Origin of the sequence: Desulfovibrio sp. (assembly GCF_034006445.1) — a bacterium.
Taxonomy (GTDB): domain Bacteria; phylum Desulfobacterota; class Desulfovibrionia; order Desulfovibrionales; family Desulfovibrionaceae; genus Desulfovibrio.
Genome location: NZ_JAVESS010000003.1, coordinates 230,685 through 288,355, shown reverse-complemented (window position 1 = coordinate 288,355; position 57,671 = coordinate 230,685). Strand labels below are relative to the sequence as shown.

Below are 57,671 nucleotides of genomic sequence, written 5' to 3'. Positions count from 1 at the left end.
TCCCCGGTATTTTTTCGCTCAAACAGCGGTTCCGCCACACAGGACTTACGCAGATACCCTTGCGTGTAGCCGCGACGCACGCCCTCATGAATGGCCGATTCAAAATCACCGCCCACAATGCGCACGTCCTGGCCCACGCTGGCAAAAACCACGGCCAGGCCCGTGTCCTGGCAGATGGGCATGTTCTCGGCCCTGGCCAGGGCGGCATTTTCCTGCAACTGTTCCAGGATGGCCTGTCCTATGGGCGAAGATTCCTCTTGCCTGGCGCGGGCCAGCCCCGCCACCATGTCGTCGGGCAGCAGGCAGCAGGCGTCAACGGCCATGCGGGCCACTGCCCGCGATATTTCCTCGGTGGTGATTTCTTTCATGGCACACATAGAGTTTCCGGTTTGAGTTCGCCTATGGATGGCAACCACAAGGCGTACCAGCAAAAAAGCAGGAACAACCGCTGAGGGTGATCTTCATCCACCCGGAAATATACATTTTTTTTGAGGATCAGCATAGCCATAATGCACGCTCTGTCAAACAACATTATGGTACTAGTTTGATGCGAAATTGTATCAAGTTCCTCTGTAAAAAAGCAATGCCTATACGCGCTTACCCGGCGCGGTTTCGGACATTTTTTCCATGCATTTTTCACCATCATTGTGGAAAGATTCAAGTTTATTTTATACAATTTTGTACTGACTCCGGTGGGACGCAACCCGGCGCAACGGCCGCAAACATCCGCCAGCGGTGCCGGGATTATCTGCTCTGCAACCGTATAAATCCTGCCTGCGGCAAAAAAACAGCGCACAGCCGGAGTCGCGTTGGCCGTGCGCTGTCGCGCTGCTAGAGCGCACCTTTCTGCCCTAGAGCATTTTAACTTTGAGCTGTCGCTATCCGTAAGCGGCAAAGAACCGCTAACGGCTACCGCAAATCGCATTTTTCGGCTGAATGAAAACTTTTAACTGCGAAACATTTCAAAGTTAATCTGCTCCAGGAAAGGCTCGTCAGTGAGACTTTCCCATGCAAATATTCTGCCTCTGCTCCTGTCCCTGATCTGGCCCCTGATCTGGCCCCTGCTCCTGTCCCTGCTCTGGCCCCTGCTCCTGCAAATGTCGCAGGCAGCGGCCAGGGCTGTCAAAACCGCGCCGCAGATCGGCATAGTTGGGCACCATCCGGGCGCGACCGTGATCATAAAGAATCAGGCTGCCCGCGAACACGTCCACATCGCCGGGATCATGCGTAATAATCACCGCCGGTATGGTGAGATCCGCCATCAGTTCCAGCAGTTCTTCGCGCAGACGCTCACGCAGCAACGGATCAAGCGCCGAGAACGGCTCGTCCAGCAGCAGAAGCTCCGGTTCGGCATTGAGCGCGCGGGCCAAAGCCGCGCGCTGCCGCTGGCCGCCGGAAAGCTGTGAAGGCAGGCTGCGGGCCAGATGCCCGATGCCGAACCGCTCGAGCATGTCCTGTGCGCGCTGATGCTGGGCCGCGCACACGCGCCATGGCCAGAGGCCGGTGCCGCTGTAGGCCACATTCTGCAACAGGGTCAGATGCGGAAACAGGGCGTAATCCTGGAACATGTAGCCGATTTTGCGGCGCTGGGCGGGCACAAAGACATTGCTGGCCCCATCATACAGCGTGCGTCCGCCAAGAAGGATATGGCCGGAATCCGGGCGCACCAGCCCGGCAAGACACTGCATGGTCAGGCTCTTGCCCGAACCGGAAGGCCCGAAGAGCACCACGTTCTTGTGATCCCCGCCTATCTCATAGTCTACGTCCAGGCTGAAAGGCACTGCCGCGTTTTTGAAGCTCTTGTACAAACGCAGGGAAATCATCGCCGCCGCCTTTTCAGTTTCAACAGCAATTCCGCAGCCATGAGCAGACCCACGCAGGCAAGGGAAGTGACCACCACAAGCCAGGTGGCCTGCGCGTCGTTGCCAGCCTGAAAGGCGTCATAAATGGCCAGGGCCAGCGTCTGGGTCTTGCCGGGGATGTTGCCCGCAATCATGAGCGTTGCGCCGAATTCGCCCATCCCGCGCGCAAACGCCAGCATAAGTCCGGCAAAAATGCCCTTCCAGGCCAGCGGCAGGGACACGCTGACGAACACGCGCCACTCCGAAGCGCCGAGGGTACGGGCGGCGTCTTCCAGGTGCCCGTCCACCTGCTCCAGAGCCGCTCTGGCGGATTTGTAAATAAGCGGAAACACCACCACCGTGGCCGCCACTACCGCGCCCTTCCACGAAAAGATGAGATTGATGCCGAGTTCTGCCAGCCAGTGGCCGAACACCCCTCGCCGCCCCACCAGCAAGATGAGGTAGTAGCCCAGCACCGTGGGCGGCAAAACCAGCGGCAGGGTACACAGGGCGTCCAGCAGCGCGGGCATGGGGCCTTTTTTGCGGGCCAGCGCCCAGGCCATGAGCGTGGCCGCCACAAAGGACACCAGCGTGGCCGTGCCAGCCACCCGGAGCGAAAGCTCCAGCGGGCTCCAGATGGAAATGCCGTCAAAGTCCATTAAAACGCGCCCCCTCCACACATTGCTGGCACATGCGGCCCTTCGCCGCACGCTCTCTTGTCCCTGCCCATCCCCCGCCCGCACTGGCGCGTCGATCCGCCCTGCGCGGGCAAGACTGCGCTGTCGGCCTGTTCCGCCCGGACTGCGCTGGCAGTACGAACTGCGCGAATGGCGCACAGCGCACGGCCAGTGCGGACAGTGCGAACTGCACGAACGGTATGAACTGAACGACCTGCGCGGGTCAGTGCTGCCCGCGCAAACGGGTCTGGGCTGGCAGCAGTTGGGGCCTTTTGGCCGTATGCCCCACAAGCGGGCACTGCAAATTTCAGGCCCAGGAAATTTTCAACCCCGCCCGCTGCCCCGAACAACAGCGGGCAAGCCAGCGTAAAACCGGCAGGAACAAAACCGCGCCGAGCGCTGCTGACGCCCGGCGCGACGCGGTTGTTCCTTGTGAGCCTTTTATCTACAACGCACTGCAACTGTTGGCCAGAGCCAGAGTACCTTTACAATACTTCACAGTACCCGTGCCGCTGCACATCCGCAAAAACTCCTGCCTACGGCTTGGAAAAGCCGTACCTGGCCAGAACCGCCTGCCCTTCGGGCGAGAGCACGAAATCGATGAATGCCTGGCCCATCTTGGGGTTGGAGCCAGTAAGGGCAACGGCAATGGGGTAGGTCACGGGTTCGTGTCCGCCCACAACCATCACCACGTCCACCTTGTCAGCCATCTGCTTGGCGTCGGTGGCGTACACAAAACCTGCGTCCACTTCGCCTCGGGCCACGTAGTCCAGCACCTGACGCACGCTGTTGCCCTGAATAAGGGCTGCCTGCACGGCTTCCCACAGTTTGGCGTTGCCAAGGGCGTCCTTGGTGTAGCGGCCCACGGGTACAGAGTCGGGATTGCCGATGGCGATCTTCTTGAACTTCTTGAGTTCGTCAAGCTTGGCAGGCTTCTTGCTGCCAGCGGGGACAATAAGAACCAGATCGTTTTCGGCAAAGTTCACGCGCGTGGCGGGGTTCACAACCTTGGCGGCCACGGCTTTGTCCATGGTGGCCTGGTCGGCGGAAGCAAAGACGTCCACGGGTGCGCCTTCCTGAATCTGCTTGAGCAGGGGGTTGGACGCGGCAAAGTTCACATTGACCTTGAGATCGGCGTGGCGCTTTTCAAACATGCCTTTCAGTTCGGTGAAGGCATTGGTCAGGCTGGCCGCGCCTGAAACGGTCATTTCAGCTGCCTGCGCGGGAAGAACCAGCAGTCCTGTACAAGCCAGAGCAAGAAAAATGCGTGAAAAGAACGGTTTTTTCATGTGCTTCTCCTGAGCGCCGCAGCGCGGCAATTTTGTTTATCTCATACAGGAGTAGGCCAAACGGGCAATACAATCACGTTTTTTGCAAAAACCGTGATGACTGTACAACGTGACAGTTTTACATGTACAAGATCCAAAAAATGGCAGGATCCGGCATGGAAAAAAATAAAAACCGTGAGGAAATGGCCGCGCTGCTGCGCACCCTTTCTTCAGCCGACCGGGCATGGCTGCGCCAGCGCCTCATGCGCCGCGACTCCGCTGCGCTGTTGCAGGACACCGGCCGCATAAGCCCCCGCGAACTGCTGGCCGTGGAAACGTGGCTGTGGGAAAAGGCCAGTGTGGCCCGTGGCCCGCGCGAAAAGCGCCCTCGCCTGCGCATGTGGCTCATTTTTATGCTTTTACGCTATGCCGCACTGCGCCTTGTGGAAATTTTCAACCTCAAGCCTTCCCATCTGGATCTGCAGGAAGGCATCATCCGTGTGCCGGATGGCGACGGAACCCCAGGACGCGAGGTTCCCCTGCCGCTGACCGTAAGCCGCCGCCTGCGCCGCGTGCTTGAAGACCCCGCGCTCTTTCCTGAAAGTCAGGATCTCATGCGCTGCGACGCCAGCTACGTGCGTCGCTGCCTGCAACAGTGCGGGGCCGCCTGTGGCCTGCCCAAGGGGCTTTTAAGCGCCCGCGCCCTGCGCCACAGCCGCGCGCTCGAACTGGGACGCCAGGGCCTGCCCCTGCCTGTGGTGGACATTTTTTTGGGACGCCGCGCTGCTCCGGGACAAAACAGCATCGTGCGCTGCGACCCGCAGGAGGCCCGCCGTCTTCTGCGCGAACAACTGCAAAGGGAGCGCCCCATGAAAACCAGTGCCAGAAACGTCTTTCAGGGGCGCATTACCTCACTGCGACAGACCGGCATCATGGTGGAAGTGGTGCTGCGCACTGCCGGCGGCCTGCGCATCGTCTCGCTTATCACGGACGAAAGCTGCCGCACCCTGGCCCTGACCGAGGGCAAACTGGTCAACGCCAGCGTCAAGGCCCCATGGGTTCTTGTGTCGCCGGGTGAATTTGCCAAAAATTCCCCGCCTCCGGCGGAAAACTGCTTTCTCGGCGTGATTGAAAAGGTACGCGAGGATCAAATGGTGGCAGAAGTTGTGGTGGCCCTGCCCGAAGGCAGCCTTGTGTGCGCCATACAAAGCTGCTGCCTTGAATCTTCCGGCGCGTTCAAAGTGGGACAAAAAGCCACCGTGCTGTTCAAATCTTTTTCTGTCATTCTGAATCTGGATTAAGGCTGTTTACGGATGAGATATTTTGTGGGGGAGGGACCCTTTTGCAAAAGGGTCTCCTCCCCCACACCCCCTCCCCCTAAAACTTTTACTGCCTTTCATGTAGAGCAATTTAAAAATGGAGCAAGGCCGCCAAACGGAATACATCAGCGTTTCCTTACCCGCCGTACCATTCCGGCCGCGCCTCCGGCACATCCGCCGCCTTGCCCTGCCAAAGATCGCGTGCTGTCATGGCACGCCGAAGGTCAGTGATGACGCCGCGCTTTTCCGCCGCCCAGGCCGGGGCCAGCAGTTCGCCGGGGGCCGGGTCGCTCTGCACCCGGTGCATGATCATGGTCGAGGGAATGCGCGGCAGGGCCGCGCAAAGCAGATCCACATATTCGTCGCGGGCCAGGGGCTTGTAGCCGCCCTCCTCATACTGGCGGGCCAGGGCCGTGCCCAGCGGCACGTAGACATTGTGTATTTTCAGCCCGCGTAGCGGCAGCGAGAGCGCCCAGTCAAGGCTTTGTAAAAAAGCTTTTTCATCCTCGCCCGGCAGTCCGGCCATGAGATGCCCGCACACCGCAAGGCCCCGCGCGGCCGCCGCGCGCACGGCCCACTCGGAACACGCGGCGTTGTGCCCACGGTTTATGCGCCTGAGCGTGGCGTCATGCATGCTTTGCAGACCAAGCTCCAGCCACACCTCGGCAAGGCCGCTTTTCTGCCCATTGTCTCCGTCAGCATTTCGCGTATAGTGCTTTGCATCACGTACGGTGACGCTGACAGGTGCGCCGCAGGCAGCCAACATGTCCAGTTTGCGCTGGTCAAGACAGTCCGGCCGCGTGCCCACGGCCACACCAAGGCAGCCGGGCAGGGCCGCTACCTGTTGGAGCAAAAGTTGCAAGCGTTCTGGCGAACCGTAGGTATTGGAGTAGGACTGAAGATAGGCCATAAAGGCCCTGTCTGCATCGGTTGTACGGTACTTTTCAAGCCAGGCCAGCCATTGGTTGTCCAGGGAAAAGCCGCGCCCGCCAAGGCCGGAACCGGAACCGGAAGCATTGCAGAACGTGCAGCCGCAACGCGAGAGCGCTCCGTCGCGATTGGGACAGGAAGCTCCCGCGTCAAGTGGAATTTTTTGCACCCGTGTGCCGTATTTACGGCGAAAATACACGGCCAGAGTATGCCAGCGCAGCATGTTTACAAGCCTTGACGGCGGAATAATCCGGGTAGCGGCGGGGACAAAGATTTTGAACCTCGCGCCAGCCATCTTGACTTCGCGCCCGATTTAGCAGAACAGTTTTCAGCCTGACGTTACCGATTTTTACCGCCCCCCGCCTTATCCGCACACCGGGCGCGGGGCGTTGTCATTAAACTTGACGGACAATTTCCCTTGGGGCGAAGATACGCATACCAGCACAGCGAGGCAAGTTAGAGTAATGTCCAAAATTCTGGATTTCGCATTAGGCATGTTTTCCAATGACCTGGCCATCGACCTTGGCACGGCCAATACCTGCGTCTACGTCAAGGGACACGGTATTGTGCTGCGTGAACCGTCGGTGGTGGCCGTCAAAAAAGATGCGCGCGGCAACAATGTGGTTCTGGCCGTTGGCCAGGACGCCAAGCGCATGCTCGGCAGAACGCCCGGCAACATCTGGGCCATCCGCCCCATGAAGGACGGCGTCATTGCCGACTTTGAAGTGACCGAAGCCATGCTGCGCCACTTCATCGCCAAGGTACACAACTCGCGCCGCCTGGTGCGCCCGCGTATCATGATATGCGTGCCCACAGGCATCACCCAGGTTGAAAAACGCGCGGTGAAAGAATCGGCCCAGTCAGCCGGCGCACGTGAAGTATACCTCATCGAGGAGCCCATGGCAGCGGCCATTGGCGCGGATCTGCCCATTCAGGAACCTACCTCCAACATGGTGGTGGATATCGGCGGCGGCACCACGGAAGTGGCGGTCATCTCCCTTTCGGGCATCGTGTATTCGCGCTCGGTTCGCGTTGGCGGCGACAAGATGGACGAAGCCATCATGACGCACGTCAAGCGCAAGTATAACATGCTCATCGGTGAATCCTCGGCTGAAGAAATCAAGATCAAGATCGCCTCGGCCTATCCGCTCGATCCGGAACAGCAGATTGAGGTCAAGGGCCGCGACCTTGTGACGGGCATTCCCCAGAATATCATCATCACCTCGGAGGAAGTGCGCAAGGCCATTTCCGAACAGGTGGACAGCATAGTGCAGGCCGTGCGCATTGCCCTGGAACAGACGCCGCCCGAACTGGCGGCCGACATTGTGGACAGGGGCATAGTGCTCACGGGCGGCGGCGCGCTGCTCAAGGGCCTGGATCAGCTTTTGCGCGAAGAAACCTCCCTGCCCATCACGGTTGTGGACGACCCCCTGTCCACCGTTGTTGTGGGCACGGGCCGGGCTATGGACAACCTGCATATTCTTAAAGAAGTGTGCATCGACTGATTCGTGCGGCATACGCGCGCACCCAGCTTCAATGCCGGTTTGCTGACGGCGCCGTGCTGGAAAAACACATTCCAGCGTGGCGCCGCTCGCGTTTGAACGGTCTGCTCAACGGGAGCCCCTGCCTGTGACCCTGCGGCGTATTCTCATTCTTGCGGGCATCATGCTCATCCTTTTTCTTGCCATGTACTCCTGGAATCAACGCACGCGCGCGCTGGACGACCTTGCGGCGGAAATCGGCCTCGAACTGGCCGGAGCCGTGCTCAAGCCCCTGCGCAGCCTCCAGGATTCCGGTCAGGACATGTGGGACCGCTATTTTGACCTTGTGGCCGTTCGTGAAGAAAACGAAGACCTCAAGCAGCGCGTCAACGAGCTTGAGGCCAAACTGCTGGCCAACGGCGAAGACATGGCGGAACTCAAGCGCTTGCGCGCCCTCATCCAGTTGCCGGTAGACCAGAGCTGGCGCCCTCTCGGCGCGCGGGTGCTGGCCGGGCGCATGGGCCCCAACGCCGTGCTTGACAGCATCACCATCAGCCGTGGCTACAGCACGGGCGGCCGACCCGGCACGCCCATCGTCACCCATCAGGGTCTTGTGGGCCGCGTGCTCAAGGCCAGCGCTCACAGCGCCATTGCCCTGCTGCTCACTGATCCTGGCAGCCGCATCGCCGTCTTTGCGCAAGAAACCCGCGCCCCCGGCATCCTTACCGGGCACGGCACCGGCCAGCCGATGGAAGTGAATTTCGTGCAGCGCGCGGCAAGGGTGCACGAAGGGGAAATACTCATCACCTCCGGGCTGGACGGCAAATACCCCAAGGGCATACCCGTGGCCAAGGTGCTCAGCGTCGCCCCCTCTGACTACACCCAGTTCATGGCCATCAAGGCCGAACCGCTGGTGGACCTGCACCATCTGGAAGAAGTGCTGCTGCTGGAGCCCACAGGCATAGCGCCGCCTCCGGATCTGGGCGCGCCGCCCAAAGAAATTCACGGGCCTCCCGCGCCCGCTCGCCCCGGCTCATGAGCGCCCTGCGCGACATCCTCTGGTGGCTCTGCTTTCTGGCCGTGGCTGTGGGCATACAGGCGGCGGTTCCGGGGCTGGACGTCATGGCGGTGGGTCTTATTATTCTGCTGCAGGAAAGGGACTACAAAAACATGCTCTGGTTGCTGCCAGCCTTCATCCTCTTGCAGGAAGGCATGGGAACCAGGGTCTTTGGCGGCGTCATCGTCTGGTACGCGGCCGTTATAATGCTGTTTCGCATGGGACGCTGGCTGTTTGAGGCCGAGAATTTTTTATTCATTTTTCTTCTTTCGGCCTGCATGGGCGGGGCGTATTACGCAGTGGCATGGCTTATGGCCCCACTGCAGGACCTGCCCTTCAATACGCATGACATACTGGATAAAAGCCTGATCCAGGCAATCTTCATACCCTTTGCCTGGAAATTACTGGTGGCAACCCGCCGTGGGAAGGGCCATGTTTCGGAAAGCTAAGAAGAGCCTGCTCGGCGCAAAAGACAAGCACGCCAGCAAGGGCATACGCTCCTGGCTGAAAATCCAGGTTGAAAGCGAAGGCTACCAGCCCCCGCGCGGCGGGGTCATCCTGCTTCAGGTGCTGGTTGGTCTGCTGTTTTTTGTTTTTGTGGTGCGCTTCTGGTATCTGCAGATGCACCGTGGGGCAGAGTTTGCGCAGCAGGCACAGAACAACCGCCTGCGCATCGAGCGCATCTTCGCCCCGCGAGGCCGCATCATGGACGATCAGGGCAAGGTGCTGGCCGACAACCGCACGGCCTACGGCCTTTCGCTGGTGCGCGAAGACTGCCCCGACATCCCCGCGACCCTGGCCCAGATCAGCGCGTGGTCGGGCATTCCCCTGCCGCAGATTTGGGACAAGTTCCGTCAGGACAGGTTCAAGGTCAAATCATTTGAACCGCTCCTGATGATTACAGATATCGATTTCGACCTCGTGGCCCGCATCGAATCGGAAATCTATGCGTGGCCCGGCCTTGAAATCGTGGTACGCACCAAGCGCAGCTACCCTGAAAAAGACCTCTTTGCGCACGTGCTCGGCTATGTGGCTGAAGCCAACGAGCAGGAAATGGCCGCAGACAGCGCCCTTGCCATGGGCGACCTTGTGGGCAAGCAGGGCCTGGAACTGGAGCTGGAAAAGCAGTTGCGCGGCCGCAAGGGCCTCTACGACGTCGAGGTGGACGCCCACTCCCGCGTACTGGGCAAATTTTTGCGTGAAGAACCCCGTGGCGGCAAGGAAATACGCCTCTCGCTGGACAGAGACCTTCAGGAGGCTGCCTGGAACGCCCTTGGCGGCGAGGCTGGCTGCGTTGTCGTTATGGAACCGAACACGGGCAAGCTGCGCGCGCTCGTCACCTCGCCCGCCTATGACAACAACCTTTTTGCGGCGGGCATTTCCCAGCGCGACTGGGACGCCCTGCGCACCAACAGCCGTTTTCCCCTGCAAAACCGGGTCATCCAGAGCGTGTATCCGCCAGGCTCGGTGTGGAAGCTGGTCGTGGCCGCCATGCTGCTGGAGCGTGGCGTCAGCCCGCGTGAAAGCGTGAACTGCTCCGGGCAGGTCACGCTTGGCAACCAGATCTTCCGCTGCTGGAAGCGCGGCGGACATGGCGCACAGGACATGCAGAACGCCCTGATCAACTCCTGCGACGTTTATTTTTATCAGATGGGCGAGCGCATGGGCATCGACAAGCTGGAGGAATTTGCCAAGGCCAGCGGCTTCGGCCGCCCCACCGGCATTGACCTGCCGCACGAAAAATCCGGACTTGTGCCCTCCAAGGACTGGAAGCGCCGCCGCTTCGGCCGCCCCTGGGTGCGCGGCGAGACCTACAACGTTTCCATCGGCCAGGGCTATACCCTGGTTACCCCCGTGCAGATGGCCGTATTTGTCGCGGGCCTGCTCAACGGCGGCGACCTGCTCAAGCCCCAGTTGCTGGATGACGCGCCGCGCGAAATCAAGGGCCACATACCTGCCAAGCCCTCTACCCTCAATTTTGTGGTTGAGGCCATGCGCAAAACGGCCGCGGGCGGCACGGCCAGGGTGGTGGGCCGCAAGGACGCCGACATGGGCGGCAAAACGGGCACGGCCCAGGTGGTCAAACTCAAGATGGCCGCCAACGACCGCCGCCTGCGCACCCACGAAATGGAATACGCCCAGCGCGATCACGCCTGGGTTACCACATGGGGCATCAAGGACGGCAAATCCTATGTGGTGGTGGTCATGGTCGAGCACGGCGGCGGCGGCTCCAGCGTGGCTGGTCCCGTGGCAAAAAAAGTCTACGATCACCTTTTTGGCCCCGACCCCAACGCTCCGGCGGCTCCTGTAATTCAGGCCCCGGTCAGCCCGGGGGAACGGGCCGACTAGAACAGAGCAACTTTGAAATGAGAAGCATTTCAAAGTTTTCATTCAGCCGAAAAATGCGATTCTCGGCTGAATCCACGCCACGTTGTGGCGCGCTGCACTGTCGTGCAGCGTTAGAGCATTTACACTTTTTCAAAGGTAAAATGCTCTAAGAACGCCAGCATGGGCGGCACCCCTTTTTACGGCCTTGGAACATGTTCTGACCAGGTAGACGCGCATGGATAAAAGTCTTCTCAGCTATATCAACTGGGGCCTCCTGGCCTGCATGCTGCTGCTCTATCTTGTGGGCGTGGGCAATCTGTATTCGGCCAGCGGTACGCGGGTCGAATCCGGGCTGGCCTTCAACAGCTTTTACCAGCGCCAGATTATCTGGGGCCTGTGCGGTCTGGCCTGCATGCTGCTGGCCATGATGTTTGACTACCGGCAGTTGCGCAACCTGGCCTGGCCCTTCTTTTTTCTGACCATATTTCTGCTGCTGCTGGTGCCCATTGCGGGCAAGACCGTGTACGGAGCCAAGCGCTGGATATCGCTTGGCTTCATGAGCCTTCAGCCCTCCGAACTGGCCAAGCTTTCAGTGCTGGTGCTGGCTGCCCGGCTGCTGGCACGCGACAGCCGCCCCCTTGGCTGGAAGGACTTTTTCTCCGTATTCTTCATCTGCCTGCTGCCCTGCGCCCTCATCATCACCCAGCCAGACCTTGGCACCACCATGCTCCTTCTGCTTATCCTGGCGGGCATGATACTTTTTCACGGGCTCAAGGGCTATGTGCTGAAAACATGCCTTCTGGCCGTGCCCGGCGTAGGGGCTCTCATGTGGTTTGTGGGCATGCACGACTATCAGCGCCAGCGCATTCTGACCTTCCTTGACCCGACTACCGACCCGCGCGGCACCGGCTACCACATCATCCAGTCGCGCATCGCCATCGGCTCCGGCGAACTGTGGGGCAAGGGCTTCAGAGAGGGCACGCAAAGCCAGCTACGCTTTCTTCCAGAACGCCATTCGGACTTTGCCGTGGCCGTTTTTGGCGAGGAATGGGGCTTTGTGGGCTGCGTTGCCCTGGTCACCCTGTTCTGCCTCTTTCTGCTTTCCATCTTTTCCACAGCCGTGCAGGCCAAGGATCGTTTTGGCAGCATGCTGGTGGTCGGAGTATTCTTTTACTTTTTCTGGCAGATACTTATCAACATGGGTATGGTCATCGGCATCATGCCCGTGGTGGGCATTCCGCTGCCCTTCATCAGCTACGGGGGCAGCGCCACTCTGGTCAATTTCACGCTGCTGGGCATAGTGCTCAACGTGTCCATGCGGCGATTCATGTTCAAGGGTTAATGCAAATATAACGGGGAGACTGCTGTGGCCAAGGACGAAATAGCCTACCTGGGTTCCGATACCGTTTATGAAGGCAAGCTGCATTTCAAGGGCACCGTACGCATTGAAGGCAAGTACAATGGCGAGATCGTGAGCGAAGGCACACTGAATGTGGGCAAGGACGCTCAGGTCACCGGCACGCTTGATGTGGGCGAACTTCTGCTCTCTGGCCGGTTCTCCGGCGAAATCACGGCCCGTCGCCGCGTGGTGGTGTACGGATCGGGCATACTTGAAGGCCGCGTGCAAACCCCCGTGCTGCTGACCGAAGAGGGCGGCATCATTGAAGGGCAGGTGAGCATGCAGAGCTCCGGCAAGGTCAAAGCCTAGACAGTGCGGTCACGCGCGCCTTTTCAGTTATTTCTGCGTCAAACTTCGCCTTTTATTCCGGTCGAGTACCATCAGAGTACACTCCCTGCATAAAAGGCTCGTTCTCCTTGATATAACTGAAAATTCATCTCGTGACCACACTGTCTGGGGGCTATGTTGTTTTGAGGTTTTTGTGGGGGAGGGACCCTTTTGCAAAAGGGTCTCCTCCCCCACGCCCCCACCCCCTAAAACTCTTGGTATGATTTTGCAGAGTTTAAAGGGTTTTCTGTTATAGAGTAGGGACGTTAGAACATTTTACCTTTGAAAAAGTGTAAACGCTCTAACGCTGCTCTCGCTACTGCAACGTGTGTTCTGACGTGAACGCGCGCCAAAACGCCTCCCACCAAAATACCGCCAGCAAGAAATACAGCCTGCTCAGGCGCACCCGCCCGCGCAGAATTTTTACTTCGCCCCGGCTGCGCCCCAAGGGGCCGCCTCCCCCGCCATTTGCCCCATATGGCAAAATAGCGCATACTCACACACTGGCACGTTGCACAACCGACACAGTCAGTTGGCAGTATGGCTTTGCATATGCGTATGCGCAGAGCCGCCAGAAACGCCCCCGGCGTTTACCCGCTTAGCGACATTGCGACCCCCATGGCGGACGCCTGTTCTCGCGCTCCGCCAGAGCAACTTCAAAGTGCACTTGCTTGAGTGGCCCCAGGCCGCAGTACAGCCAGACTACTTTGCAACGCTTTCTTCAAGGAGGCACACATGGCACAAGACTATTTTCGCGCTCTCAGAGATGTTGCGCTGGTCATCAACTCCAGCCTTGAGCCCAAGGATGTCCTGCACAAAATAACCGAACAGACAGCCGTCACCATGGGCTGCAAGGCCAGCACCATCCGCCTGCTGGACAGCACGGGCCGCTTTTTGCTGCCCAGCGCGGCCTACGGGCTTTCCGGCACCTACCTGCGCAAGGGGCCGGTGGAAGTGAAACGCAGCGGCATGGACGGCGAAGTCCTTGCCGGCAAAACCATCCACCTCAAGGACGCCGCCGCTGACGGACGCTTTCAGTACCCCGATTCGGCCAGGGCAGAAGGCCTTGTTTCCGTTCTGTCCGCCCCGCTGATGGTGGACGGCAAGGCCATTGGCCTTATCCGCGTATATTCCGCAAAAGAACGTGAGTTCACGGCCGACGAACAGACCTTTATGGAAGCCGTGGCCGCCATTTCGGCCCTGGCCATTGAAAACGCGCGCCTGCATGAGGCGCTGCGCAACAATTACGAACTGATGACCAAGCACGCGTACTCGGTTTACGAAGACTAGCCGCTTACCTTTGAAATGCCTGGCATTTCAATGAGTCATTTTGCCGAAAATGCGCTTTTCGGCAAAACCCGCGTCACGCTGTGGCGCGCGGCGCCTTGGTGCAGCAGTGGAGCATGTACCTTTTTTTCAGAAGACACTTCCCTCTAGTTTGTGAGGATTTCTCATATGAGCAAAATCAGAATAGGCATCAATGGCTTTGGCCGCATCGGCAGGCAGGTTTTTCGCGCCCTGCACAAGAGCTACCGCGACCGCGTGGAAGTGGTGGCCATCAACGACCTTTTTGACGCTGAAACCAACTTTCACCTGCTGGAATACGATTCCGTATACGGACGCGCCTATCTGGACGCCAAGATCGACGGCACAGAAGTGACCGTGGGCGACTGGAAGGTGCACTGCTTCGCCGAGCGCGACCCCAAGCAGCTTGCCTGGGGTGAATACGGCGTGGACATTGTGGTGGAAAGCACGGGCATATTCCGCAAGGCTTCCCAGTGCTCCGTCCACATTGAAAACGGGGCCAAAAAGGTCATCATCACCGCTCCGGCCAAGGAAGAAGACATCACCATCGTCATGGGCGTCAACCATCAGGAATACGATCCGGCCAAACACCACATCGTGTCCAACGCCTCGTGCACGACCAACTGCCTTGCCCCCGTGGCCCTGGTGCTGCAAAACGAATTCGGCATCCAGATCGGCAACATGACCACCATCCACTCCTACACCAACGACCAGCGCATTCTGGACATGGCCCACAAGGACCCCCGCCGTGCCCGCGCCGCCGCGTGCAATATCATTCCCACGTCCACTGGCGCGGCGCAGGCCGTGGCCAAGGTCATCCCCGCGCTCAAGGGCAAGTTCAGCGGCTACTCGCTGCGCGTGCCCACGCCCACCGTGTCTGTGGTGGACTTCAGCGGCATCCTTGAAAAGGAAACCGACACCGAAACCCTGCTGGGCAAGCTCAAGGACGCCTCGGAGACCTACCTCAAAGGCATTCTTGAATACAACGACAAGGCCCTGGTTTCCATGGACTTCAAGGGCAACCCGGCCTCCTCCATCCTTGAGGCTTCCTACACCACGGTGCAGGACGGCAAGATGGTCAAGGTGGTGGCCTGGTACGACAACGAGTGGGGCTACTCCTGCCGCGTTTGCGACCTGGCCTGCCTCATGGCTGAAAAGGGCATCTAGCACAGAGTAGCGCTGAAATGTTTCACGTTTCAACTTCTCGCTCTGCCGAAAAATACGATAACATCGCTGGCTGACCCTGCCGCACGCAACAAAAAATCCCCGTGGGAATCCACGGGGATTTTATTGTGTATCAGTCGGTTACGGCCTGTTACGTGCCTATTGGACGCCCTTTATGCGCCCTTTATAGGCCTGCTGTGCCCATGGATCGCGCCTGGCACAGCCGCGAGCGCGAAAGGGCATGCCCGCCCAGGCTCGAGGCTCAGACGGCGGCCGGATCAGGCAAAGGCGTAGCCAGCTTCCAGAGCCTTCATGTTGGCCGGAATAAGCTTGGCATAGTGGGCGCTTGTCACTCTTTTGATGGTTTCCTGCACTTCCACGAGCGGCAGCGCTCCCGTGGCCTTGAGCCACGCGCCGAGAGCCACCATGTTGGCCATCTTCACATTGCCCAGTTCATGGGCCATGTCGTTGACCGGGACATAGACAGTGCGCAGGGAGGCGTCCAGAAGCTCCTTGCCCACCAGGGAGGCGTTGACCACCTGCACCCCGTCCTTGTGCAGACGCGGCTGGAACTTGGTCAGCGAGGGTTCGTTGAGAATGATGGTGGACAAAGGTTCACGTACCAGCGGCGAGCCAATGGCGTGTTCGTCCATAACCACGGTGCAGTTGGCCGTGCCGCCGCGCATTTCCGCGCCGTACACGGGGATGAAGCTCACCTCAAGGCCGTGCTCCATGCCTGCCTGTGCCAGAAGGTTGCCTATGAGCATGACCCCCTGGCCGCCGAACCCGGCGATAATGACGTCCTGATAGCTACTCACGGCCTGCCTCCCCGGCTGTATGCCCCTTTGCGGCTTCTGCGGCGGGCACGGTTACATCCTTGTACACGCCCAGAGGAAACACGGGAATCATGGCCTCGGCAATGCGCTTGTTGGCGGCTATGGGGTCCATATGCCAGTTGGTGGGGCAGCCGGAAAGCAGCTCGATAAAGCCAAAGCCGAGCCCCTGCAACTGCACGTCAAAAGCCTTGCGCACGGCCTTTTTGGCGGCGCGCACGTTTTTGACGGAATCCAGCGAGCAGCGCGCGGCATAGGCCACGCCGTCCAGCTGGGCCATGATTTCGGCCATGCGGATGGGGCCGCCCTCATTGCCAAGGCTGCGGCCCTGGCGCGTGGTGGTGGTTTTTTGCCCCAGCAGCGTGGTGGGGGCCATCTGCCCGCCCGTCATGCCGTACACCGTATTGTTGATGAAGATGGTGGTGATCTTTTCGCCACGGTTGGCCGCGTGCAGGGATTCGGCCATGCCGATGGCGGCCATGTCGCCGTCGCCCTGATAGGTGAAGACCACGGATTCCGGCCTGGCGCGGCGCACGCCCGTTGCCACGGCGCAGGCGCGCCCGTGCGGGGCTTCAAGGCCGTCCACGTTGAAGTAGTCATAGGTAAAGGTGGCGCAGCCCACTGCGGCCACAAGTATGGTGCGATCCGCCACGCCCAGTTCGTGCAGCACCTCGCTGACAAGCCTGTGGGCTATGCCGTGGTGGCAGCCGGGGCAGTAGTGGGTCTGGCGCTCGTTGAGCACGGGATTTGTATCAAAAACCAGGGTTTCGCCCTCTTGCGGCAGCCATTGGGCGTCCATTTGCTGAGATGACATGGCTATTTCTCCTTGAGGGCCTGTAGCATGGGTTCACGCAGGGCGTCAGCCCCGATGAAGAGGCCGGGCATGATGCCGTGCCAGAGCACGGTTGACGCGCTTACGCCGGGCTGGGCAAAAAGGGCCAGCCGTACGTCTTCCACCATCTGCCCCGTATTCTGTTCCATTACCAGGAAGCGGCGGCCAGGCACGAGCGCGCGCAGTGCTGCATCCGGATAAGGAAAGAGCGTGATGGGGCGGAACAGGCCAATCTTGTGCCCCTCGGCCCGCAACTGGCGTATGGCGCTGCGGGCTATGCGGGCAATGGAGCCAAAGGCCACCACCACAAGCTCGGCGTCGTCAACGTCCACGCATTCCCACGCGCACTCGGCCTTCATGGCCTCGTGCTTTGCCATGAGCATGCGGTTGCGCTCGGCCAGCGCGCCTTCGGCAAGATACACGGACTTGAGCAGGCGCGGCGCGGCCTTGGCCCCCCGCTTGCCGTAACCTTCAAGCCTCCAGTCCTTGCTCATGGCCGCCAGCGCTTCGGGCGACACCGCGTCAGCAGGCGTCACGCGCCGCACGGGTTCCTTTATCTGGCCCACAATGGCGTCGCCCAGCACCATGACCGGGTTGGCGTACTTGAAGGCCAGGGCAAAGGCACGGAACATGAAATCATAGCATTCCTGGGCCGTGGCCGGGGCCAGCGTCAGGTTGCGGTGGTCGCCGTGACCGCCGCCCTTGACGGCCTGAAAATAGTCGCCCTGCGAGGGGCCGATGTCGCCAAGGCCCGGCCCGCCGCGCTGCATGTTGACCATGACGCCCGGAATATGGCTGCCCGCCATGTAGGAAATGCCTTCCTGCATGAGGGATACGCCGCAACTGGATGAGGACGTGAGCGCCGGAATGCCGCAGGCCGCAGCGCCGAGCAGCATGTTGACAGCCGCCACTTCGCTTTCGGCCTGCACAAACTGGCCGCCGTTCTCCGGCAGCAGCGAGGAAAGCACTTCGGGGATTTCATTCTGCGGCGTGATGGGGTAGCCGAAATAGCAGCGGCAGCCTGCGTCCACAGCGCCAAAGGCCACGGCTTCATTGCCTTTTATGAGAATGCGTTCAGAGGAGTTTTGGCCCTGACTCATGCCGCGCCCCCTTTCTTTTTTTCACTTTTGAACACGCGAATGGCCACATCGGGGCACATGAGAGCGCAGGAGGCGCAGCCGGTGCACTGCCCGTCCATCTCCATAACCTCGTAGCCATGACGGTTAAAACGGCCTGATGGCCGTAAAATATGCACAGGACAGGCTTCCACACACAGGCGGCAGCCCTTGCAGCGTTCTTCCAGAAAAACGACTCGTGACATGTATGCTCCTTGAGGCGCCTTGCCCGCCGGGGGGATGGGAACGGACAGTCTTGCGACAGGCCGTTCCGGGAGGCTTTGCCGTCAAAGCCTCGTCTGTGCCCAGGTCATGCCGCATCGGGACCATCCCGCGAGGCAGACCATGCCGTTGCCAGCCGCCATTCCGGCGTGCCGGAAAAGCTGACAGCCAGCGGCAAAGGGCGTCAGCGGATCAGCATGGCATCCCCATATGAAAAAAATCTGTACCCATTGGCAATGGCCTCGGCGTAGGCGTCCAGCATGCGCTTGCGCCCCGCGAAGGCTGCCACCAGCATAAGCAGTGAGGATTCCGGCAGATGGAAGTTGGTCACAAGACCTTCAACCACGCGGAACGGCCTGCCGGGATACAAAAAAATGTCCGTCCAGCCCATGTAGGCCTGCACCCTGCCGCAGAGTTCCGCCACGCCCTCTAGGGTGCGCAGGCTGGTTGTGCCCACGGCGATGACGGGTCTTTTCTGCGCGCGCGCCTCGGCTATGGCCAGAGCCGTGGATTCAGGAACTTCCACGTATTCCCTGTGCATGCGGTGACTGCGGATGTCGGGTGTGCGCACGGGGCTGAAGGTGCCGTACCCAACATATAGGGTTACTTCTGCCCATTGGAAGCCCCTTTCGGCCAACTTTTCCCGCAGGGGCGGCGTAAAGTGCAGGCCCGCCGTGGGCGCGGCCACCGACCCCGTCTTGTCCTGCCGGGCATAGACGGTCTGGTAGCGGCTCAAATCCTCTTCGCCGTCAGGGCGCTTGATATAAGGCGGCAGGGGGATATGCCCCGTGGCCGCAAAGGCCGCAGCCAGATCGCCCTTCCAGCCCAGGCGCACGCGGCGCTGCCCGAAGGGGCCGGATTCCAGCACGGTCACGCGGATGCCAGCGCCAAAATCAAAAGTTTCCCCTTCACGGATGCTGCCGCCAGAACGCACAAGCCCTTCAGCCTCTGCGAAAAAGCCGCCGCTTTTGTCGGCCTTGGCCCGCTCCACCACCAGGGGCAGGGGCGTGAGCAGCAAAAATTCCACCTTGCCGCCCGTGGAGCGCGTACCCAAAAGACGCGCCTGCAATACACGGGAATTGTTCGCTATCAATAATGCCCCTTCGGGCAGACAGTCCGGCAGATCACTGAACATTTTATGGTGCAGGTCAAGTGCGCCCGTGCGCGGCATGACAAGCAGCCGCGAACTGCCCCGTTCTTCAGGGGGAAACTGGGCTATCTGTTCCTGCGGCAGGTCGAAGTTGTAATTTTCCAGTAAGAAATCCGCTTCCTCAATGTGCATGGCTTCCGGGCCTTGGTTATATGTTCCCGCCAGTTGCGCCGCTGCCGCTCTTGTCAGCGCGGGGCGTTGAGGCTAGGGTGACTTGATTGCCCCCCTCGGCATTACGATGGGAGGGAAGGAGTATAGCCATGCGGCGGCCTCTTGTCATCATTGCGTTACTGGCACTTCTCGCAACGCTTTCGGGCTGCGCCTCCATTGGGCTGGAAAATCCTTTTTCCAACGACCCTCTGACCGGCGGCACAGATACCACCACAAGCCTGCTGCTTGGCGTGCCCACACCCGCAGGCATGCAGCGCTATGGCTCGCACGGCTTTCAGGATTTTGGCCCCGGCGGCGGGCGTCAGGGGCTGGAAGTGCTGCGCGGCAAGGTGGACACGGGCTTTGCGGCACAGATCATGTACTCCGGTCTGCAAAGCCAGGGCTGGCAGTTGCGCCTGGCCCTGCGCAAGGGCGCGCGCGCCGTTTATGTGTATGACCGTGGTTCCACCATGGCGGTGCTGAGCTTTGACAGCCAGACCTTGCTGACTGTTCTGAATATCTGGGTGGCCGACCGCCTGCCCGACGGCTCCCCCCTGCCCATGCAGGACGCCGCAGGCTCAAGCGGCGGGCCAAGTGGTTCCGACGGCCTTGGCGGATCAGGCGATGCCGGCGGCATGAACACCGCCCCACAGGGCGGGCAGCCCGGCCGCAGCGGCGGTACATCCGGCAGCGGCGGCAGCGGCATACAGGAGCGAAATTTATGATCGACCAGAAAAGCGGCCTGAAAACGCCCTTTGATCACAGCACACGCTTTGCGCAAAAGCGCCTGCATCTCGGCGTGTGCGGCTCCGTGGCCTGCTACCGGGCTGCGGATCTTCTCAGGGCCTGGTGCGGCATGGGCATCCATGTTTCGGCCACGCTCACGCCCGGAGCGCGGCATTTTGTGACGCCCATGCTTTTCGAATCCCTGGGCGCAACGCCTGTCTACGAAGACATGTTCACTTCCGGGCAAGAAATTTTCGCCCACCTTGAACCGGGGCAGCACGCCCACGTCATGGTGGTGGCCCCGGCCTCGGCCGACGCGCTCTTCCGCCTTGCCCACGGCGCCGCCGACGACATGCTGGCCGCGCAGGCACTGGCCTTTGACGGGCCTCTTGTCATTGCCCCGGCCATGAATCCCCGCATGTGGGCCAACCCCGCCACCCAGGCCAATGTGACCCTGCTGCGCGAGCGTGGAGCCTGCATCGTTGCCCCCGGCTGCGGCGGTACCGCCTGCGGCGACGAGGGCGAAGGCAGGCTGGCCCCCCTGCACGACATTTTTCTCGCCGCCTTGCGGGCGCTGTCTCCGCAGGACATGGCGGGCAGACGCGTGATGGTCACCCTTGGCCCCACGCGCGAAGCCTGGGACGGGGTACGCTTCTGGTCCAACCCCTCCAGCGGCCTCATGGGCGCGGCCCTGGCCGTATGCGCATGGCTGCGCGGCGCGGAGGTCACGGCCATATGCGGCCCCGGCGTGCGCACTCGCATGCCGCAGGGCATAGCCAGGCGGGACGTCGTCAGCGCCAGAGACATGTTTGCCGTGGCCGCCAACCTCTGGCCCCAAATGGATGTGGGCATGTTCACCGCCGCTGTGGCGGACTTTTCACCCAAGCCCATGGGCGGGCGCAAGTTCAAAAAATCCGAAGCCCCGGAGGGCTTCAGCCTGGACTTTCAGCCCAATCCCGACATTTTGCAAAGCCTTGCGGAGCAGCGCGCGCCCGGACAGAAAATTCTGGCCTTTGCCGCTGAAACCGCGCCGGACATGCACGCCCTGCTGCCCCTGGCCCACGCCAAGCTTGCCCGCAAAAAGGCCGACCTCCTGGCTGGCAACCTCGTCAATGCTGCGGACAGCGGCTTTGGCTCGCCCACCAACAGCATGGCAGTGGTGGACGCCAAGGGACGCGAAGAAATCTGGCCCAACCAGAGCAAGGCCGACGTGGCCTGGGAGTTGTGTTCGTGGCTTTTGCGTATGTAAATCCCCTGTCAGCCCTGTGGCAACGCCGGGGCCTCTCCAACCTGCTCATGCCCGAAGGCTTTGACGCCTTTGCGCCGCAGTCTGAAACCACGGCCCGGCCTCCCATGCACGGGCCTGCGAGCGGGTCTGCAGGCTGGTCTGCGGGCAGTGCTGCGAGCAGCCATGGCGGCAGACAGGCCGGAACGGCCACGTTCTCCGGACAAACAGGATTATCACGGCAGGCGGGAACGCCCGCACAGGCCGGAAATTCCGGTCCTACAGGCGTAACGGGCCCAGCAGGAACATCAGCACAGTCGGAGCCAACCGGACAAAGCTCAAGGCCCACGCGCCGACCTGCCGCCCCTGCCAGCCAGGCCGAGCCGTCCGGGCAGGCCCCGTATGGCGCACCGCGCCAGCCCGCGCCCGGCGTGCAGGCAAACGCTGCCTCCGGCCTCCCCTGGAAGCCCCTGCCGCCCCATGTCTGGCCCTCACCCTGGCGTCAGCAACTGGAAAAAACACGGCCCGGCCTGGTGCTGTGGACCTACTGGAATCTCGGTCTTGACCTCTGCGATCCGCAGGCAGAAGGCCGCCTTGAGCGCAGGGGCTTCTTGCAGAAACTGCTTCAGGATCTGGCGCACCCTGCCGGAACCCACACCTTCTGGCCTGCCGGCATGCCCGCCGCGCCGGAAGACCGCACCCCCGGCACGGACGAAGGCCTTGTGCCCCACGCCGACGCCTTCTGGTCGGGAACCTCGCGCCTCGGCGCACGGGGCGTGGTGGTTATGGGCTCCGCAGCCGTCAAGGCGCTGGGCCTGCCCCCCGGCCTGCGGCCCCTCCAGCAGACCCGCTACCGGGGCCACATGGTGTGGATACTGTGGGATGTGGACTATATGCAGCGCGAAGACCAGCGCTATGCCTCCACGCTGGCCTTTTTGCGGCAGTCCCTGCGACAAATCGCCCGCTAGACGTAGTGTAAGATTACGGTGAAATATTTTGTGGGGGAGGGACTCGCGCGCATTCAGCCCCTGCGGAAGCCATACCATTTTGAAATATTTTGTGGGGGAGGGACCCTTTTGTAAAAGGGTCTCCTCCCCCACGCCCCCTCCCCCTAAAACTTTTGGGGAAACGCTGATTTATTTCGTTTGGCGGACTTGCTTCACTTTTTTTGAAACAGTCGAGGACGGAAGAGTCCACTCCTGCTTCAAAAAAAGAGCGCGCCTTGCCAAACGAAATAACTGCGCGTTTCCTGGAGGTTCGTTAATCAGGGATTCCGAAGAGTAATTTCAAAATGAAATTGCTCTAAAATACGGGGTGCCGCAGGGGAAGGAAGGTCTTGGCCATCAACCGGGGCCGTACCGCCGCTGCGCCCAGCCCGAAGTGTTGTTACTTTTTTTGAAGCCACGCGGGGGCACACCAGCCCCTGTAAAACACGCGCCGCCCTGCGCTTTTTTTCGGTGCGGGCATCTGCAAAAGCTTTTTCCGGCTGCGGAGGATTTTGTGTTTATCGCCATGGGCCTCATGTTTCTGGGTATTGCCGTGGGCCTTCTGCTGCGCGGCAGGCCTCTGGCCGCCAAACTCGCGCGCTGCGTCACCCCGGCCATCATGCTGCTGCTCTTTGCCCTCGGCATTTCCGTGGGCGGCAACACCACCCTCATGGCGAACCTGCCCAAACTGGGCGGCGCTGCTGTTGTGCTCACCGTAAGCGCTATTGCGGGCTCTATTGCCTGCGTGCTCTGCATCCGCCGTTTTTTCCGCCAACCGCCGGAACCCGACGCCCTCACCACGCCCCCTGACACCGGGGGCCAGACGGGCGCGCCGTCTTCTTCCAGCCGTGTCAGCCGTGCCAGCCGTGCCAGCCATGCCAGCCAGGAGGACTCACAGGCATGAAAGGCAGCCTCGTCATCCTGTTTTTTTTCGGCGCTGGCGTACTGCTGGCCCGCATGGGCTTTATCCCCGACTACTTCATTGAACACGACATGACGCTCTACATGCTGTGGCTGCTCATGATCCTTGTGGGCATCTCAATGGGGTCGGACAGACGGCTTGGCGAAATGCTGCGCAGCCTGCGGCCCCGTGTGCTGCTGCTCCCCCTGGCCACCACGGTGGGCACCTTTGCCGGAACAGCCCTTGTCAGCCTTTTTCTCGTGTACAGCGCTGCCGAATGCATGGCTGTGGGCGCGGGATTTGCCTACTATTCGCTTTCTTCCATCTTCATCACGCAATACAAGGGGCCGGAGCTGGGAACCATTGCCCTTATCAGCAATATTCTGCGCGAACTCTTCACCCTGCTCTTCACGCCGCTGCTGGTGCGCTATATGGGCCCTATTGCGGCCATCAGCTGCGGCGGCGCTTCCACTGTCGATACCACCCTGCCAGTCATTACCCGCTACGCCGGAAACCAGTGGGTGTTCATATCCATTGTGCACGCCCTTGTGCTGGACTTCAGCGTGCCCTTCTGGGTGACGTTTTTTTGCAGCATTTGAGAGACGGTACAGCGAGCCTTCTGATCTCAAGTGGCGGCTCCAGAGGTCACGCCGTTACGCATGAACCAGAAAAAAGAAATGTGACGGGCCGCCTTGCCAGGAGAGTAAAAAACCATAAGTATGGGTGAAGAGCCAGAACACAGCCTCTGGAGGATATGGATCATGGCCCGCATGCGCTCAGCCAAACAAAAACTGAAAGATACCATCAACAGTCCGGAATGGCGCAGCCATCTTGACGAAATAGCCAAGGGCGGCCTTGAAAACGTGGGCCCGCTGTTTTCTTTTCTCTTGCTCGGCCCGCAAACCATGCACCGCGCCGCCGCGGCTCTGGGGCAGGTAACGGCCCGGCTTGCCGAAACACAGCCCGAGGCCGCCAAAAACATCATCCGCCGCCTCATGTGGCACCTCAATGAAGAATCCGGCAATATCGGTTGGGGCATCCCCAATGCCTTTGCCGAAATTCTGGCCGCCAGCGCCCCCCTTGCCAAGGATTTTCACCGCATTCTTATTTCCTACATCATTGACCTTGGTCATGACGACAATTTTTGCGACCACGACATCCTGCGGCGCTCCTGCTACTGGGGCATAGGCCGACTTGCGCAGGCACGGCCGGAGATGTGCCTTGGCGCGCGAAAATGGCTGCTCAAGGGACTGGAAGACCAGGATGTCATCTGCCGGGGCATGGCCGCCTGGGCCCTGAGCCAGTTGCCCCCCGACCTTATGGACGCCCCCGCCCTGCGCCGCCTGGCTGACGCCGGGCTTGAAGAACAGTGCGAACTCTTTGACGGCAATGACGTGTATGAAAAAAGCGTCAGCCAGATAGCCCGCGACGCGCTGGAAAAACTCGCGGCCTGATTTTCCACCCAATTTCTACGAAAAAAGCCCCCGAATGGGGGCTTTTTTTCATGAACGCCCGCGCGGCGCGCGCGTGCTATCTGAGAGCAAATACGCTTTGAACTGTCGTGCTTTCTAGAGCAGATTAATTTGAACTGCTTCACATCCCAAAGTTTTCATTCAGTCACGTTGTGGCGCGCTGCACGTTCGTGCAGCGTTAGAGCATTTACACTTTTTCAAAGTTAACATGCTCTATAATAAAAGTTTTAGGGGGTGGGGGCGTGGGGGAGGTGACCCTTTTGCAAAAGGGTCCCTCCCCCACAAAACTCCCCCACAAAACTCTCCAACGTAACGTGACAACGCGACAGTACAGCCCACCGGGCTCAGTCATCCATTTTTCGGATCACCACGCCCTGTTCTTCAAGCTGCCGCATGACGTCGCTGCACCGAAAAACATCCGCGCCCACGATTTCGGCTTCGTCCAGCAAGCTCATGGTTCCGTCGGCGTAGGCCAGCAGATCCATCATGAGATCGACCTGCTCGGTACAGGAATATCTGGTGCTCAGCGTGGGGTACAGCCCCCGCTTGCCCAGTTGCGGTTCGCACAGAACCTTGCACTGGTACGTCGCGTTTTCTTCAATAGCTGCGAGCACTTTGCGCATTATTTCAAAGCCGCCCTGAAGTCCTTGTTCCGTGACCAGCGAGCAGTCGTCCAGCGACGTGTGGTACTCGGGAAAGACATGGTACTTGGTGCGCATGACGCTGCACAGGGGCAGATCGATTCCTGGCGAGCAGTACTGCCGCTCGTCGCTGCCCCTGTCATGAAAGGTGTACCGCACAAAGTCCGGGGCAAAATGTTGCAGCACGTGCAGGGCCGCCTTGTCTGCCAGGGTGTTGCCCTTGCGGCTCGGCAGATAGGAATAGGCGCGGTCGTCTCCAAGGCAGGTCAGGTTGAACCCGGCCACCACCCGCTCGCGCAACTGCAGATAATTTTTGCTGAGATAGGTAATGGAGCCGATGGTTTCCGGCACAAAAACAAATCGGTACGTATAGCGGCGCGGCGCGGTTTGCAGCCAGCGCGCCAGGGCCAGGGCCACCACAGGGCCGGAAAGCTCATTATTGGCCATGGAGGGGTGGCACACATAGGTGGAAAGAAAAACTTCCTTCTCGCTGTGGCCGGGCAATACCAGCTCGCCATACGTGAGATGGCCGGGTGCGAGCGTGGACTTGATCACCGCATGGTACATGCCCGGTTTGAGCTTCTCGCGCACGCTGTGCTTGAGGCAGAAGCCCCAGCGCCGGGCGTAATAGGACGTTACGTAGGGGATGGCCTCTGGCAGATCCGGGCGGGAGTAGAGATGCTCCTGCAAATCCTCAAGGGACAGCATGAGATCCACTGGCTCGGAGTAGCCCACCACATGCAGATTGCAGTGAGAAAAATCGGCGATAATTTCGCCGTCGGGGCCTGTCAGCCGTGCTTCGGTGATGTTCCACTCATCGGGCACTGTCCAGTCGAACACCTGACTGCCTGAAGGAACTTCATGCATTTGCAGGCCCGGCAGCTCTTCCTTGAGTATGGAAAGAGTCTGCCGAACGCCATTACCGGTGATGCTCCGGCAAATGGGGAAAAGCCGTTGGAGAAAACTGTGCAGATTTGGCATGGAAAAAGCCTTGTAGTCTCTTGCCCGCCCGGTAGGGGCGCGGGCATAAAAATATGGAATGCTAACCAGCCGCCTTATGCGGGTCATTGTGGCAAAGCAAAAACGGCATCTCCCCTCCTGCACAGATGGCGAACCCCATGGGCCGCCTCAACGCGCGCGCTGGCCCCCGTTTGGAACCTTCTCGCCCGCTCTCCCCTCGTTGCTTCACCCCATCATGAGGCCGGAAGCCCCGCTGCGTTGCGGTACAGGCGTCCGGGCCCTATTGGGTATCTCAAGGCCGGGGTGTCTGCCCCAGGTCCGTGTCTTTCCCCCCCATAAAGGGCTATACGGGGCATACGGAAGCAAAAAGACCGCTGATTGTCCAGCACTGTTTGCATAACAAACCCGAAAGGGGAAATAAATTTTTATAACCTGCTTTTTGGGCTACTAAAAAATTTTTGGCCTTGCGCACCTTATACTGCGATACACAGGAGCAATTCCGTGGTTTTTGTCACACTACTGTAACAAAAGCTCGCGCGGCAGACGCATGCGTGCCGCCTGTCGAAAAAGCCTTTGCACGGTGCACTGCCGGAGCGGCTGCGGCTGGAAGACATCAGAGCGCCAAAACGTCAAAGGCTCCCCACACTGTGCGGGGAGCCTTTGGACAGACTACAGCCGGGCTACAGCCGGGCTACAGCCGGGCGGCTGCCGGGGCGGCCGCGCCATCAGATTCGCGCTGTTTTCAGCTTTCGGCCAGGCCTTGATCCTGTTGGCCCTGATCCTGCTTCCAGAGCAATTTAAAAGTTAAATTGCTCCGGCGGCTGCGTGCGCAGACGTTCGCTACGGAGGCGTAAGCACAGTTTATCTGCGCGGTTAAACGCCGAAGTGAGCGTGCCTTAAACTTTGAGAATGTATATTCTCAAAGTTAATCTGTGCTCGAGAGCAGCACTGATTAAAGAGCCTTCAGGAAACGCGTAGTTATTTCGTTTGGCAAGGCGCGAGCTTATTTTGACGCAGGAGTGGACTCTTCCGTCCTCGACTGTTTCAAAAAAAGTGAAGCAAGTCCGCCAAACGGAATAAATCAGCGTTTCCCTAGGCCTGATGGCCCCAGACAGTGGTGATAAGCTCATGCAGCTTGACAGAAAGAGCCTTGAGATCCGGCTTGGTGTACTGGGCATCTGCCCCCACCAGGGCGCACTTTCTGGCAAGACTCTCGTTGATCATTGAGGAAAAGATGGCCACGGGCAGCTTTTTGAGCACAGGATCATCCTTGATGCGCTTGCACAGGGCAAGGCCGTCCATGGCGGGCATTTCGATGTCCGTGATGATTCCCTGCAAAAAATCCGATATGGGGCGGTCCTCCGCCTCGCAACGATTGCGCACGGACTGCAGGTAGTCCCAGGCTTCCTGCCCGTTGACGCGCTGCTCCACCTTGAAGCGCCCTTCCTTGTTGAGCAGGTTCAGCAGCAGGCTGCGGATGCTGCTGGAATCGTCCACATGCAGGATGGTGTAGGTCTTGCCGTCCGAAGCGGCCATGTCGGCTGCGTCAAAACGCAGGGCCATGGCCGGGTGCAATTCGGCCACAATGGCTTCAAGATCCAGCAGAAATATGACGCGCTCTTCAAGCCGCACCACGCCGGTAACGGAACTGCGGCTCATGTTCTGCAAAAACTGACCGGGGGCTTCAACATCCGTCCAGCTCAACCTGTAGATGCGGTTGACGCCGGACACGAGAAAACCCGTACAGACGCCGTTGAACTCCGTCACAATGACCTTGGCGTCCTCATTGGTTATGGGAGCGCTGCCAAGAAAACGCGCCATGTCGATAAGCGGCACAATGCGCCCATTGCGGTGCAAAAACGCGCCCAGCAGGGCTTTATGGCGCATTTCCGGCATGGCCGTCACAGGTTGGCGACGGCCTATTTCAACCACCTTGGCCACATTGAGGCCATAATGGGCCTCGTAACCGTCCTGGTTGACATAGAACTCCACAATTTCGAGTTCATTGGTGCCAGTTTCGAGCAAAATATTGGTTTGCGCCATGAAAGTACTCCATTAAGCGGGCCGGGCCGCCAGCGTGCCGCATGCGGAAAGTCCAGTGCCGAAGCTCTTTTCTTGCCAAACTTATCGGCAGGAAAAAATTACTATTTACCTCATAGAAAATAAAATGTCTGTTTTCCGCGCCTGTCGCCGAACCAGTGGCACGAAACCGGACTGTGGTGGATGGGGAGCCGGGCCACCAGCAGCCCCACAGAGCCGACAGGAAAGATAGGTCCGCGGGCCGCCCTTTTTCATCCGCAGGGGATCTGCCGAAAAAGGACGGCCCCGGCCTGTTCGGGCCAGATTGCCTTTAAAAGGCTTCACATTTCAAAGAGTACATGCTCCAGACAGTGTCGTCACAAGACGAATTTCCTGTCGCATCGGGGAGACGAGCCTTTTATGCAGGGATGTGCTCTGATGATACCCTGCCGGAATAAAAGGTGAATTTCGACGCAGAAAGAACCGGAAAGGCGCTCGTGGCGGCACTGTCTAAGCCGACTGCGTCATATCGGTGAACAGTCTGGTAGACATATACCTTTCGCCTGTATCGCAGGCAAAGGTGACGATATTTTTACCTTTCATTTCCGGGCGCGCCGCGACCTTGAGGGCTGCCGCCACGTTGGCGCCGGTGGATATGCCTGTCACTATGCCGCAGCGCATGAGCGTGCGGGCCATGGTCAGGGCTTCTTCGCCATCGGCCAGCAGTATTTCGTCCAGCAGGGCACGGTCAAGGATGGCGGGCACAAAGCCTGCGCCTATGCCCTGAATGAGGTGCGGCGACGCCTTGCCGCCAGAGAGCACGGGCGAGGCTTCCGGCTCCACGGCAATGACCTTGAAGCCGGGGATGCGCTCCTTCAAAAAGCGGCCAGCCCCCGTGATGGACGAACCTGAACCCACGCCAGCCACCAGCACATCCATCTTGCCGACGCTGTCGCTGTAAATTTCAGGGCCGGTTGTTTTGTAATGGGCCTGCACGGCTTCGGGATTGGTGAACTGGCCGGGGATGAAGCCGCCCTGCTCTTCGGCGATGCGGCGGGCTTCTTCAAGAGCGCCCGTCATGCCCTTGGCAGCCGGGGTAAGCACCAGTTCCGCACCAAGGCCCTTGAGCAGGTTGCGCCGCTCAATGCTCATGGATTCGGGCATGGCGAGCACGCAACGCAGGCCCCGGACGGCCGAAACCAGGGCCAAGCCGATGCCCATGTTGCCACTGGTGGCCTCCACAACAAGACCGCCCGGTTCCAGTTCGCCCCACTGAAGGGCATTTTCGATAAGGTGAAAGGCCACGCGATCCTTGATGGAACCGCCGGGGTTACGATTTTCAAGTTTGAGCCAGACCTTGCCGGGCAGATCTTGTGAAAGATTAAGGCGCAGCAGAGGCGTATTGCCAATAGCCTGAAGAATGTTGGTCAGCATGGCGAGAAAACCTCATAGTATCGTAGGGAATGTCCCGAAAATCCTGCAGGATGGACAGGTGGAGCTTTACAACAGACGCGTTTTGCTTAACAGTCAGAACACGAGAATAGAGGAAAGCGTGTGCATTGGCAAACTTTCCTGTACATACATGCCGGGCCATTTCCCGGTGCAAAACAGCCTTGCGCCGCAGATGCCGGCCCAGCATAACGACGGAGGATACCATGAATTTTCTGAAATCCGCATTTCTTGTCTGCACTCTGTTCCTTTGCCTTTCCGCCGGTCAGGCCCACGCCAAGGCCGACACAGTAGCCCTGTATACCGAAGCGGTCATGACCGGCGACATCCCCGCCCTTGAAACCCTGCTGGCCCCCAATTACTGGCACATCGCCGGCAACGGGCACATTGAGGACAAGGAGCACTTCATCCAGTCCATCAAAAACAAGGAGATGGTGGTTGACCGCCTGACCATCACCAATGTGCGCACCACCATGATTGGCGGCGCTACCCTGATGACGGGCAACGGTTATTTCAAGGGCATATCCCAGCCTGCGCAGCCCGAAGGGCTCATGCGCTTTACCCTCGTGGTTGTGAAAAACCAGAACCGCGAGCAGGTGGTGCTGTTCCAGGCCACTCCCGTGGTCTCCACCCCCGACTGCAGGGACGGCAACTGCAAGATTCAGTAGCCCAAGAACCCGTAGCCAAAGACTCCGAAGCCAAAGACCCAGTAGCCGCTCCGGCGGTTTTCCATACTACCAAAGCCCCGTCGCCACGGGGCTTTTTTTGTTCACGGCCTGCGGCGCGCCTGTTGTATCCGCCCCGCAGGCTGGAGAAAAACAGCAATACCGTTTATACTGGCTGCAAGGATGTCAGCAGCCCCGGCACCGGTCTGCTGGCTGTCGCTGCGGCATCGATACGTCGGCTGGCCATGGGCAACAGGCCTGTACCAGAGGCAATCGACCTGCCGTCATGTCACCCGGCGGCGCGCTCCATCGGACTCTTCCCGCGCCATGGGCAATAGCCCCGTGGCTGGCCTCACAGCCCTGCCTGCGCCGCCCACAGCCGTATGCCAGGTGCGACAGCGCGAGCATCCCTCTGGCCGCGCTTTCCGGCACCTCCTCCTGCCTCACCACCCTCATGGGGCGCGGCTGCCAGGCCCCAGAACCTTCCGCACGAAAGGACTCCCCATGCATATACTTATTCTGGGTTCATCAGGTTTTTTGGGATCGCACATCACGTCCCATCTTTTGCAGCAGGGACACAGTGTTCGCGCCGCCGTGCGCGGCACTGCGGCTGGGCGTCCCCCGCAAAAGGGACTTGCGTATGCGGCCTGGGACGGCATGGACGCAGCCGCGCTGGTTCCCCTGCTGCACGATGTGGATGCGGTGATCAACCTTCAGGGCGAAAACATCGGCGCGGGACGCTGGACTGCCACCCGAAAGCAGGCCATAGCGCAAAGCAGGCTCAACGCGGGGCATGCCCTGACAGCCGCGCTGCAAACCCTGCGCGACAGGGGCTTGCGCCTGCCGGGCACCCTGTTGCAGGCATCGGCCTGCGGCTATTATGGCCTGTGGCAGGATGCCGCGACGGCTCCCGACTGTGACGAAACGTATCCCAGGGGGCAGGGTTTTCTGGCAGATGTGTGCGTCCTTTGGGAAGAAAGCACGGCTCGTGCGGAGGCGCTGGGCGTACGCCGCTGCATCCTGCGGTTTTCGCCGGTTGTGGGCCAGAAAGCTTCGGGAGGCGTGGGGGGATTTCTGGAACGGATGCTGCCGCCCTTTCTGTACTTTTTGGGCGGCCCTGTCGGTTCCGGCCGTCAGCCCATGAGCTGGGTGCATATGTCGGACGTGACGCAGGCCGTGCGCTTTCTGCTTGAGCGGGAGGACGTTCAGGGCATCTTCAACATAAGCGCCCCCATGCAAGTGAACATGCGCCAGTTTGCCAGCGCTCTGGGCAAGGCATGTTCCCGCCCGTCGTGGCTGCCTGTTCCCGGTTTTGTGCTCCGTCCGGCTTTGGGGCAAATGGCCGAGGAACTGGTTTTGAACGGGCAAAAATCGCTTCCCGTCCGGCTCAAGCTCGCTGGTTACAGCTTTCAGTGCCCTGACCTCGACCAGGCCCTGGTCGAGACACTCAAGCGGCGCGCCTGATCTGCACACATGAATTGCACACCTTGCCTGGCGCACCGTGTGATATGCGCCCTGCCTCGAACGGGGATTTTCAGAAGTTAAAGCCGCAGCTCCATCATTTGTCCGCGCAAGCAAGGCGCACCCGCCGGAGCGAACACAACGGCATGGTGCAGATACACTTTGATCAGACACATTCTGTGATGAAGCGATGCCTGAGAAACACTCTACAACCGCCTCTTGATACATTTGAGACCAGCAAATTTTTTGTGCTTTATTACAGTATGATAAGAGTTTTAGGGGGTGGGGGCGTGGGGGAGGAGACCCTTTTGCAAAAGGGTCCCTCCCCCACAAAGCACAAAGCGCTTCAAAAAAGATTACGCCAAGTCCACAAAAAAGGGCGGCGCGGCCCATAAGACCGCGCCGCCCTGGCATTTCAAAGCGCAAATGTTCTAGCAGGTTCCGCCCACCATGCGCAGCAGGCGCAGCAACTGATTGGTAAAGCCGGCTTCATTGTCGTACCAGATAAGTACTTTGACCATGGTGCCGTCGAGCACCTGGGTGGAGAGCGCATCCACCACGCCGCCGTGCGTGCTGCCCCGGAAGTCGATGGAAACCAGCGGTTCTTCGGTAAAGCCCATGTGCGCGCCCAGGGAGCCTTCACTGGCGGCCTTGAGGGCCTCGTTGACGGCCGCGGCGTCGCAGTGCCGTTCCACTTCACAGGTCAGATCCACAAGGGAACAGTCAAAGGTAGGCACACGCACGGACATGCCGTTGAGCTTGCCTTCAAGCTCGGGCATCACGATGCCCACGGCCTTGGCCGCGCCCGTGCTGGAGGGCACCATGGACACGGCGGCGGCACGGCCGCGACGCCAGTCCTTGTGGGTGCCGTCCAGAATGCGCTGGCTCATGGTGTAGCTGTGAATGGTGGTCATGAGGCCGTGACGGATGCCGAACTTCTCGTGCAGCACCTTGGCCACAGGGGCCAGGCAGTTGGTGGTGCAGGAAGCGGCTGAAATGATCTTGTGCTTGACGCAGTCGTACACATGATCGTTGACGCCCATGACGACCATGGCGTCCACATCCTTGGCAGGCGCGGATATGACGACCTTTTCAGCACCGCAGGCCAGATGTTTGGCGAGGCCCTCGGCGTCCTTGATGGTGCCCGTGGTCTCCACGGCAATGTTCACGCCAAGGCGCTTCCATTCCCATTCACCGGGTTTGCAACGGGTCACGGCGATGTGGCGTCCATTGACTATGATGCCGTTCTCGTCGTGGTCCACACTGCCCGCAAAGGTGCCGTACGTGGAATCATACTTGAAAAGATAGGCCAGGGCGGCATTATCGGCGCGCGCGTTGATGGCGGCGATTTGCAGATCCTGGTCGTCGGCCAGCAACCGCAGCAGATAGCGGCCAATGCGGCCAAAGCCGTTCATTCCCAGTTTGACGGGCATGTTGCGCTCCTTGACGAGGGCTTATGTGGTTTTAGGCTTTGCCTGAAGATCCCATCACATTATGGATCTTGTGCGCCACCATCTTCTTGACAGCTTCCCGGGCTGGCTTGAGATAGGACCGGGGGTCGAACTCTTCGGGGTGCTCGGCAAGGTACTGGCGGATGCAGGCCGTGACAGCCAGACGGATGTCCGTATCCACGTTGATCTTGCACACCCCCATGCCCGCAGCCTTGCGCAGCATGTCTTCGGGCACGCCCTTGGCTCCGCCCACCTTGCCGCCGTACTGGTTGCACAGGGCGACAAATTCCTGCGGCACGCTGGACGCGCCGTGCAGCACAAGGGGATAGTCGGGCAGTTTTTTGCTGATGGTTTCAAGCCGGTCGAAATCCAGCCTGGCCTCACCCTTGAACTTGTACGCGCCGTGGCTTGTGCCGATGGCAATGGCCAGGGAGTCGCAGCCCGTGCGCTCCACAAATTCCACAGCTTCGTCGGGATCGGTATACACGTGCTCGTCAGACTGCACATGCTCCTCAATGCCTGCCAGCTTGCCCAGCTCCGCCTCAACCCACACGCCACGGGGATGGGCGTATTCCACCACCTGTTTGGTCAGGGCGATGTTTTCTTCAAAGGGCAGGTGCGAACCGTCGATCATGACCGAGGTAAAACCGCCGTCAATGCAGTCGCGGCACATCTCAAAGCTTGGGCCGTGGTCAAGGTGCACGGCCACGGGCACGCTGGCGTCAACGTCCAGAGCGGCCTCCACCAGCTTCATGATGTACGCCTGCCCCGCGTATTTGCGCGCGCCGGAAGAAACCTGAAGAATGACAGGCGACTTTTCTTCGGAGGCCGCGTTCATAATGCCCTGGATTATTTCCATGTTATTGACGTTGAACGCGCCAATGGCATAGCCCCCCGCATAGGCGGCGGCAAACATTTCTTTGGGATTGGTAAGAGGCATGAATTCCTCCGTGGTTTTCTGCGGCAAGGGCTGCCGAAATACTCAAGTTTAATGGCATTTGCCCATGCAGGCATCAAGACAGCATGGCTAGCACCAACGCCCGTTACAAGCAAGAGTCACATACACCAAATTTGCGCGAAGGGGAATGGTTTAACGCCGCCACAAGAGCATCCCTGGCCGTTCTGACGATTCTTGATCCACGGCAGGCGCGCACCCATGGCCGTTTTGGGGCATATCCCCCGCCAATTCAACACATACACAAAGCGCTAAAACACGAAACGGCTTTTACGCGGTGCGTCGCGCCTGCCCGTCTGCGCGCGTGCTACGCGCCTGCGGGCCAACGGAAGAACTAGAGCAGATCAACTTTTGAAGCAGGAGTGGACGCTTCCGTCCTCGACTGTTTCAAAAAAAGTGAAGCAAGGCCGCCAAACGGAATACAGCAGCGTTTCCTTAAAGCCCCATCTTTGTCAGGGCGCGCATGCCCCTGTGATCCGTAAACTCGAAATTCAGGGGCGTCATGGTGATGTGCCCCCGGTTGAGCAGATCCTTGTCCGAATCGGGCTCGATGCTCTCCATGGGGATTTCGCCCTCAAGCCACCAGTAGGGCACGCCCCTCGGGTCTTCACGCTCAAGATAGACGTTTTTCCACACGGCGCTGGTCTGGGGGCAGATGCGCAGTTCGCGCGCCTCCTCCAGCGGGCAGGCCGGATAGTTCACATTGATGACCCGGCGGCGGCCCACTTCAGCCCAGTTGATGCGGCTGGCCAGAGCCACCGCGTGCCGGGCCTGGGGCATGAGGTCCACGTCCGGGCCGGTGTTGTGGCTGAAACTGTCGTGCGACACGGCCATGCTGGGCAGTTCCTCGTGAGCGGCCTCGGTGGCGGCCCCCACGGTGCCGGAGTACAGGATGTCCGGCCCCACGTTGGCCCCGGCGTTGATGCCGGACATGACAAGGTCGGGCCTTTGGGGCAGCAGACGCCCCAGGGCCAGCTTTACGCAGTCTGTGGGCGTGCCAAAAACGCCTGTGCCCGTGAAGCCGGGTTCTTCAATCACCGTGGCCCGCACAGGCTCAAAAACCGTGAGCGAGTGCCCCACCCCGGACTGCTGGCGCATGGGGGCCACTACGAAAACCGTGTGCCCAGCTTCCATCAAAGCCGCGTACAGGGCACGCAGGCCCCTGGCCCGGATGCCGTCGTCATTGGTCAGGAGAACGTTCATTGACAATACCTCGGAAAGAAGGGAAATTCGGGCCATAGACCCGTTGCGGCCACCGCCGTAAACGGAGACCCAAAAGAACGGAGCGCTGGCCGCTCCTGGAAAGATATATGGAAAAAGGTTGTTACGTCAAAGACATTAGCGCCACGTCAGAAGCGCGCGGCCTGTTCGCCGTAAGCCAGGCGGCGCAGGGGCAGTCCCGCAACGGGCCGTACTGGCGGCTTACCCTGACGGACGCCAGCGGCAGTCTGGAAGCCAAGATATGGAGCCCCCTCAGCGCTGATTTCAGCGAGATTCCCTCCGGCTCCCTTGTCTGGGTTGAAGGCCGCGCCGGGCTTTACCGCGATCAGGTACAGCTTACGGTGGAGCACATGCGCCTGCTCGACGAGGCCGAAAGCGCCACCGTGGATCACACGGCCCTTATGCCCGCCAGTCCCTATCCGCTGGACGACATGCTTCAGGAGCTGGACGGGCTCATCAAGACCGAGTTTACCCACACGCCCTGGCGCAAGCTGGTACAGGGCTTTTTCAACAATGAAGAGCTGCGGGCCGCTTTTCGCATATGCCCGGCCGCCAAGGGCGTACACCATGCCTATGTGGGCGGTCTGCTGGAGCATACCCTGAGCGTCTTCACCCTTTGCCGCCGCATTGCCGACCAGTACCCGGAACTGGACCGTCAGACCCTGCTGGCCGGGGCGCTCTTTCACGATATCGGCAAGATACGCGAATTTTCCGGCGGCCTTGCCAACGATTATACCGACGAGGGCCGCCTGCTCGGGCACCTCATGCTTGGCGTAGAAATGCTGGCTCCCTTCATGACCAAATCCGGCCTTGAAGAGCCTTTGCAGCAGCACCTCAAGCACCTTATCCTGAGCCACCACGGCGAACTCCAGTTCGGCGCGGTGCGCCCGCCCCACACGCCCGAGGCCATGGCCCTGCACTATGCCGACAATCTGGACGCCAAGATGGCCCAGTGCCGTGGCCTTTTCGCCCAACTGGACGACGAGGGGCAGGACTGGACCCCCTGGCAGGCCACCCTGGGACGCCCCGTTTACCGGGCAGCGCGAACACCGGAAAAAGCCGCCCCCGCAACCCGCAAAAAGGCGGTCAAAGAAGAATGTTTATCACTTTTGAAGGTATAGAGGGCGCGGGCAAATCCACAGCCATCGAGTTTCTTGTGGAGTACCTGCAGGGCCACGGATACGACCCCGTCACCACCAGAGAACCGGGCGGCAGCGCCCTTGGCCGACGCCTGCGCTCACTGCTGCTGGACGTGCGCACCACAGGGCTTTGCAGCCGGGCCGAGCTGTTTCTTTTTCTGGCTGACCGCGCCCAGCATGTGGCCGAGGTCATCAGCCCCGCCCTTGAGGCCGGGCAGGTGGTGCTCTGCGATCGCTTCACGGATTCCACGCTGGCCTATCAGGGCTATGGGCGCGGGCTGGATATCGAATATCTGCGCGGTCTCAACCAGGCTGCCACCGGCGGGCTTCAGCCGGAACTGACCCTGCTGCTGGACCTGCCCGTGCGTTGCGGGCTGGAGCGCGCTGGCGAACGCAACCGCGCCACCGGCATAGTCATTGCCGAAGGCCGCTTTGACAGTGAAAGCCTGGACTTTCACGAGCGCGTGCGCCGGGGCTACCGCGCCCTGGCGGAAGAAGAGCCCGAACGCTTTGCCATCATTGACGCCTCGCAGCCGCCCGAAGACGTGGTGCTTCAGTGCCGTTCGGCCATTGAGGCGCATCTGCGCCGCCGTGGCAGGGGGCTCGACTAGAGCGGAGAAATTCAGAGTAACAAGCTGAAATTATTCATATTTCAATCTGTTACTCCAGGGAATGCCATTGAGCGCCAGCATTCTCAAAAATTGAAGACGCCCGTTCCGGCCAGCAACAGCACAGGCACGCCGCGCGGACGTCTTCACGGCGGATGATGCCCATGCAGCCGCCCAAATTACTGGGCGCCATTGTACCGCACGGCACCATCACCACGGCCACCACGGCCGCCTCCTCAAGTAGCGCGGCAGCGCAGATATTCCGCTTCCACGCATGACAGTCGGCCATAACAGTCGACCATAACAATTCTGTCACATAACCTGTTTACAATCCGCCTGACGGGGAGAATACCATGCAAGAATTTTACGACCTCAAGATCGAAGGCACCAAGCTGCATTTCATTCCCCGTGAAGGCGGGTCCGCAGGCTTTGAATTCGCCCTGCCCGAGCCCCCGGTCAACCACACGGCGGCCGGTATTCTGGGCGATCCGGAGCTCATGTACTGCGTGGCCTTCCGCAAGGAAGAAGGGCACGGCGGCCTCTTTGCCATGTACGACGAAAACGGCCTGCTCTTTGTGGCCGTGGCGGCCAGCAACCTGGCCTATTCGCTGGGTCTGGCCGAAATGGGCCGCATGGTGACCTACGCCCGCTACGGGGCCGACATCTTTGACGCGCTGGACGAAAATGATGACTGAGCCGTGGGCCGGGCAACGCCCGGCAACGCACTCTTTCCCGCAGGTGGGCGCAGAGGCCGCATTCCGTGCCGCGCAAAGGCTGGGAGTGGTCTTTTTTCCCGCTTTTGACTGGGCCATCTCCGCCACCCATCCAGAGCGCGAGGAGCGCCTGCTCTACACGCGCGATCAGCTTGTGGAAGAAGGGCTGTTCGATATTCCCGGCATCACGGAATACCGCCCCGCCTTCGCCAGCCACGCGCAGCTTGAGCGTGTCCACTTCTGCCTGCCCACGGTTCGCGCCGTGAGCACGGATTCGCACCTGGCAGCGGCAGGCGGGGCCATACGCGCCGCCCGCCTTGTGCTCGAAGGGCACGAAGACCGCGCCTTTGCCCTTGTGCGCCCGCCGGGGCATCACGCCATGCGCGTGGTGCACGGCAATCGTGGCTTCTGCAATATCAACAATGAAGCCGTCATGGTGGAGTACATCCGCGACACCTACCCGCACCCCGACGGCCGCCCCCTGCGCATCGCCATTGTGGACACGGACGTGCACCACGGCGACGGCACCCAGGACGTGTTCTGGAACGATCCGCACACGCTCTTCATTTCCCTGCATCAGGACGGGCGCACCCTGTATCCCGGCACGGGCTTTATTAAAGAATGCGGCGGCCCCGGCGCTCTTGGGCGCACCATCAACATTCCCCTGCCGCCGGAAACCTCGGACGAAGGCTATCTTTACGCCGTGGAACACGCGGTGCTGCCCATTCTGGAAGACTTCAAGCCGGACTTCATCATCAACTCCGCCGGGCAGGACAACCACTTCACCGATCCTCTGGCCAACATGAAGCTGTCGGCGCAGGGTTACGCGGCCCTCACAAAAATGCTCAATCCCCATGTGGCGGTGCTTGAGGGCGGTTATGCCATCCGCGGCGCTCTGCCTTACGTGAACCTGGCCATCTGCATGGCCCTGGCGGGGCTGGACGCGGGCGACATCCGCGAGCCGGGCTGGACGCCGCAAGCCACGCGCCAGGATCCCAAGGTGGGGCAGTACATAGCCCGCCTGTGCGGGCAGGTGCGCGACTGCTATTTCAACCCGCCCGCCGAGCCTTTTGAGGGCCGGGTGGAAGGCCGGGGTCAGGATCGCTGGTGGGTGCGGCAAAAGCATATTTTTTATGATACAGACATGATCAGCGAGGGGCAGTCAGAAGGCTGGCGGCTCTGCGCCGACTGCTCCGGCCTCGGACGCATCGAAACGGCGTCGGATCGCGTGGCCCGTTCGCTCTGCCTGCTCATACCGCGCCATGCCTGCCCGGCCTGCCGGGCCAAGGGACAGGAGCTTGCCGTGGAAGCCCGCAAGGCCGGACGCTACGCCCACGTGCTGCTGCTGGACGGCGATGCCGCAGGCGTCATGCCAGATGCCGGGCGCGAACATTTGCGGGTGTAGACGGCCCCGCGCGGACATACGGGAGCCTGCGGGCAGGACAACGACCAGCTTTCAGGCCCACGCGGCCTTGCCCATATTATGCGGTATGGGTTGGTCGTCCCCTTTGCGAGACACGGTTTGAATTTTCAGGGGCAGTATGCCTGACGGCGGATGAGAGATCGCACGGGTTCCGTACAGTGCGGTTGACTGATCCGGCCTTTGCAGGCATATAGCCAAACTTTGCGCCCGTAATGGCCTTACGGCCACAGGCGCTTTTTGTGTGATGGGACGTGACCGGGCGGCGCAGCCGCACGGATTTTCTTTTGACCCCCTATCTTGCTGAGAGGGAAGAGCTATGGCGAATATCCTTATCATCGGCGCGGGCGGCGTCGGGAGCGTGGTTGTCCACAAATGCGCCCAGGTGGCCAAGGAAGGCGGCACTTTTGACAAAATCACCCTTGCCAGCCGCACGGTAGCCCGCTGCGACGCCATCGCCGCGAGCGTGAAGGCGCGCTACGGCGTGGACATTGCCACCGCCAAGGTGGACGCTGACAACGTGCCCGAACTCTGCGCGCTTATCCGCAGTATCAAGCCCGACCTTGTGTGCAACGTGGCCCTGCCCTATCAGGACCTGCACATTATGGACGCCTGCCTTGAATGCGGCGTACACTATGTGGACACGGCCAACTACGAACCGCTGGACACCGCCAAGTTTGAATACAAATGGCAGTGGGCCTACGCGGAACGCTTTCGCGAAGCCGGGCTCACCGCCCTGCTCGGTTCCGGCTTTGACCCCGGCGTCACCAACGTCTTTGCCGCCTGGGTCATGAAGCACGAGATGGACGAAGTGCATGTGCTCGACATCATCGACTGCAATGCCGGTGACCACGGCCAGCCCTTTGCCACCAACTTCAACCCTGAAATCAATATCCGCGAAGTGACCGCGCGCGGCCGCTACTGGGAGCGGGGCGAATGGGTGGAGACCGATCCGCTGTCCTGGTCCATGAATTTTGATTTCCCCGACGGCATCGGCGGCAAGAAGTGCTTTCTCATGTACCACGAGGAGCTGGAATCCCTGGTCAAGAACCTCAAGGGACTGCGCCGCGCCCGCTTCTGGATGACCTTTTCTGACAACTACCTCAACCACCTGAAAGTGCTCGGCAATGTGGGTATGACCCGTATTGACCCCGTGAACTTCCAGGGGCAGGACATTGTGCCCATCCAGTTTCTGGCCAAGCTGCTGCCCGATCCGTCCTCGCTCGGCCCCCTGACCAAGGGCAAGACCTGCATTGGCGACCTCATGCGCGGCGTCAGCGGCGGCAAGGAAAAAACCGTATATATCTACAATATCTGCGACCACGAAGAGTGCTATGCCGAGGTTGGTTCGCAGGCCATTTCGTACACCACGGGCGTGCCCGCCATGATCGGCTCCAAGATGGTGGCCGAAGGTACGTGGCGCAAACCCGGCGTGTGGAATATGGAGCAGTTTGATCCCGATCCCTTCCTCAAGGATCTGGGCAAGTATGGGCTGCCCTGGCAGTGCGTGGATGTGACGGGAAAGATTTAGTTTTTTCTGATGGTTGGAGCGCCTGCGAGGATTTTTCTGCGAGGAACTTTAAGCGGTAAATAATACGTCTGTTTTTGAAAGGCTGTTTGCCCGGTTGACGGGTGGGCGGCCTTTCATTTTTTCCTTTTTTCAGATTTTTCTTTTATATCCAGTGGGTTGTGTAGCTACGACGTCAGGAAAAAGAAACCCGGGCTTGTCCTTTGAACGGTGGCTTTTGTACCCTGCGGGTACGGGGTTTTTCTTTTATTGAGTTTGGGCCGCCTGCGCGGCGCGCGGCAGATGGGTGAGCTTGTGGTGTCGGTATTCCCTGAGAGAATGAGGCAAGGCTTGTCCTTTGAGAGGCGGTTGTTGCGCCCTGCGGGTACGGAAGTTTTCATTTTCTTTAATTTGGGCCGCCTGCGCGGCGGGCGCTCAAAAGGCATAAAAACCGAGCCTGTCCTTTGAACTGTGGCTTTTGTACCCTGCGGGTACGAACGCTTTCACTTTCTTTAATTTGGGCCGCCTCCGGCGGGGGCAGATGGGGGCCTGTTAGGGGCTGCCGCCCCTCCGAGGCCCCCTCTGCACTCCCCCCGGACGACCCCGCTGGGCTTGTCGTATACCTCCACTCCCACGGGCCAGCCTTCAAGGGCCTTCCATATCCCACCATTCCACGAGGGCTGCGCGGCTATTGCTCCGGGAGCTTCCTCGCTTCGCTCGGTGATCTCCCTGCGCGCCGCGCAATGCCAGCGTGCGCTTTTGCGTTCGATGAGAGGACAGGAGGCGTCTGGTGGCTGTAGGAATCTGCGAAAATGGCGCACGCCGCGAAGGCGGCCAAAACAGCATAAAAAGAAAAGTCCTCGCGCCCGCAAGGCACAAAAATTCCTCTCAAAGGACAAGCCTGCTTTTAACCCGCCCGGAGTACTGCTCGCGCAAGCTCTCCCGCGTAGGCGGCCAAAACAAGAGAAAAAGAAAAGCTCACGTGCCCGCAGGACACAGAAAGCCACTTTCAAAGGACAGGCCCGGTTTTTATCCTTCCAGAAATACTGGCCGTGCAAACTCTCCCGCCACAACAAGCCTTCCTGCAACAACCAGCCGCCATTTCTGTAAATTCTTAGAGCACCCCTACCCCCCTTTGCTCTCATTCTGCGCGAAGGCGCTCGCTGGCACAACGAGGCATCTTCGCCGACCTCTATTCACCGCGAACCCGCCCACTGGCGTTGCGCGGCGCGGAGGGAGATCACCGAGCGCAGCGAGGAAGCTCCCGGAGCAAGTGCCGCGCAGCCCTCGCGGAATGACGGAAACTGGAAAGCCCAAGCGGGGTGCTTCGGGGGGGATGCAAGGGGGGCCGAGAAGGGGGCGCAGCCCCATAACCGGCCCCACCTTGCCCCCGCCGGAGGCGGCCCAAACAACAGATAAAGAAAAGCCCCCGTGTCCGCAGGACACAACATCCACTTCTCAAAGGACAAGCCTGCTTTTAACCCGCCCGGAGTACTGCCCGCGCAAGCTCTCCCGCGTAGGCGGCCAAAACACGAGAAAATGAAAAATCCCCGCGCCCGCAGGGCACAGAAACCCCCTCTCAAAGGACAAGCCCGGTTTTTATCCTTCCAGAAATACTGGCCGTGCAAACTCCCCCGCCACAACGAGCTTTTCCTTAACAATCAGCCGCCATTTCTGAAGATTCCTAGAGCCCCCCTACCCCCCTTTGCTCTCATTCAGCGCAAGGGCGCTCACTGGCACAACGAGGCATCTTCGCCGACCTCTATTCACCGCGAAGGCGCACGCTGGCATTGCGCGGCGCGCAGGGAGATCACCGAGCGCAGCGAGGAAGCTCCCGGAGCAAGTGCCGCGCAGCCCTCGCGGAATGACGGAAACTGGAAAGCCCAAGCGGGGTGCTTCGGGGGGGATGCAAGGGGGGCCGAGAAGGGGGCGCAGCCCCATAACCGGCCCCGCCTTGCCCCCGCCGGAGGCGGCCCAAACTAAGTAAAAAGAAAAGCTCCCGTACCCGCAGGGCACAGAAGCCACCTCCCAAAGGACTATCCCTGCTTTGTTTTCTTCAAAGCGCCTACCCGCAATACTTCATCGCCCGCCGCGCAGGCGGCCAAACTAATAAATGAAGAAAAGCCCCCGTGCCCGCAGGGCACAGGCCACCTCACGATATGGCTACTGTACAGGTCTTGCTCGATTGCCTAAAATCTTACTCGTGTTCATAGCACAAAGCTTGTCTGACAACTTATAGAGAAGAGGCACTTATCATGCGTTATGCACATACAAATCTCATCGCTAAAAACTGGCGATCTCTGTCGCTATTTTATCAAAAAGTATTTGAATGCAAGCCAGTTCCACCTGAACGGAATTTGAAAGGTGCATGGTTGGAACGCCTGACAGGCATGCCGGATGTTCATATCGTTGGTGAACATCTGAGATTGCCAGGATACGACGATGCGGGTCCGACTCTCGAAATATTCAGTTATGACACTTCAACTTCAGGAGTGCCAAAACTGAACCTCCACGGTTTTTCGCATATTGCTTTTGAAGTAGAAAGTGTCGCTGATACGGTTAAATTACTGCTTAGCGAGGGAGGCGAGCTTGTGGGGGAAATAGTCAGTAGAGAATACGACACATTGGGCACAGGAACTTTTGCATATGCAAAAGATCCAGAAGGAAACATCATTGAGGTACAGAGTTGGAAGAAGCATAAAGATAGCAGTGCAGAATAAGCCCGGCAAAGCAAAAGTAGTGTTGGAAACCCTTTGTCTTGACTGAAAGATTGCCGCCGCTGTGGGCCATCTGTGCGCTTTGCCCGTCAAAAAATGGCGTGCCGTCCCCGATAGAGAGAACGGCAGTATACCATTCCCACTCAAAGACAAAATGCCAAACCACCCCAAAAACCATTCATCCACCCCAACCCCTTGCGCCCTCGCCGCCAATGCGTCAAAATTCCAAAAGCAGGCCACGCCAACTCCGCGCCAACTCCGCGCCAACTTCGCGCAATCGCCACGCCAACACCAGGCCTGCGCAGCACACTCACCCAGAGGAACCTTAATGCACTGTCAGCACCTTCTCTTTGACCCGGCCCGCATCCCCTCACCCTGCTTTGTTCTGGACGAAAACCAGCTTCTGACCAATGCGGCCATCCTCAACACCGTACAGGAGCGCACCGGGGCAAAAATCCTTCTCGCCCTCAAGGGTTATGCGGCCTGGGCGACCTTTCCCCTGCTTTCCCGCTTCACGGGGCACGGCCCCCTGTGGGGCGCCTGCGCCAGTTCTGTGGACGAAGCCCGCCTGGCCCGCGAGGAATTCGGCGGCGAGGTTCACTCCTTCGCCGCAGCCTGGAACAAGCGCGAAGTGGCGGAACTGCTGACGCTGACAGACCACATCGTCTTCAACTCCATTGCGCAGTGGCGCGAATTCGCGCCCGCCATCGAAGCGTGGAATCACGGCCGCTGCCCTGACAGACAGATACAGTGCGGCCTGCGCATCAATCCGGAACATTCCGAAGGCGCTGCGGAAATATACAATCCCTGCGCGCCCGGCTCACGCCTTGGCATACGGCGCAAACATTTCGACCCCACGGCTCTGGACGGCATCTCCGGCCTGCATTTTCACACGCTCTGCGAGCAGGGATCGGACGCGCTGGAGCGCACCCTGGCCGCTGTGGAGAAAAATTTCGGCCAGTGGCTGCCCCGTTGCAAATGGATCAACATGGGCGGCGGGCATCACATTACCAAGCCGGGCTATGACATAGACCTGCTCTGCAGCCTGCTCATCCAGTGGCGCGACCGCTATCAGGCGCAGATTTACCTTGAGCCCGGCGAGGCGGTGGCCCTGGACGCGGGCTGGCTAGTCACCACGGTGCTGGACGTTATCGAGGCCGACATGCCCATCGTCATTCTGGACATAGGCGTGCCCTGCCACATGCCCGACGTTATTGAAATGCCGTACAGGCCGCGCGTGACGTATGAACACGACGGCGCAGCCGTGCAGGCTGGCGAGGCGGGCCAAAGGGCCTGGACCTGCCGTCTGGCGGGCAAGTCATGCCTGGCGGGCGATGTGGCTGGCGAATATTCCTTTGACGCGCCCCTCAAGCCGGGGCAACGCCTCATATTTGAAGACATGGCCATATACAGCATGGTCAAGACCACCACCTTCAACGGTCTGCGCCTGCCCTCCATCGGCATCTGCGGCCAGGATGCCAGCGGCGAAACGGACTTTCGCATGCTGCGCCAGTTCGGCTACGCGGATTTTAAAACCCGGCTTTCCTGATGCGCCGCGAAGAGCCGCGCAAGAACGCTTTCACCAGCAGTGCCGTCCCATCCGCAAGGCTCCTCCGACGCATGGCGGCGGCTTGAAACATCTCTGGCATCTGAAACAGAAAAACCCCGGTAGTACCGGGGTTTTTCTGTTTCGCGCATTCGCAATACATCTGCGGGCGGCGCGTATATAGAGCAGATCAACTTTGAAAATGTACATCCTCAAAGTTTAAGCCACGCTCACTTCGGCATTTAACCGCGCAGATAAACTGCGCTTACGCCTCCGTAGAGAACGTCTGCTCACGCAGCCGTCAGAGCAATGTAAAAGTTACATTGCTCTATTTGAGCTTTTTGACGGCTTTTTCCATACCCTCTGGCAGGGGGTAGCAGTGCTCCTCACCGGGAAAAGCCCCGGCGCGCACTTCACGGGTGTAGGCCTCGATGGCGTCGCGCAGGGCCTTGTCCACCGAGCCGAAATATTTGACAAAGCGCGGCAAAGGCCGGGTGTTCAGGCCGGTCATGTCCTGCCAGACCAGCACCTGCCCGTCGCATTCCGCGCCAGCGCCTATGCCGATGACGGGGATAACAAGCTCCCTGGTGACGCGGGCTGCCAGGGCGGCGGGCACGCATTCCAGCACAAGGGCAAAGGCCCCGGCATCCTGAAGGGCGCGGGCGTCGTCCAGCAGTTTCTGGGCAGCGCTGGGCGTCTTGCCCTGCATCCTGAACCCGCCGAAGGCGTTGACAGACTGGGGGGTAAGCCCCAGATGCCCCATGACGGGTATGGACGCCCGCACAAGAGCCTTGACCACGTCGCAAAATTCCGAACCGCCTTCAAGCTTGACGGCCTGGGCGTGCCCTTCTGTTACCAGCCTGCCCGCATTGCGCACGGCTTCATCCACACTGGTGTGATAGCTCATGTAGGGCATGTCGCAGATCACAAGGGCCTGCGCCGCTGCCCGCGCCACAGCGCCGCAATGGCGTATCATGTCGTCCATGGTGACGCTGAGCGTATCCTCGTACCCCAGCATGACCATGCCGAGCGAATCCCCCACCAGCAGGGCGTTGACCCCGGCGTCGTCCATAACGCGGGCCGTGCTGTAGTCGTAGGCGGTAAGCACCACAAGCTTGTCCTGCCCCTTGGCGGCGCGAAATGTGACCACAGTGTTCTTCATGGTGAATGCTCCTTGGTAAAAACCGTGTCGGCAACTGCCGGGGATGCCTGACGGCCAGCGATCCAGACGGCGAAAAACGCGTCAGGAACGGCTGTTGGCCGCCACCGCCAGCCCCATAAGCAGATGCGTCAGCTTGGCCGCCGTAAAATCACAGTGGTGCAGACCCGCAATGGGGGCAAGCTCCACCACGTCCAGCCCCACGACCTGACGCCCTTCCACGCAGCGCTCAAGAATGAACTGGGCCTCGCGCCAGCTCAAGCCGCCGGGCGACGGCGTTCCGGTGGCAGGCATGAGGGAGGCGTCAAAGGCGTCCACGTCAAAGGTGATGTAAATCCGCTGGGGGAAGCCCTCTGGCAGGGGCAGTTCGGGCAGGCCCACACGGGCCATGAAATAGGCGTCGTAGTGGGTGACGTTGTGCGCCTTGCGCACCTCGGCCTCCTCACGGCAAAAGTCGCGCACGCCAAACTGCACCAGCGGCAGGCCCAGGTCAGCCACAGCGCGGTGCATGACGCAGGCATGCGAATAGGGGCTGCCCTCATAGCTTGAACGCAGATCGGCATGGGCGTCAAACTGCACAATACCAAAGGGTTCGCCCGTGCTCTGCGCCTGTTTTGCCAGGGCGCGCAACGCGCCAAGGCTCACCGTATGCTCGCCGCCAAGCAGCACCGGCAGGGCCTTGCAGGCAAGCGCCTGTGCCGTGGCGGCCTCGATGCGGTCAATGACCCCCTCAATGGGGCCGCTACAGTCCACAGGCGGGGCGGTATAAAAACCTGATTCTCCTGGAGTAAGGCCGCTTTCCCAGGCTTCAAGCTGCTGAGAGGCCGTGAGCAGGGCTTCCGGGCCGTGGGCCGTGCCAGCGCCGTAAGAAACGCTCTGCTCCAGCGGAACGGGGATAATATGAAAGGCGGCCTGTTCGGGCCGGGAAGGGCTGTATTCCGATGCAAGAAAATGCTGCATGACTATCCTCAGGCTGTATGGATGAACCAAATAAAACGGCCCGCTTGGGGAGGCAGGCCGTCTTATTTGGAGGAGGCTGTCAGCAAAAGAAAGGAAGGTGCTTTCTATTCTGCAATGCCCGTGCCAAGTGGAATCAAGAAATAAATTTCTTTAACCACGCGTAATTTATAGTAATTTGTTTCAGGAACAAATACTGTTTCGTTTAAAAACTTATACTCTCCCGCCCTGTGCCCCACGTTGCAGGCTTGCCGCTGTACAAAAAATTATCTCACAGATGAGCGCCGTCAACCCTTGGAGCCGATGAACTTTGAGAATGTACATTCTCAAAGCGTACGGCACGCCCGCTTCGGCGCTTAACCGCGCAAATAAATAGCTGCGCTGTCTTCGCGGCAGATTTTCCGCCCGAGACTTACTGCACCGTTTCCTTGCCGCCAGTGGCCGGAGCCCCCTGTATGCTGATGGTCAGCTTTTCCGCCAGTTCGCGCGCGCCGGGGGTCTGACGCCATTCGTCAAAGAGTTTGCGCCACGCGCCAAACTCCGTGAAGCCGCGGTCCAGCTGATCTTCGTGCATCTGCACCCAGGTATTGAAAAGCTGCATCTGCACCTGAAAGGTGGAGCTGTTGAAGATCATGGCCGCGCTGTCGCGCGCTACGCTCTTGCCCTCCACGTGGGTAGCCACGAAGTTGCATATGGCGCGCTGCGACATTTCAAAGGTCACTTCCTGACCGTTCATTTCATCGGCCAGAGGCAGCAGATGGGGGTAGAGTTCGGCAATGCGCTCCATACCCTTGACCGGCACGGCCATGAACAGCGGCGCGTCACCTCCTGCCGGGGCGGCATCGGGCTTTTCGCTGATAAAATAGAAGCGCAGCCAGTTTTCAAACATGACCGCTTCAATCATGGCGGCTACGGCGCTCTGGAATTGGCTCTGTGGCTCAGGCATGGAAACTCCTTCACTTTTTGGCAGCGCAAGCACCCTGGCTCCAACCGCCATCAGAACTTGGCTCACGTACTTCTGGAACAGATCATCAGGCCGTGGCCGATGCAGAGAGCCCCTGAAAGGCGCTCATGCCGCACGGCCTAGAGAAAAATGTCGCAAGCGGCTCCATATGTACTATCCGGGCCAGCCCGCGTCAATGCGGTACGCCGTAAAGCCGGGGCGCATATCCATTTTCTGACGGCAAGGATGCGGCCAGTTCAGACGACGCCAAAGCGAAAGCAGCCAATACGGATGCGACCAATGCCAATGCGACCAATGCGGATGCAGCCAATAATGCCAATGCGAGCAGTTGGCGTTTCCTTAAGATGCGGCCAGACGCTCGCGCCGCAGGCGCAGCGCCCTGGTGCCCATAAGGCTCAAAATCAGGGCGGCGCTTCCCGTCACTGCGCAGACTATCCCCAGAGGCACAGCGGTTCCCGGCCCTGCCAGGCCCACCAGCGGGGAGGAGCACGCCCCGAAGATAAAGGCTGCCACGCCGATCACGCCCGAAGCCGCGCCCGCGCCCACATCCTGCGCCGCGATGCCAAGGGTGAAGCTGGTGGCGAAGGTCACACCCTGAAGCGTGATCATGCAATACAGGGCGGCTATAAGGGGCCAGGGCGAGACCGGACGCGCCAGGGTCACGCCCAGCACTGCCAGGCAGGCCACCCAGCGCAGGACGTTTCCTGCCACAAGCAGCTTTTCCTCCTTGACGCGGCGGGCCAGCCGCCCCGTAATGACGGCCATGAAGGACAGGCTGAGCGCGTTGGCCCCAAAGATCAGGGCATAGGCCGTGGACGAAAAACCGTACATATCCTGCAAAATAAAGGGTGAGGCAGCCACATAGCCGAAAAATCCGGCCATGGTGAACCCCTGCACCCCGGCAAAGCACATGAAGGCTTTTTCGCTGAAGAGTTTGCCCGAGTAGCGCATGGCGGCAAGCACGCCGCCGGGCCGCCGGGCCTCAGGAAGCAGGGTTTCCGGCAGCAGCCAGCCGCACAGGCACACAAGCAGCAGGCCAAAGCCCGTCAGAAAGAGAAATACCGCATGCCAGTTGCCCAGCGCGGCCAGTCCGCCGCCCAAAAGCGGGGCCACAATGGGGGCCACGCTCTGTATGGCGGCAAGCACGGCCATGAAGCTTGTGAGCTCCGGCCCGCGAAAAAGGTCGCAGGCAATGGCGCGTGAGAGCACCACGCCCCCTGCCCCGCTGAGCCCCTGCGCAAACCGCAGGGCAATAAAACCTTCGCCGGAGCTGGCCTTGGCGCAAAGAAATGACGCAAGGGTAAAGAAGGCCAGCGCCAGCAGCAGGGGGCCACGCCGCCCGCGACTGTCTGAAATGGGGCCTATGAATATCTGCCCGATGGCCATACCCATCAGAAAGGCGGTAATGGTGATCTGCGAGGCCGCCGTCGAGATGGAAAGATCCCCGGCGATCTGGGGCAGGCTCGGCAAATAGGTGTCTATGCTCAAGGGGCCGAATGCCCCCAGCATGGCCAGCAGCAGCGCGAAAAGAAGCCTGCGGCCACGGCTCAGCCGTGCGCCGGGGCCGACGACAAGGTCATTCTGTGAAAAACTCATACGGTACTATTCCCTTAATTTTGGCGGATATTCAACCCGGCTGCGGGCAAAGTCAAGTTGCTCCGCTACAGGGCACAACAGGACACTGGCCGCACGACGCTCTGGCGGGCCGAAAAGCCTTGTGCTAGGGTCGCGTCATGATCGACTACGCTCAAGCGCTCAACCAAGCCCAATACCAGGCAGCCACCAGCGGCGACGGCCCCGTGCTGGTGGTGGCCGGCGCGGGCAGCGGCAAAACCCGCACCATTGTCTACCGTCTGGCCTGGCTGGCCGAAAACGGCGTCTCGCCCGACGCCATGCTGCTGCTCACCTTTACCCGCAAGGCCGCGCAGGAAATGCTGCACCGCGCGGGACTGTTGCTGAATCAGGGGCTTACCGGCGTGCAGGGCGGCACCTTTCACGCCTTTTCGTTCAGCGTGCTGCGCCGTTGGAAACCCGCGTGGCTGGCCGACCGCCCCTTTACGGTTATGGACGCCGCAGACATCACGGCAGCGGTCAAGCACTGCAAGGACACTCTCAAGCTGGGCAAGGGCGACAAATCCTTTCCCAAAACCCAGACCGTGGTGGGCCTGCTCAGCAAGGCGCGCAACAAGGAACTGCCGCTGGACGAAGTGCTGCGGCGCGAGGCCTTTCACCTGCTGCCCCATGCCGAAAGCCTGACCCGCCTGGGCGAGGCCTACAACGCCTACAGGCGCGAAAAAGGCCTCATGGACTATGACGACCTGCTTTTTGAACTTGAAGATCTGCTGCGCACCAATGCCCTGGCCGCCGCCAGCCTGCGCCAGCGCTTCAGCCACATTCTTGTGGACGAATATCAGGACACCAACCTCGTGCAGGCGCGCATCGTGCGTCTGCTGGCCGGGCCGGAAGACGGCCCCCCGGGCAACGTCATGGCCGTGGGCGACGAGGCCCAGTCCATCTACGCCTTCCGGGGGGCGAACGTCCGCAACATTCTGGATTTCCCCAATTTTTTCCCCGGCACCAAGGTCGTACGGCTGGAGGAGAACTACAGGTCAACCAAGCCCGTGCTGGATGTGGCCAACAGCCTGCTGGCCCATGCGGCGGAGTCCTTTCATAAAAACCTGTTCACCAGAAAGGAAGGCGGCGAGCCGGTGCGCCTGGTCACGCCCCTGAGCGATGCCAGCCAGGCCAAGCTTGTGGTGCGCCGTGTGGAGGACCTGCTGCGCGAGCACTTGCCCCACGAAATCGCGGTGCTCTTCCGTGCGGGCTTCCACTCCTACAATCTTGAAATGGCGCTCAACCAGGCCGGCATCGGCTTTCGCAAGTACGGCGGCCTGCGCTATACCGAGGCGGCCCACGTCAAGGACGTCATGGCCTACGCCCGCCTGCTGCTCAACCCGCTGGACCTGCCCGCCTTTGCCCGCGTGGCCGCCCAGCACAGCGGCATCGGCCCCAAAACCGTGGAAAAGCTCTATGCCGTGGCGCGCAGCGGCGACGCGGCCGCCACGGAAAAAGCCTTTGGCAAACACGTGGGCTTTCTGGAAGACATGCGCTTCATCAACGACCTGCGCGCGCGCCCCATGGCCCCATCGTCCACGCTGGCGGCCATACTGGAGCACTACCGCCCCCGGCTGGAAACCCTGTACCCCGAAGACTGGCCCCGCCGTCAGCAGGGTCTTGAAGAAATCATTCAGATGGCTTCTGGCTACGTGCATCTGGATCTTTTTCTGGCCGATCTGGCGCTGGAGTCGCCCGAAGAGGACGAAAACGACGCCGAAGGCAAGATTACCCTTTCCACCGTGCATTCGGCCAAGGGGCTGGAATGGAACGCCGTGTGCATCATCGATCTTGTGGAAGACCGCTTTCCCTCGCGTCACGCCCTGGCGCGGCCCGAAGATTTTGAAGAAGAACGCCGCCTCATGTACGTGGCCTGCACCCGCGCCCGCAAACATCTGGACCTCTACGCCCCGGCCTCCCTGTACAACAGGGCCGAGCGCGGCAGTCAGCACGTGAACCAGAGCCCCTTTGTGCGCGAACTGGCCCCAGGCCTTGTGGAAGAATGGGTGGAGGGCTTTGGCGGCGGTCTTTCACGCCGCACGCCGGGCAGCTTCGGCGGCACTGCTACGTACCAGCCACTGGCCCGGCCCCTGGCCCGCCCGCAGGCATACTCGCAGGCACATTCGCAGGCACATTCGCAGGCCAGTCGCGATTACGCCGCCTTTGACGATTGCCAGTTGCCTCCGGAACAGGATAATGCCGCGTCCGGCCTGAACTTTGCGCGGCCGCACAGTCTTGCCCCCCGTCAGGAAAACCCGGCCGAGGGTGAAAGCCAAACAGCTGGCAGTTCCGGCACAACGGGCACAGGCAGCACTGCCGCCAGCCAGGGGCAACTCTGCTACTGCACCCACCGCATCTTCGGGCGCGGCAAGATTATCAAGCATCTGTCGCCCGAAAAGGTGCAGGTGAACTTTCCCGGCTTCGGCCTCAAGGTCATTTTGAGCGAATACCTGCTCATGGAGAATTGATATGGTTGCGCCCCCAATGTCCGACGGCACAGCCGCGCCACTGTCGGAAGACCGTATACTGGCCTGCCTGGCCGGATATTTTCCCCAGACCCATCCTTCATTGCTGCTGGGCCGGGGCGACGACTGCGCCGTGCTCAAGGCCGAACGCCCCCTTTGCGTGAGCAGCGACCTTTTTTTGGAAGACATCCATTTTCGCCGTTCCTATTTTACGCCCGAAGACACGGGCTACAAGGCCCTTGCCGTCAATGTCAGCGATCTGGCGGGCTGCGGGGCGCGGCCCCTTGGCTTCACTCTCTGCCTGGGCCTGCCCGCATGGGTGGATATGGAGTGGCTCAACAGATTCTTCAGCGGCATGGCCGAAGTGGCCGGTCAGCACCGTATGGCGCTGGCCGGAGGCGACCTTTCGCGCAGCAAGAGCCTGCACATTTCCATCACCGTCTGGGGCGAGACGGCAGACCCCGGCCATTTTCTGGTGCGGGGCGGCAGCATGCCCGGAGACGTGCTTTTTGTGGTCGGCCCCCTGGGCCTTGCACGCGTGGGGCTTGCCCAACTGGAAACGCAGGGGCGTCAGGCCCTTGAAGCCTGGCCCGCCGCCTGCGCGGCCCATCTGCGGCCCGCACCGCAAGTGGACGCTGGCCTGATGCTGGCGCGCGCGGGTTACAACGCGCGGCCCCCCGCCCTCATGGATCTTTCGGACGGCATCATGCGCGACCTGCCGCGCCTGCTGGGCCTCACAGGTGAACTCAGCGTGGTCTGCCCGGAAAAATGCACGGGCCTCGGCGCGGAAATTGTGCTGCCACAAGGCCGCCTGCACCCCGAAATACTGCGCTACGCTGCGGCCACGGGCAAAAACCCGGTGCATGAAGCCCTGCTCGGCGGTGAGGACTACGCCCTGCTCGGCACCTGCGCGCCCGACATGCTGCCGCCCCTGCACGCGGCCATCCCCGGCCTGTACAGCATTGGCGTGGTCACATCCGGGGGTGGCATTGTGTGCAACAACGCGCCTCTGGACAACCTTGGCGGCGGATTTGACCACTTTGAGGCCTGAAACACTTCGGCCTGTGACTGGCAAAAGCGCAGACCGGATCAGCTCGCCCTTGAAGCAGCACACATTTCAATAATGGCATTCTGCCAGAAACGACGCTTTCCGGCAGAATGCCCGCCGCGCTGTGGCGCGCTGCGCTCTCGTGCAGCGTTGAAGCATCTCCCCTTTTTCAAAGGCAAAATGCTTTAACGCTCCTTACTTCGAAACACTTTCTGACAACAGACAAGCGTCTTTGACCGCAGGAAACACGCATGCACAAGGATTTTCAGTCAGCACAGGAGCTTATGGCCCCTTATGTGGAAGAAATGCGCGACATCTGCCGGGATGCGTGGACGCAGGGCCTGCTTTCGGGCTGTAACGGCAACGCCAGCCGCCGCCTGCCCGCCCCGCATGAGAGCGTCGCGTGCCTGACCTGCACAGGGGCTGCCAAGGGCCGCCTTGCCCCGCAGAACTGCTGCCTTGTGGAGATTGAGAGCGCGGCCCCGCTGCACGGCGGCCCGGCGTCGACGGAATCCGGCATGCACCTGGCCATTTACAACGCAAAACCGCAATGCGGAGCAATATTGCATACGCACCCGCGCCGCCTGCTGGCCCTGAGCCTGCGCCTTGAAAAGGAGGGCCAAGGGATGGAAGAATTTTTACGCCTCCCGCTTTTCGAGGCAAACGTGTGGCGCGCCCGCCTGGGCTTCGCCCCTGCCCTGCCGCCCGGAACTGCGAAACTGGCCGACGCCGTGGCCAGGGCAAGCCTTGATCATCCGGCTGTGTGGATGGCAGGGCACGGCCTGTGCAGCACGGGCGCGACCCTGGCCGAAGCGCTTTGCCTGACCGAAGAACTGGAACATCTGGCCGCCATCCAGCTTTTGAGCATGCGCTGATCTGTTCTCACCTTTCTGGCTCCCACCCCGCACTTCACGCCAAAAAAGATAAAGGCCCGCCACCGGGCCTTTTTTGCTGCCCCCCGTAGATACGCCCTGAAAACCCTGGTTCTACAAAATATCGTAACACGATTAACAAAATCGTGTTTTTTAGCTTGCCAAAGAACCTGCCCTTGTGTAGCATCTTTGAAAAATTCGTAACACAATCTTTCAGCACAGCATCTTACCAAGGAGCCCGACATGAACCTTTTGCAGCAGCTTGGCCATAAGGCAAAACCCATCCTCGGCGGTCTGGCCCTTACGGCTCTGCTGGGCGCATCCCTGCCCGCAACGGCGCACGAATTCATCCTCAAGCCCGACACGGCCACCCCGGCCGCCGGACAGAAGACCCGCGTGCAGGCCCAGGCTTCGCATGTATTCATGATCAGCGAAGAAGCGGAAAAGCCCGAAAGCGTGAACCTGCAACTGGTGCAAAAGGGCAAGTCCACTCCCGTGACCCTGACCGAAGACGCTTCGCTTGCCGCCCTTGTGGGCGACATTCTGCTGACGGACGCGGCCCCGGCCCTGCTGGTAGGCCACCGCCTGCCCCAGATATGGAGCGAAACCACGGAAGGCGTGCTTGAGGGCAACCGCGCCCAGCTTGAGGCGCAAGGCAAGAAAGTCCGCTCTGTGGGCAAGTATGAAAAGTTCGCCAAAAGCCTGCTCAACCCTGCCGCCAATGACGCGCTGTACAAAACCCCGCAAAACCAGATGCTGGAAATCCTCCTGCTGGACAATCCCGCAACCGTCAAGCCGGGCGGCGTTATGAACGTACAGGTGCTGCTGCGCGGCAAACCCCTGCCGGGCGCTGCCGTGGGCCTGACCCACGACGGTTTCAGCAAGGAAGAAGACGCCTACAAGGTTACGGCCACCACCGACGCCCAGGGCAAAGCCGCCCTTGCCGTGGACGCGCCAGCGCTCTGGATGGTTCGCACCGCCACCGTTGAAAAAACGCCGGGCACGGACGCCGACGCCCACCACCTGCGGGCCACCTACGTTTTCCCGGTGCAATAACGCGACAGCATGATCATGAGATTTGCCGTGTCAGCAAAAGTTTTCAGCCTGGTTCTGCTCTGCGCCTGCTTTGTGATGGCCAATGCGCGGCACGCCTCTGCCCATGCCCTGCGCGCCGCCGAAATCCCCCAGGGGCAGGCCGTTGTCATGCAGTTCGCCTATTCCACGGGCGAAGTGCCTGCCTACGCAAATGTGGAAATATACGGCCCGGCCGATGCGGGCATGGAATTCCAGAATGGCCGCACCGACGCCCAGGGACGCTTCGCCTTTGTGCCCAATGCCCCGGGCCACTGGCGGGTGATCATGGCCGACAACATGGGCCACAGGGTAGTGCACGAGACTACTGTGGCCGAAAACGGCGGCGCCGCTCCCACGGCAGACGCCGCCACTGACGCATGGGGACGTTTTGCCACACCCCTGCGGGCCCTGCTGGGCGTCAGTTTGCTGCTGAATCTGGGAACAATGTCCGTGCTGTGGCGTCAACGCCGCAAGGCGTAAAGCCAGGTTGGCAACACGGCCATGAGGCCCGCCCATGGGGGGCGGGCCTCTTTTTTATTTAAGGAAACGCGTAGTTATTCCGTTTGGGGGCTTTGCTGCACTTTTTTTGAAACAGTCGGGGACGGAAGAGTCCACCCCTGCTTGAAAAAAGGTCGCGCCTTGCCAAAGGAAATACCAGCGCGTTTCCAGACGGTTCTTTAATCCGCGCTTCCTTAAATCATTGCAGATTGTTATCTAGAACAATCTCTCGCGCTGAAATTGCACTACTCGGGCGAGCACTCCGCATCGGCGGAGACGTGTACTATCTCGCCCACCATGGCGGCGGGCTCGTTCACGCCCACGCCAAAATCCTTTCTTTTTATGTCGCCCCACACCTTGAAGGAACGTGTGGGCTTTTTCGTCATGGGATTGGTCACCACCTCGCTGCTGCGGAAGTTGAAGGTCACTTCCTTTGCCACGCCGCGTATGGTCAAAAGGCCGCTGATCTTGCCTTCGCCCGCGCCCTCAAGCCGCACCTTGCTGCTCTCAAAGGTCATGACGGGGTGTACCGCCGCTTCAAAGAAATCACCGCTGCGCAGATGTTCGTCGCGCGCAGCCACGTCTGTATCAACGCTGGCTGTCTGGGCGGCCATGCTGAACTTTGCGTCGGAGAGGTCGTCCTTGCCGATCTCGGCAGTGACCGTGAACTCGGCAAACCTGCCGGTTATTTCGGTTATGGTGAGATGCCTGACTACAAAGCCAAGGCGGGAATGGGCCGGATCATTCTTCCATGTGGTCATGGTATTCTCCTTGTTTTTTGCCGCCTCTGCACACAGGGCAGAGGTCATTTTGCGGGGCAAAAACCCTGGCCACCCGGACGGGCATGTGTGGAGCAGCTGCACGCTGCAATGGCGCTGGCGGATGCGCGGGCATGTGCTTGCCGCGAAAATACGCGCAACTGTACGCGAGGGTAAACTGCGTAGCGGGGTCTTCAACTGCGAAATGAGGGAGGCCTATGAGAAGCTCTCCCTGGAAGCCCGCGTCAGATCAAAAAACCTTGTCTTACACAACACGCAATAAAGGTTTTAGGGGGTGGGGGCGTGGGGGAGGAGACCCTTTTGCAAAAGGGTCCCTCCCCCACAAGGCATTTCAATGTAAAACAGCGTTGCCCTAGCCCGTTTAGTCACGGGATGAATTTTCAGTTATGTCGCGCCGAATCGCGACGCAGAAATAACTGAAAAGGCGCTCGTGACGACACTGGCTAAAATACGCCGGGCAGACCATTATCCCGCAGCGCGGCGTCACAGGAGCCGATGTGGTAGCAGGTATGGCTGGCCAGCATGGCCACCGCCGCGCCATAGGCCACGTCGCGCCCGATCTTTTTGCTCAGCACAGTGTGGATACGGGTGAGGTCCTTGTCCGAAAGGCCGTCCAGCCAGGCGTCCACGCCGACACGCACGGTTTCGGCATACTCCCGCATGGCGTCCTTGCCGATGGCGCAGGAACCCTGAACCTTGAGCATGAGGGTGGCCATGTCGCAGGGGGCGGACGCGGGCGCGTCGTTTTCACCAAGGGTGAAAAAATTCAGTACGGCAAGGGCATGGGCGATCTGCTGCCACACGGGCCAGCCGCCGCGTGTTTCATTCCATATCTTTTCGGGGCAGACGTCGATGAACTGGGTCAGAAGGCTCCAGGAATGGCGGTACGGGGCCTGAACGGCATTGATAATGTCTCGTGACATGCTTTTCTCCTTTTAGGGCGTTGCCGCCGTCATGCGTGTGCCTGACGGACACGCCGGGCACACTGTTTGGCTCCACCATAACCAAAGCCCCCGCCTTGTGCAAAGCGGGGGCCTGAACATGGATCAACCGGCTGGCGA

Annotated in this window: 51 protein-coding genes (1 of these 51 only partly in view); 29 read left to right on the top strand and 22 right to left on the bottom strand. The window is 60.3% G+C overall.

The window, feature by feature from the left end:
• The 4 genes from RBR41_RS05925 to modA form a co-directional block, all read right to left on the bottom strand.
• Positions 1–368, bottom strand: partial view of a fumarate hydratase gene (locus RBR41_RS05925; RefSeq protein WP_320351720.1) — the 5' end (the start) only. 478 nt of this gene lie to the left of the window's left edge; the window shows 368 of its 846 coding nt (coding positions 1–368); its start codon is at positions 366–368; its stop codon lies off the left edge, out of view.
• A 624-nt stretch (positions 369–992) separates the two neighbouring features.
• A complete protein-coding gene (locus tag RBR41_RS05920) occupies positions 993–1,823 on the bottom strand; it encodes an ATP-binding cassette domain-containing protein (protein WP_320351661.1) in 831 nt (276 codons plus the stop codon).
• Positions 1,820–2,500 carry a molybdate ABC transporter permease subunit gene (gene modB / locus RBR41_RS05915; protein WP_320351660.1) on the bottom strand — a complete coding sequence of 227 codons (681 nt, stop codon included), beginning with the start codon at positions 2,498–2,500 and terminating at the stop codon, positions 1,820–1,822. Before modB ends, RBR41_RS05920 begins: the two co-directional genes overlap by 4 nt.
• 554 nt (positions 2,501–3,054) lie before the next feature.
• On the bottom strand, positions 3,055–3,807 hold the full coding sequence (gene modA, locus RBR41_RS05910; protein WP_320351659.1) for a molybdate ABC transporter substrate-binding protein: 753 nt from the start codon (positions 3,805–3,807) through the stop codon (positions 3,055–3,057).
• A gap of 155 nt (positions 3,808–3,962) precedes the next feature.
• On the opposite strand from modA, the gene RBR41_RS05905 reads away from it, so the two are divergent.
• Positions 3,963–5,087, top strand: a complete 1,125-nt coding sequence (locus RBR41_RS05905) for a TOBE domain-containing protein (RefSeq protein WP_320351658.1) — start codon at positions 3,963–3,965, stop codon at positions 5,085–5,087.
• A 154-nt stretch (positions 5,088–5,241) separates the two neighbouring features.
• Here the strand turns inward: RBR41_RS05905 and RBR41_RS05900 are convergent, their stop codons facing one another.
• Positions 5,242–6,258 (bottom strand): TIGR01212 family radical SAM protein, encoded by a 1,017-nt coding sequence (locus RBR41_RS05900; RefSeq protein WP_320351657.1) that lies wholly within the window; start codon positions 6,256–6,258, stop codon positions 5,242–5,244.
• 241 nt (positions 6,259–6,499) lie between these two features.
• Between RBR41_RS05900 and RBR41_RS05895 the strand changes: the two genes are divergently transcribed.
• From RBR41_RS05895 to gap (RBR41_RS05860), 8 genes are all read left to right on the top strand, one after another.
• A complete protein-coding gene (locus tag RBR41_RS05895) occupies positions 6,500–7,540 on the top strand; it encodes a rod shape-determining protein (RefSeq protein WP_179980274.1) in 1,041 nt (346 codons plus the stop codon).
• Positions 7,541–7,664: 124 nt separating this feature from the next.
• Positions 7,665–8,555, top strand: a complete 891-nt coding sequence (gene mreC, locus RBR41_RS05890; RefSeq protein WP_320351656.1) for a rod shape-determining protein MreC — start codon at positions 7,665–7,667, stop codon at positions 8,553–8,555.
• Positions 8,552–9,022: a hypothetical protein gene (locus tag RBR41_RS05885; protein WP_320351655.1), complete on the top strand. Its 471-nt coding sequence runs from the start codon at positions 8,552–8,554 to the stop codon at positions 9,020–9,022. The genes mreC and RBR41_RS05885 overlap by 4 nt, the downstream gene beginning before the upstream one ends.
• Positions 9,006–10,922, top strand: coding sequence for a penicillin-binding protein 2 (gene mrdA, locus RBR41_RS05880; protein WP_320351654.1), 1,917 nt, complete (start codon positions 9,006–9,008; stop codon positions 10,920–10,922). Before RBR41_RS05885 ends, mrdA begins: the two co-directional genes overlap by 17 nt.
• A 214-nt stretch (positions 10,923–11,136) precedes the next feature.
• Positions 11,137–12,243: a rod shape-determining protein RodA gene (gene rodA / locus RBR41_RS05875; protein WP_320351653.1), complete on the top strand. Its 1,107-nt coding sequence runs from the start codon at positions 11,137–11,139 to the stop codon at positions 12,241–12,243.
• 24 nt (positions 12,244–12,267) lie between these two features.
• Entirely contained in the window at positions 12,268–12,609 is a 342-nt protein-coding gene (locus RBR41_RS05870; RefSeq protein WP_179980278.1) for a bactofilin family protein, read from the top strand.
• A 753-nt stretch (positions 12,610–13,362) separates the two neighbouring features.
• Positions 13,363–13,917, top strand: coding sequence for a GAF domain-containing protein (locus tag RBR41_RS05865; protein WP_320351652.1), 555 nt, complete (start codon positions 13,363–13,365; stop codon positions 13,915–13,917).
• Between the two features lie 165 nt (positions 13,918–14,082).
• Positions 14,083–15,099, top strand: coding sequence for a type I glyceraldehyde-3-phosphate dehydrogenase (gene gap, locus RBR41_RS05860; RefSeq protein WP_320351651.1), 1,017 nt, complete (start codon positions 14,083–14,085; stop codon positions 15,097–15,099).
• Positions 15,100–15,374: 275 nt separating this feature from the next.
• On the opposite strand, the gene RBR41_RS05855 is transcribed toward gap (RBR41_RS05860), so the two are convergent.
• From RBR41_RS05855 to queA, 5 genes are all read right to left on the bottom strand, one after another.
• Complete coding sequence (locus RBR41_RS05855; RefSeq protein WP_320351650.1) at positions 15,375–15,914, bottom strand: 2-oxoacid:acceptor oxidoreductase family protein; 540 nt, start codon at positions 15,912–15,914, stop codon at positions 15,375–15,377.
• Positions 15,907–16,743 (bottom strand): thiamine pyrophosphate-dependent enzyme, encoded by an 837-nt coding sequence (locus tag RBR41_RS05850; RefSeq protein WP_413785131.1) that lies wholly within the window; start codon positions 16,741–16,743, stop codon positions 15,907–15,909. Before RBR41_RS05850 ends, RBR41_RS05855 begins: the two co-directional genes overlap by 8 nt.
• Positions 16,744–16,745: 2 nt before the next feature.
• On the bottom strand, positions 16,746–17,861 hold the full coding sequence (gene vorB, locus RBR41_RS05845) for a 3-methyl-2-oxobutanoate dehydrogenase subunit VorB (protein ID WP_320351649.1): 1,116 nt from the start codon (positions 17,859–17,861) through the stop codon (positions 16,746–16,748).
• Positions 17,858–18,082 carry a ferredoxin family protein gene (locus RBR41_RS05840; protein WP_320351648.1) on the bottom strand — a complete coding sequence of 75 codons (225 nt, stop codon included), beginning with the start codon at positions 18,080–18,082 and terminating at the stop codon, positions 17,858–17,860. The genes vorB and RBR41_RS05840 overlap by 4 nt, the downstream gene beginning before the upstream one ends.
• 200 nt (positions 18,083–18,282) lie before the next feature.
• Positions 18,283–19,380 (bottom strand): tRNA preQ1(34) S-adenosylmethionine ribosyltransferase-isomerase QueA, encoded by a 1,098-nt coding sequence (queA, locus tag RBR41_RS05835; protein ID WP_320351647.1) that lies wholly within the window; start codon positions 19,378–19,380, stop codon positions 18,283–18,285.
• A gap of 128 nt (positions 19,381–19,508) precedes the next feature.
• On the opposite strand from queA, the gene RBR41_RS05830 reads away from it, so the two are divergent.
• From RBR41_RS05830 to RBR41_RS05805, 6 genes are all read left to right on the top strand, one after another.
• On the top strand, positions 19,509–20,123 hold the full coding sequence (locus tag RBR41_RS05830; protein ID WP_320351646.1) for a hypothetical protein: 615 nt from the start codon (positions 19,509–19,511) through the stop codon (positions 20,121–20,123).
• Positions 20,120–21,373, top strand: a complete 1,254-nt coding sequence (gene coaBC / locus RBR41_RS05825) for a bifunctional phosphopantothenoylcysteine decarboxylase/phosphopantothenate--cysteine ligase CoaBC (protein WP_320351645.1) — start codon at positions 20,120–20,122, stop codon at positions 21,371–21,373. The genes RBR41_RS05830 and coaBC overlap by 4 nt, the downstream gene beginning before the upstream one ends.
• The gene (locus RBR41_RS05820) at positions 21,355–22,317 is read left to right on the top strand and encodes a hypothetical protein (RefSeq protein WP_320351644.1); all 963 of its coding nucleotides are present in this window, start codon (positions 21,355–21,357) and stop codon (positions 22,315–22,317) included. Before coaBC ends, RBR41_RS05820 begins: the two co-directional genes overlap by 19 nt.
• Before the next feature lie 532 nt (positions 22,318–22,849).
• A complete protein-coding gene (locus RBR41_RS05815) occupies positions 22,850–23,239 on the top strand; it encodes a LysO family transporter (protein WP_320351643.1) in 390 nt (129 codons plus the stop codon).
• Positions 23,236–23,835 carry a lysine exporter LysO family protein gene (locus RBR41_RS05810; RefSeq protein WP_320351642.1) on the top strand — a complete coding sequence of 200 codons (600 nt, stop codon included), beginning with the start codon at positions 23,236–23,238 and terminating at the stop codon, positions 23,833–23,835. Before RBR41_RS05815 ends, RBR41_RS05810 begins: the two co-directional genes overlap by 4 nt.
• A gap of 162 nt (positions 23,836–23,997) precedes the next feature.
• Entirely contained in the window at positions 23,998–24,690 is a 693-nt protein-coding gene (locus RBR41_RS05805) for a DVU0298 family protein (protein WP_320351641.1), read from the top strand.
• Between the two features lie 362 nt (positions 24,691–25,052).
• Here RBR41_RS05805 and RBR41_RS05800 read toward each other — a convergent pair whose 3' ends face one another.
• The 3 genes from RBR41_RS05800 to cysK form a co-directional block, all read right to left on the bottom strand.
• A complete protein-coding gene (locus tag RBR41_RS05800) occupies positions 25,053–26,330 on the bottom strand; it encodes a DUF4910 domain-containing protein (RefSeq protein ID WP_320351640.1) in 1,278 nt (425 codons plus the stop codon).
• Positions 26,331–27,401: 1,071 nt separating this feature from the next.
• A complete protein-coding gene (locus RBR41_RS05795) occupies positions 27,402–28,352 on the bottom strand; it encodes a chemotaxis protein (protein WP_320351639.1) in 951 nt (316 codons plus the stop codon).
• A 486-nt stretch (positions 28,353–28,838) separates the two neighbouring features.
• Positions 28,839–29,762 (bottom strand): cysteine synthase A, encoded by a 924-nt coding sequence (gene cysK, locus RBR41_RS05790; RefSeq protein ID WP_320351638.1) that lies wholly within the window; start codon positions 29,760–29,762, stop codon positions 28,839–28,841.
• A gap of 221 nt (positions 29,763–29,983) precedes the next feature.
• Here cysK and RBR41_RS05785 point away from each other — a divergent pair, with 221 nt between their 5' ends.
• On the top strand, positions 29,984–30,445 hold the full coding sequence (locus tag RBR41_RS05785) for a nuclear transport factor 2 family protein (RefSeq protein WP_320351637.1): 462 nt from the start codon (positions 29,984–29,986) through the stop codon (positions 30,443–30,445).
• Between the two features lie 501 nt (positions 30,446–30,946).
• Complete coding sequence (locus RBR41_RS05780) at positions 30,947–31,906, top strand: TIGR01777 family oxidoreductase (protein WP_320351636.1); 960 nt, start codon at positions 30,947–30,949, stop codon at positions 31,904–31,906.
• 428 nt (positions 31,907–32,334) lie between these two features.
• Here RBR41_RS05780 and gap (RBR41_RS05775) read toward each other — a convergent pair whose 3' ends face one another.
• The 3 genes from gap (RBR41_RS05775) to surE form a co-directional block, all read right to left on the bottom strand.
• Positions 32,335–33,336 carry a type I glyceraldehyde-3-phosphate dehydrogenase gene (gene gap, locus RBR41_RS05775; RefSeq protein WP_320351635.1) on the bottom strand — a complete coding sequence of 334 codons (1,002 nt, stop codon included), beginning with the start codon at positions 33,334–33,336 and terminating at the stop codon, positions 32,335–32,337.
• A gap of 31 nt (positions 33,337–33,367) precedes the next feature.
• On the bottom strand, positions 33,368–34,294 hold the full coding sequence (gene fba / locus RBR41_RS05770; protein WP_320351634.1) for a class II fructose-1,6-bisphosphate aldolase: 927 nt from the start codon (positions 34,292–34,294) through the stop codon (positions 33,368–33,370).
• A gap of 450 nt (positions 34,295–34,744) precedes the next feature.
• Positions 34,745–35,512: a 5'/3'-nucleotidase SurE gene (surE, locus tag RBR41_RS05765; protein ID WP_320351633.1), complete on the bottom strand. Its 768-nt coding sequence runs from the start codon at positions 35,510–35,512 to the stop codon at positions 34,745–34,747.
• A 107-nt stretch (positions 35,513–35,619) separates the two neighbouring features.
• On the opposite strand from surE, the gene RBR41_RS05760 reads away from it, so the two are divergent.
• The 7 genes from RBR41_RS05760 (at position 35,620) to nspC (ending at position 45,183) form a co-directional block, all read left to right on the top strand.
• The gene (locus RBR41_RS05760) at positions 35,620–36,651 is read left to right on the top strand and encodes a 3'-5' exoribonuclease YhaM family protein (RefSeq protein ID WP_320351632.1); all 1,032 of its coding nucleotides are present in this window, start codon (positions 35,620–35,622) and stop codon (positions 36,649–36,651) included.
• A complete protein-coding gene (gene tmk, locus RBR41_RS05755) occupies positions 36,627–37,280 on the top strand; it encodes a dTMP kinase (protein WP_320351631.1) in 654 nt (217 codons plus the stop codon). The genes RBR41_RS05760 and tmk overlap by 25 nt, the downstream gene beginning before the upstream one ends.
• A gap of 350 nt (positions 37,281–37,630) precedes the next feature.
• On the top strand, positions 37,631–37,972 hold the full coding sequence (locus RBR41_RS05750; protein ID WP_320351630.1) for a hypothetical protein: 342 nt from the start codon (positions 37,631–37,633) through the stop codon (positions 37,970–37,972).
• Positions 37,965–39,395 carry a histone deacetylase gene (locus tag RBR41_RS05745; RefSeq protein ID WP_320351629.1) on the top strand — a complete coding sequence of 477 codons (1,431 nt, stop codon included), beginning with the start codon at positions 37,965–37,967 and terminating at the stop codon, positions 39,393–39,395. Before RBR41_RS05750 ends, RBR41_RS05745 begins: the two co-directional genes overlap by 8 nt.
• Positions 39,396–39,729: 334 nt before the next feature.
• Positions 39,730–40,941, top strand: a complete 1,212-nt coding sequence (locus RBR41_RS05740; protein WP_320351628.1) for a saccharopine dehydrogenase family protein — start codon at positions 39,730–39,732, stop codon at positions 40,939–40,941.
• 2,231 nt (positions 40,942–43,172) lie between these two features.
• A complete protein-coding gene (locus RBR41_RS05735) occupies positions 43,173–43,637 on the top strand; it encodes a VOC family protein (RefSeq protein ID WP_320351627.1) in 465 nt (154 codons plus the stop codon).
• 325 nt (positions 43,638–43,962) lie between these two features.
• Positions 43,963–45,183 (top strand): carboxynorspermidine decarboxylase, encoded by a 1,221-nt coding sequence (gene nspC, locus RBR41_RS05730; RefSeq protein ID WP_320351626.1) that lies wholly within the window; start codon positions 43,963–43,965, stop codon positions 45,181–45,183.
• 325 nt (positions 45,184–45,508) lie between these two features.
• Here the strand turns inward: nspC and panB are convergent, their stop codons facing one another.
• From panB to RBR41_RS05710, 4 genes are all read right to left on the bottom strand, one after another.
• On the bottom strand, positions 45,509–46,342 hold the full coding sequence (gene panB, locus RBR41_RS05725) for a 3-methyl-2-oxobutanoate hydroxymethyltransferase (RefSeq protein ID WP_320351625.1): 834 nt from the start codon (positions 46,340–46,342) through the stop codon (positions 45,509–45,511).
• A gap of 81 nt (positions 46,343–46,423) precedes the next feature.
• Positions 46,424–47,299 carry an agmatinase gene (gene speB, locus RBR41_RS05720; protein ID WP_320351624.1) on the bottom strand — a complete coding sequence of 292 codons (876 nt, stop codon included), beginning with the start codon at positions 47,297–47,299 and terminating at the stop codon, positions 46,424–46,426.
• 409 nt (positions 47,300–47,708) lie between these two features.
• Positions 47,709–48,242, bottom strand: coding sequence for a hypothetical protein (locus tag RBR41_RS05715; RefSeq protein ID WP_320351623.1), 534 nt, complete (start codon positions 48,240–48,242; stop codon positions 47,709–47,711).
• 357 nt (positions 48,243–48,599) lie between these two features.
• Positions 48,600–49,856, bottom strand: a complete 1,257-nt coding sequence (locus tag RBR41_RS05710; RefSeq protein WP_320351622.1) for a multidrug effflux MFS transporter — start codon at positions 49,854–49,856, stop codon at positions 48,600–48,602.
• Positions 49,857–49,993: 137 nt separating this feature from the next.
• Between RBR41_RS05710 and RBR41_RS05705 the strand changes: the two genes are divergently transcribed.
• From RBR41_RS05705 to RBR41_RS05685, 5 genes are all read left to right on the top strand, one after another.
• Positions 49,994–52,342, top strand: coding sequence for an ATP-dependent helicase (locus tag RBR41_RS05705; protein WP_320351621.1), 2,349 nt, complete (start codon positions 49,994–49,996; stop codon positions 52,340–52,342).
• Position 52,343: 1 nt separating this feature from the next.
• A complete protein-coding gene (gene thiL / locus RBR41_RS05700) occupies positions 52,344–53,390 on the top strand; it encodes a thiamine-phosphate kinase (RefSeq protein WP_320351620.1) in 1,047 nt (348 codons plus the stop codon).
• 248 nt (positions 53,391–53,638) lie between these two features.
• Positions 53,639–54,262, top strand: a complete 624-nt coding sequence (locus RBR41_RS05695) for a class II aldolase/adducin family protein (protein ID WP_320351619.1) — start codon at positions 53,639–53,641, stop codon at positions 54,260–54,262.
• Positions 54,263–54,502: 240 nt separating this feature from the next.
• Positions 54,503–55,315 (top strand): DUF4198 domain-containing protein, encoded by an 813-nt coding sequence (locus RBR41_RS05690; RefSeq protein WP_320351618.1) that lies wholly within the window; start codon positions 54,503–54,505, stop codon positions 55,313–55,315.
• Positions 55,316–55,342: 27 nt separating this feature from the next.
• Positions 55,343–55,813 (top strand): hypothetical protein, encoded by a 471-nt coding sequence (locus RBR41_RS05685; RefSeq protein WP_320351617.1) that lies wholly within the window; start codon positions 55,343–55,345, stop codon positions 55,811–55,813.
• A gap of 263 nt (positions 55,814–56,076) precedes the next feature.
• Here RBR41_RS05685 and RBR41_RS05680 read toward each other — a convergent pair whose 3' ends face one another.
• The gene (locus tag RBR41_RS05680; protein WP_320351616.1) at positions 56,077–56,592 is read right to left on the bottom strand and encodes a YceI family protein; all 516 of its coding nucleotides are present in this window, start codon (positions 56,590–56,592) and stop codon (positions 56,077–56,079) included.
• A 461-nt stretch (positions 56,593–57,053) separates the two neighbouring features.
• Positions 57,054–57,533, bottom strand: coding sequence for a DinB family protein (locus tag RBR41_RS05675; RefSeq protein ID WP_320351615.1), 480 nt, complete (start codon positions 57,531–57,533; stop codon positions 57,054–57,056).
• Positions 57,534–57,671 lie beyond the last annotated feature (138 nt).

Excerpts from the sequence above, each read along its gene's own strand:
- RBR41_RS05920 (WP_320351661.1), bottom strand. The coding sequence starts at position 1,823 with ATGATTTCCCTGCGTTTGTACAAGAGCTTCAAAAACGCGGCAGTGCCT.
- modB (WP_320351660.1), bottom strand. The coding sequence starts at position 2,500 with ATGGACTTTGACGGCATTTCCATCTGGAGCCCGCTGGAGCTTTCGCTC.
- modA (WP_320351659.1), bottom strand. The coding sequence starts at position 3,807 with ATGAAAAAACCGTTCTTTTCACGCATTTTTCTTGCTCTGGCTTGTACA.
- RBR41_RS05905 (WP_320351658.1), top strand. The coding sequence starts at position 3,963 with ATGGAAAAAAATAAAAACCGTGAGGAAATGGCCGCGCTGCTGCGCACC.
- RBR41_RS05900 (WP_320351657.1), bottom strand. The coding sequence starts at position 6,258 with ATGCTGCGCTGGCATACTCTGGCCGTGTATTTTCGCCGTAAATACGGC.
- RBR41_RS05895 (WP_179980274.1), top strand. The coding sequence starts at position 6,500 with ATGTCCAAAATTCTGGATTTCGCATTAGGCATGTTTTCCAATGACCTG.
- RBR41_RS05885 (WP_320351655.1), top strand. The coding sequence starts at position 8,552 with ATGAGCGCCCTGCGCGACATCCTCTGGTGGCTCTGCTTTCTGGCCGTG.
- mrdA (WP_320351654.1), top strand. The coding sequence starts at position 9,006 with ATGTTTCGGAAAGCTAAGAAGAGCCTGCTCGGCGCAAAAGACAAGCAC.
- rodA (WP_320351653.1), top strand. The coding sequence starts at position 11,137 with ATGGATAAAAGTCTTCTCAGCTATATCAACTGGGGCCTCCTGGCCTGC.
- RBR41_RS05865 (WP_320351652.1), top strand. The coding sequence starts at position 13,363 with ATGGCACAAGACTATTTTCGCGCTCTCAGAGATGTTGCGCTGGTCATC.
- gap (WP_320351651.1), top strand. The coding sequence starts at position 14,083 with ATGAGCAAAATCAGAATAGGCATCAATGGCTTTGGCCGCATCGGCAGG.
- RBR41_RS05850 (WP_413785131.1), bottom strand. The coding sequence starts at position 16,743 with ATGTCATCTCAGCAAATGGACGCCCAATGGCTGCCGCAAGAGGGCGAA.
- vorB (WP_320351649.1), bottom strand. The coding sequence starts at position 17,861 with ATGAGTCAGGGCCAAAACTCCTCTGAACGCATTCTCATAAAAGGCAAT.
- RBR41_RS05840 (WP_320351648.1), bottom strand. The coding sequence starts at position 18,082 with ATGTCACGAGTCGTTTTTCTGGAAGAACGCTGCAAGGGCTGCCGCCTG.
- queA (WP_320351647.1), bottom strand. The coding sequence starts at position 19,380 with ATGCACATTGAGGAAGCGGATTTCTTACTGGAAAATTACAACTTCGAC.
- RBR41_RS05830 (WP_320351646.1), top strand. The coding sequence starts at position 19,509 with ATGCGGCGGCCTCTTGTCATCATTGCGTTACTGGCACTTCTCGCAACG.
- coaBC (WP_320351645.1), top strand. The coding sequence starts at position 20,120 with ATGATCGACCAGAAAAGCGGCCTGAAAACGCCCTTTGATCACAGCACA.
- RBR41_RS05810 (WP_320351642.1), top strand. The coding sequence starts at position 23,236 with ATGAAAGGCAGCCTCGTCATCCTGTTTTTTTTCGGCGCTGGCGTACTG.
- RBR41_RS05805 (WP_320351641.1), top strand. The coding sequence starts at position 23,998 with ATGGCCCGCATGCGCTCAGCCAAACAAAAACTGAAAGATACCATCAAC.
- RBR41_RS05800 (WP_320351640.1), bottom strand. The coding sequence starts at position 26,330 with ATGCCAAATCTGCACAGTTTTCTCCAACGGCTTTTCCCCATTTGCCGG.
- RBR41_RS05795 (WP_320351639.1), bottom strand. The coding sequence starts at position 28,352 with ATGGCGCAAACCAATATTTTGCTCGAAACTGGCACCAATGAACTCGAA.
- cysK (WP_320351638.1), bottom strand. The coding sequence starts at position 29,762 with ATGCTGACCAACATTCTTCAGGCTATTGGCAATACGCCTCTGCTGCGC.
- RBR41_RS05785 (WP_320351637.1), top strand. The coding sequence starts at position 29,984 with ATGAATTTTCTGAAATCCGCATTTCTTGTCTGCACTCTGTTCCTTTGC.
- RBR41_RS05780 (WP_320351636.1), top strand. The coding sequence starts at position 30,947 with ATGCATATACTTATTCTGGGTTCATCAGGTTTTTTGGGATCGCACATC.
- gap (WP_320351635.1), bottom strand. The coding sequence starts at position 33,336 with ATGCCCGTCAAACTGGGAATGAACGGCTTTGGCCGCATTGGCCGCTAT.
- fba (WP_320351634.1), bottom strand. The coding sequence starts at position 34,294 with ATGCCTCTTACCAATCCCAAAGAAATGTTTGCCGCCGCCTATGCGGGG.
- surE (WP_320351633.1), bottom strand. The coding sequence starts at position 35,512 with ATGAACGTTCTCCTGACCAATGACGACGGCATCCGGGCCAGGGGCCTG.
- RBR41_RS05760 (WP_320351632.1), top strand. The coding sequence starts at position 35,620 with ATGGAAAAAGGTTGTTACGTCAAAGACATTAGCGCCACGTCAGAAGCG.
- tmk (WP_320351631.1), top strand. The coding sequence starts at position 36,627 with ATGTTTATCACTTTTGAAGGTATAGAGGGCGCGGGCAAATCCACAGCC.
- RBR41_RS05750 (WP_320351630.1), top strand. The coding sequence starts at position 37,631 with ATGCAAGAATTTTACGACCTCAAGATCGAAGGCACCAAGCTGCATTTC.
- RBR41_RS05745 (WP_320351629.1), top strand. The coding sequence starts at position 37,965 with ATGACTGAGCCGTGGGCCGGGCAACGCCCGGCAACGCACTCTTTCCCG.
- RBR41_RS05740 (WP_320351628.1), top strand. The coding sequence starts at position 39,730 with ATGGCGAATATCCTTATCATCGGCGCGGGCGGCGTCGGGAGCGTGGTT.
- RBR41_RS05735 (WP_320351627.1), top strand. The coding sequence starts at position 43,173 with ATGCGTTATGCACATACAAATCTCATCGCTAAAAACTGGCGATCTCTG.
- nspC (WP_320351626.1), top strand. The coding sequence starts at position 43,963 with ATGCACTGTCAGCACCTTCTCTTTGACCCGGCCCGCATCCCCTCACCC.
- panB (WP_320351625.1), bottom strand. The coding sequence starts at position 46,342 with ATGAAGAACACTGTGGTCACATTTCGCGCCGCCAAGGGGCAGGACAAG.
- speB (WP_320351624.1), bottom strand. The coding sequence starts at position 47,299 with ATGCAGCATTTTCTTGCATCGGAATACAGCCCTTCCCGGCCCGAACAG.
- RBR41_RS05715 (WP_320351623.1), bottom strand. The coding sequence starts at position 48,242 with ATGCCTGAGCCACAGAGCCAATTCCAGAGCGCCGTAGCCGCCATGATT.
- RBR41_RS05710 (WP_320351622.1), bottom strand. The coding sequence starts at position 49,856 with ATGAGTTTTTCACAGAATGACCTTGTCGTCGGCCCCGGCGCACGGCTG.
- RBR41_RS05705 (WP_320351621.1), top strand. The coding sequence starts at position 49,994 with ATGATCGACTACGCTCAAGCGCTCAACCAAGCCCAATACCAGGCAGCC.
- thiL (WP_320351620.1), top strand. The coding sequence starts at position 52,344 with ATGGTTGCGCCCCCAATGTCCGACGGCACAGCCGCGCCACTGTCGGAA.
- RBR41_RS05695 (WP_320351619.1), top strand. The coding sequence starts at position 53,639 with ATGCACAAGGATTTTCAGTCAGCACAGGAGCTTATGGCCCCTTATGTG.
- RBR41_RS05690 (WP_320351618.1), top strand. The coding sequence starts at position 54,503 with ATGAACCTTTTGCAGCAGCTTGGCCATAAGGCAAAACCCATCCTCGGC.
- RBR41_RS05680 (WP_320351616.1), bottom strand. The coding sequence starts at position 56,592 with ATGACCACATGGAAGAATGATCCGGCCCATTCCCGCCTTGGCTTTGTA.
- RBR41_RS05675 (WP_320351615.1), bottom strand. The coding sequence starts at position 57,533 with ATGTCACGAGACATTATCAATGCCGTTCAGGCCCCGTACCGCCATTCC.